The sequence below is a fragment of the Bacillus sp. EB600 genome (assembly GCF_024494385.1).
Lineage (GTDB): Bacteria > Bacillota > Bacilli > Bacillales > Cytobacillaceae > JAEVLT01.
This window is the reverse complement of sequence record NZ_JAEVLT010000009.1, coordinates 1-57,671: the sequence shown is the minus strand read 5'-3', so window position 1 is coordinate 57,671 and position 57,671 is coordinate 1. Positions and strand designations below refer to the sequence as shown.

56 protein-coding genes (1 of these 56 running past the window's edge) are annotated in these 57,671 nt (G+C 41.2%); 4 read left to right on the top strand and 52 right to left on the bottom strand.

The features are described from left to right. Nucleotides 1-477 carry the 5' portion of an SDR family NAD(P)-dependent oxidoreductase gene (locus JN080_RS11870; RefSeq protein WP_256236221.1) on the bottom strand. It extends 300 nt beyond the left edge of the window, so 477 of the gene's 777 nt are visible here — the first part of the coding sequence; it begins with the start codon at nucleotides 475-477; its stop codon lies off the left edge, out of view. A gap of 393 nt (nucleotides 478-870) precedes the next feature. On the opposite strand from JN080_RS11870, the gene JN080_RS11865 reads away from it, so the two are divergent. Then, complete coding sequence (locus tag JN080_RS11865; protein WP_256236220.1) at nucleotides 871-1,674, top strand: alpha/beta fold hydrolase; 804 nt, start codon at nucleotides 871-873, stop codon at nucleotides 1,672-1,674. Between the two features lie 63 nt (nucleotides 1,675-1,737). On the opposite strand, the gene JN080_RS11860 is transcribed toward JN080_RS11865, so the two are convergent. The 7 genes from JN080_RS11860 to JN080_RS11830 form a co-directional block, all read right to left on the bottom strand. Then, complete coding sequence (locus tag JN080_RS11860; RefSeq protein ID WP_256236219.1) at nucleotides 1,738-2,706, bottom strand: bile acid:sodium symporter family protein; 969 nt, start codon at nucleotides 2,704-2,706, stop codon at nucleotides 1,738-1,740. A gap of 91 nt (nucleotides 2,707-2,797) precedes the next feature. Then, the gene (locus JN080_RS11855) at nucleotides 2,798-3,562 is read right to left on the bottom strand and encodes an SDR family NAD(P)-dependent oxidoreductase (RefSeq protein WP_256236218.1); all 765 of its coding nucleotides are present in this window, start codon (nucleotides 3,560-3,562) and stop codon (nucleotides 2,798-2,800) included. A gap of 125 nt (nucleotides 3,563-3,687) precedes the next feature. Further along, the gene (locus JN080_RS11850; RefSeq protein WP_256236217.1) at nucleotides 3,688-4,884 is read right to left on the bottom strand and encodes an ABC transporter substrate-binding protein; all 1,197 of its coding nucleotides are present in this window, start codon (nucleotides 4,882-4,884) and stop codon (nucleotides 3,688-3,690) included. 28 nt (nucleotides 4,885-4,912) lie between these two features. Then, nucleotides 4,913-5,614: an ABC transporter ATP-binding protein gene (locus tag JN080_RS11845; protein ID WP_309144672.1), complete on the bottom strand. Its 702-nt coding sequence runs from the start codon at nucleotides 5,612-5,614 to the stop codon at nucleotides 4,913-4,915. Beyond that, nucleotides 5,601-6,383: an ABC transporter ATP-binding protein gene (locus JN080_RS11840; RefSeq protein ID WP_256236215.1), complete on the bottom strand. Its 783-nt coding sequence runs from the start codon at nucleotides 6,381-6,383 to the stop codon at nucleotides 5,601-5,603. The genes JN080_RS11845 and JN080_RS11840 overlap by 14 nt, the downstream gene beginning before the upstream one ends. Before the next feature lie 5 nt (nucleotides 6,384-6,388). Next, nucleotides 6,389-7,384 (bottom strand): branched-chain amino acid ABC transporter permease, encoded by a 996-nt coding sequence (locus JN080_RS11835; RefSeq protein ID WP_256236214.1) that lies wholly within the window; start codon nucleotides 7,382-7,384, stop codon nucleotides 6,389-6,391. Nucleotides 7,385-7,406: 22 nt separating this feature from the next. Further along, complete coding sequence (locus JN080_RS11830; protein WP_256236335.1) at nucleotides 7,407-8,297, bottom strand: branched-chain amino acid ABC transporter permease; 891 nt, start codon at nucleotides 8,295-8,297, stop codon at nucleotides 7,407-7,409. 616 nt (nucleotides 8,298-8,913) lie between these two features. Here JN080_RS11830 and JN080_RS11825 point away from each other — a divergent pair. After that, nucleotides 8,914-10,578 (top strand): ATP-binding protein, encoded by a 1,665-nt coding sequence (locus JN080_RS11825; protein ID WP_256236213.1) that lies wholly within the window; start codon nucleotides 8,914-8,916, stop codon nucleotides 10,576-10,578. A gap of 61 nt (nucleotides 10,579-10,639) precedes the next feature. On the opposite strand, the gene JN080_RS11820 is transcribed toward JN080_RS11825, so the two are convergent. The 3 genes from JN080_RS11820 to ssb all read right to left on the bottom strand — a co-directional run bounded on the left by JN080_RS11820 (nucleotide 10,640) and on the right by ssb (nucleotide 12,520). Next, nucleotides 10,640-11,572: an HD-GYP domain-containing protein gene (locus JN080_RS11820; protein ID WP_256236212.1), complete on the bottom strand. Its 933-nt coding sequence runs from the start codon at nucleotides 11,570-11,572 to the stop codon at nucleotides 10,640-10,642. Between the two features lie 425 nt (nucleotides 11,573-11,997). Beyond that, the gene (locus tag JN080_RS11815; RefSeq protein WP_256236211.1) at nucleotides 11,998-12,156 is read right to left on the bottom strand and encodes a hypothetical protein; all 159 of its coding nucleotides are present in this window, start codon (nucleotides 12,154-12,156) and stop codon (nucleotides 11,998-12,000) included. Next, the gene (ssb, locus tag JN080_RS11810; RefSeq protein ID WP_256236210.1) at nucleotides 12,146-12,520 is read right to left on the bottom strand and encodes a single-stranded DNA-binding protein; all 375 of its coding nucleotides are present in this window, start codon (nucleotides 12,518-12,520) and stop codon (nucleotides 12,146-12,148) included. The genes JN080_RS11815 and ssb overlap by 11 nt, the downstream gene beginning before the upstream one ends. Nucleotides 12,521-12,881: 361 nt before the next feature. Here ssb and JN080_RS11805 point away from each other — a divergent pair, with 361 nt between their 5' ends. Together JN080_RS11805 and JN080_RS11800 are read left to right on the top strand one after the other, a co-directional pair. Continuing rightward, complete coding sequence (locus JN080_RS11805) at nucleotides 12,882-13,301, top strand: YwpF-like family protein (RefSeq protein ID WP_256236209.1); 420 nt, start codon at nucleotides 12,882-12,884, stop codon at nucleotides 13,299-13,301. 497 nt (nucleotides 13,302-13,798) lie between these two features. Then, complete coding sequence (locus JN080_RS11800; protein ID WP_256236208.1) at nucleotides 13,799-14,119, top strand: HD-GYP domain-containing protein; 321 nt, start codon at nucleotides 13,799-13,801, stop codon at nucleotides 14,117-14,119. 510 nt (nucleotides 14,120-14,629) lie between these two features. Here JN080_RS11800 and fabZ read toward each other — a convergent pair. From fabZ to JN080_RS11595, 41 genes are all read right to left on the bottom strand, one after another. Next, nucleotides 14,630-15,067 carry a 3-hydroxyacyl-ACP dehydratase FabZ gene (fabZ, locus tag JN080_RS11795; protein WP_256236207.1) on the bottom strand — a complete coding sequence of 146 codons (438 nt, stop codon included), beginning with the start codon at nucleotides 15,065-15,067 and terminating at the stop codon, nucleotides 14,630-14,632. 182 nt (nucleotides 15,068-15,249) lie between these two features. Then, entirely contained in the window at nucleotides 15,250-15,516 is a 267-nt protein-coding gene (locus tag JN080_RS11790) for a DNA-directed RNA polymerase subunit beta (RefSeq protein WP_256236206.1), read from the bottom strand. A 14-nt stretch (nucleotides 15,517-15,530) separates the two neighbouring features. Then, nucleotides 15,531-16,352, bottom strand: a complete 822-nt coding sequence (locus tag JN080_RS11785) for a flagellar hook-basal body protein (RefSeq protein ID WP_256236205.1) — start codon at nucleotides 16,350-16,352, stop codon at nucleotides 15,531-15,533. Between the two features lie 171 nt (nucleotides 16,353-16,523). Next, entirely contained in the window at nucleotides 16,524-17,312 is a 789-nt protein-coding gene (locus JN080_RS11780) for a flagellar hook-basal body protein (protein ID WP_256236204.1), read from the bottom strand. A gap of 363 nt (nucleotides 17,313-17,675) precedes the next feature. Beyond that, complete coding sequence (gene mreB / locus JN080_RS11775) at nucleotides 17,676-18,677, bottom strand: rod shape-determining protein (protein WP_256236203.1); 1,002 nt, start codon at nucleotides 18,675-18,677, stop codon at nucleotides 17,676-17,678. Nucleotides 18,678-18,826: 149 nt separating this feature from the next. Continuing rightward, entirely contained in the window at nucleotides 18,827-19,102 is a 276-nt protein-coding gene (gene spoIIID, locus JN080_RS11770) for a sporulation transcriptional regulator SpoIIID (RefSeq protein WP_256236202.1), read from the bottom strand. A 627-nt stretch (nucleotides 19,103-19,729) separates the two neighbouring features. Beyond that, nucleotides 19,730-21,352, bottom strand: coding sequence for a mannitol dehydrogenase family protein (locus JN080_RS11765; RefSeq protein WP_256236201.1), 1,623 nt, complete (start codon nucleotides 21,350-21,352; stop codon nucleotides 19,730-19,732). Nucleotides 21,353-21,519: 167 nt separating this feature from the next. After that, the gene (gene uxuA, locus JN080_RS11760; RefSeq protein WP_256236200.1) at nucleotides 21,520-22,587 is read right to left on the bottom strand and encodes a mannonate dehydratase; all 1,068 of its coding nucleotides are present in this window, start codon (nucleotides 22,585-22,587) and stop codon (nucleotides 21,520-21,522) included. Nucleotides 22,588-22,825: 238 nt separating this feature from the next. After that, nucleotides 22,826-24,361 (bottom strand): MFS transporter, encoded by a 1,536-nt coding sequence (locus JN080_RS11755; protein ID WP_256236199.1) that lies wholly within the window; start codon nucleotides 24,359-24,361, stop codon nucleotides 22,826-22,828. Nucleotides 24,362-24,883: 522 nt separating this feature from the next. After that, nucleotides 24,884-25,780: an MBL fold metallo-hydrolase gene (locus JN080_RS11750; RefSeq protein ID WP_256236198.1), complete on the bottom strand. Its 897-nt coding sequence runs from the start codon at nucleotides 25,778-25,780 to the stop codon at nucleotides 24,884-24,886. Between the two features lie 96 nt (nucleotides 25,781-25,876). Then, complete coding sequence (locus JN080_RS11745) at nucleotides 25,877-27,850, bottom strand: penicillin-binding transpeptidase domain-containing protein (RefSeq protein ID WP_256236197.1); 1,974 nt, start codon at nucleotides 27,848-27,850, stop codon at nucleotides 25,877-25,879. 162 nt (nucleotides 27,851-28,012) lie between these two features. Beyond that, on the bottom strand, nucleotides 28,013-28,912 hold the full coding sequence (spoIIQ, locus tag JN080_RS11740) for a stage II sporulation protein SpoIIQ (protein WP_256236196.1): 900 nt from the start codon (nucleotides 28,910-28,912) through the stop codon (nucleotides 28,013-28,015). A 97-nt stretch (nucleotides 28,913-29,009) separates the two neighbouring features. Further along, on the bottom strand, nucleotides 29,010-30,005 hold the full coding sequence (locus tag JN080_RS11735; RefSeq protein WP_256236195.1) for a nuclease-related domain-containing protein: 996 nt from the start codon (nucleotides 30,003-30,005) through the stop codon (nucleotides 29,010-29,012). A 205-nt stretch (nucleotides 30,006-30,210) separates the two neighbouring features. After that, on the bottom strand, nucleotides 30,211-31,227 hold the full coding sequence (gene spoIID / locus JN080_RS11730; RefSeq protein WP_256236194.1) for a stage II sporulation protein D: 1,017 nt from the start codon (nucleotides 31,225-31,227) through the stop codon (nucleotides 30,211-30,213). 279 nt (nucleotides 31,228-31,506) lie between these two features. Then, a complete protein-coding gene (murA, locus tag JN080_RS11725; RefSeq protein WP_256236193.1) occupies nucleotides 31,507-32,817 on the bottom strand; it encodes a UDP-N-acetylglucosamine 1-carboxyvinyltransferase in 1,311 nt (436 codons plus the stop codon). A 32-nt stretch (nucleotides 32,818-32,849) separates the two neighbouring features. Next, entirely contained in the window at nucleotides 32,850-33,593 is a 744-nt protein-coding gene (locus tag JN080_RS11720; RefSeq protein ID WP_256236192.1) for a YwmB family TATA-box binding protein, read from the bottom strand. A 261-nt stretch (nucleotides 33,594-33,854) separates the two neighbouring features. Then, nucleotides 33,855-34,103, bottom strand: coding sequence for a DUF1146 family protein (locus JN080_RS11715; RefSeq protein ID WP_256236191.1), 249 nt, complete (start codon nucleotides 34,101-34,103; stop codon nucleotides 33,855-33,857). A 252-nt stretch (nucleotides 34,104-34,355) separates the two neighbouring features. After that, nucleotides 34,356-35,873 carry an NADH-quinone oxidoreductase subunit NuoN gene (gene nuoN, locus JN080_RS11710; RefSeq protein WP_256236189.1) on the bottom strand — a complete coding sequence of 506 codons (1,518 nt, stop codon included), beginning with the start codon at nucleotides 35,871-35,873 and terminating at the stop codon, nucleotides 34,356-34,358. Between the two features lie 6 nt (nucleotides 35,874-35,879). Next, entirely contained in the window at nucleotides 35,880-37,391 is a 1,512-nt protein-coding gene (locus tag JN080_RS11705) for a complex I subunit 4 family protein (protein WP_256236188.1), read from the bottom strand. Continuing rightward, complete coding sequence (gene nuoL / locus JN080_RS11700) at nucleotides 37,388-39,262, bottom strand: NADH-quinone oxidoreductase subunit L (protein WP_256236185.1); 1,875 nt, start codon at nucleotides 39,260-39,262, stop codon at nucleotides 37,388-37,390. Before nuoL ends, JN080_RS11705 begins: the two co-directional genes overlap by 4 nt. A gap of 440 nt (nucleotides 39,263-39,702) precedes the next feature. After that, nucleotides 39,703-40,017 carry an NADH-quinone oxidoreductase subunit NuoK gene (nuoK, locus tag JN080_RS11695; protein ID WP_256236184.1) on the bottom strand — a complete coding sequence of 105 codons (315 nt, stop codon included), beginning with the start codon at nucleotides 40,015-40,017 and terminating at the stop codon, nucleotides 39,703-39,705. Next, nucleotides 40,014-40,532, bottom strand: coding sequence for an NADH-quinone oxidoreductase subunit J (locus tag JN080_RS11690; protein ID WP_256236183.1), 519 nt, complete (start codon nucleotides 40,530-40,532; stop codon nucleotides 40,014-40,016). Before JN080_RS11690 ends, nuoK begins: the two co-directional genes overlap by 4 nt. Beyond that, the gene (gene nuoI / locus JN080_RS11685) at nucleotides 40,529-40,948 is read right to left on the bottom strand and encodes an NADH-quinone oxidoreductase subunit NuoI (RefSeq protein WP_256236182.1); all 420 of its coding nucleotides are present in this window, start codon (nucleotides 40,946-40,948) and stop codon (nucleotides 40,529-40,531) included. The genes JN080_RS11690 and nuoI overlap by 4 nt, the downstream gene beginning before the upstream one ends. Before the next feature lie 265 nt (nucleotides 40,949-41,213). After that, nucleotides 41,214-42,221: an NADH-quinone oxidoreductase subunit NuoH gene (gene nuoH, locus JN080_RS11680; RefSeq protein WP_256236181.1), complete on the bottom strand. Its 1,008-nt coding sequence runs from the start codon at nucleotides 42,219-42,221 to the stop codon at nucleotides 41,214-41,216. Continuing rightward, on the bottom strand, nucleotides 42,221-43,321 hold the full coding sequence (locus JN080_RS11675) for an NADH-quinone oxidoreductase subunit D (RefSeq protein ID WP_256236180.1): 1,101 nt from the start codon (nucleotides 43,319-43,321) through the stop codon (nucleotides 42,221-42,223). Before JN080_RS11675 ends, nuoH begins: the two co-directional genes overlap by 1 nt. Nucleotides 43,322-43,324: 3 nt before the next feature. After that, nucleotides 43,325-44,395 (bottom strand): NADH-quinone oxidoreductase subunit C, encoded by a 1,071-nt coding sequence (locus JN080_RS11670; RefSeq protein WP_256236179.1) that lies wholly within the window; start codon nucleotides 44,393-44,395, stop codon nucleotides 43,325-43,327. A gap of 3 nt (nucleotides 44,396-44,398) precedes the next feature. Then, nucleotides 44,399-44,911, bottom strand: a complete 513-nt coding sequence (locus tag JN080_RS11665) for a NuoB/complex I 20 kDa subunit family protein (RefSeq protein ID WP_256236178.1) — start codon at nucleotides 44,909-44,911, stop codon at nucleotides 44,399-44,401. Next, nucleotides 44,902-45,276, bottom strand: a complete 375-nt coding sequence (locus JN080_RS11660) for an NADH-quinone oxidoreductase subunit A (RefSeq protein ID WP_256236177.1) — start codon at nucleotides 45,274-45,276, stop codon at nucleotides 44,902-44,904. Before JN080_RS11660 ends, JN080_RS11665 begins: the two co-directional genes overlap by 10 nt. Nucleotides 45,277-45,654: 378 nt before the next feature. Next, the gene (locus tag JN080_RS11655) at nucleotides 45,655-46,005 is read right to left on the bottom strand and encodes a DUF952 domain-containing protein (protein ID WP_256236176.1); all 351 of its coding nucleotides are present in this window, start codon (nucleotides 46,003-46,005) and stop codon (nucleotides 45,655-45,657) included. Between the two features lie 333 nt (nucleotides 46,006-46,338). Next, nucleotides 46,339-46,740, bottom strand: coding sequence for a F0F1 ATP synthase subunit epsilon (locus tag JN080_RS11650; RefSeq protein WP_256236175.1), 402 nt, complete (start codon nucleotides 46,738-46,740; stop codon nucleotides 46,339-46,341). 21 nt (nucleotides 46,741-46,761) lie between these two features. Next, on the bottom strand, nucleotides 46,762-48,183 hold the full coding sequence (gene atpD / locus JN080_RS11645; RefSeq protein ID WP_256236174.1) for a F0F1 ATP synthase subunit beta: 1,422 nt from the start codon (nucleotides 48,181-48,183) through the stop codon (nucleotides 46,762-46,764). Nucleotides 48,184-48,406: 223 nt separating this feature from the next. Then, nucleotides 48,407-49,264 (bottom strand): ATP synthase F1 subunit gamma, encoded by an 858-nt coding sequence (gene atpG / locus JN080_RS11640; RefSeq protein WP_256236173.1) that lies wholly within the window; start codon nucleotides 49,262-49,264, stop codon nucleotides 48,407-48,409. Between the two features lie 140 nt (nucleotides 49,265-49,404). After that, nucleotides 49,405-50,913: a F0F1 ATP synthase subunit alpha gene (gene atpA / locus JN080_RS11635; protein WP_256236172.1), complete on the bottom strand. Its 1,509-nt coding sequence runs from the start codon at nucleotides 50,911-50,913 to the stop codon at nucleotides 49,405-49,407. A 24-nt stretch (nucleotides 50,914-50,937) separates the two neighbouring features. Then, nucleotides 50,938-51,474: a F0F1 ATP synthase subunit delta gene (locus JN080_RS11630; protein WP_256236171.1), complete on the bottom strand. Its 537-nt coding sequence runs from the start codon at nucleotides 51,472-51,474 to the stop codon at nucleotides 50,938-50,940. Further along, a complete protein-coding gene (locus JN080_RS11625) occupies nucleotides 51,471-51,995 on the bottom strand; it encodes a F0F1 ATP synthase subunit B (protein ID WP_256236170.1) in 525 nt (174 codons plus the stop codon). Before JN080_RS11625 ends, JN080_RS11630 begins: the two co-directional genes overlap by 4 nt. A 114-nt stretch (nucleotides 51,996-52,109) precedes the next feature. Further along, complete coding sequence (atpE, locus tag JN080_RS11620) at nucleotides 52,110-52,322, bottom strand: F0F1 ATP synthase subunit C (protein ID WP_026572680.1); 213 nt, start codon at nucleotides 52,320-52,322, stop codon at nucleotides 52,110-52,112. A gap of 73 nt (nucleotides 52,323-52,395) precedes the next feature. Next, nucleotides 52,396-53,106, bottom strand: coding sequence for a F0F1 ATP synthase subunit A (gene atpB, locus JN080_RS11615; RefSeq protein WP_256236169.1), 711 nt, complete (start codon nucleotides 53,104-53,106; stop codon nucleotides 52,396-52,398). A gap of 20 nt (nucleotides 53,107-53,126) precedes the next feature. Further along, entirely contained in the window at nucleotides 53,127-53,507 is a 381-nt protein-coding gene (locus JN080_RS11610) for an ATP synthase subunit I (RefSeq protein ID WP_256236168.1), read from the bottom strand. A gap of 5 nt (nucleotides 53,508-53,512) precedes the next feature. After that, entirely contained in the window at nucleotides 53,513-53,740 is a 228-nt protein-coding gene (locus JN080_RS11605; protein WP_256236167.1) for an AtpZ/AtpI family protein, read from the bottom strand. A gap of 334 nt (nucleotides 53,741-54,074) precedes the next feature. Next, a complete protein-coding gene (locus tag JN080_RS11600) occupies nucleotides 54,075-56,366 on the bottom strand; it encodes a S8 family serine peptidase (RefSeq protein WP_305473928.1) in 2,292 nt (763 codons plus the stop codon). Nucleotides 56,367-56,467: 101 nt separating this feature from the next. Then, nucleotides 56,468-57,481 carry a nuclease-related domain-containing protein gene (locus JN080_RS11595; protein WP_256236165.1) on the bottom strand — a complete coding sequence of 338 codons (1,014 nt, stop codon included), beginning with the start codon at nucleotides 57,479-57,481 and terminating at the stop codon, nucleotides 56,468-56,470. Between the last annotated feature and the right edge of the window lie 190 nt (nucleotides 57,482-57,671).

Here is a 57,671-nt window from a genome sequence, read left to right as displayed (position 1 = left end):
ATGGTCCCATAGACCATTACGTACAGAATCAGCACCTATATTGATAATCCTTCCATAATTTTGTTGCACCATATAGGGGAGAACCTTATGACATGCCCATAAGCTAGTCCATAAATTTCGATCAATCGTCGTTTTTAGCGTTTCACTTGTTTGGGAGAGGAATGGCAAAATCACACCCCCACCGGCATTATTAACGAGAATATCAATCCTGCCCCAACGGCTGATTGTTTTTTCCATTAATGACTCGACAACTTCTTCCTTGGATAGGTCACCAACAAAGTACTCGATTTCTGAATCAACCTGTTGTTGTATTTCCTCTGCAGCTAACCTTGTCCGATCTTCATCTGTTCCTGTCACAACTACGTGTGCACCTTCTGCAGCAAGGGTTTTCGCAATACCATTTCCGATTCCTCTTGATGAACCTGTAACAATTGCAACTTTCCCTTTTAAAGTTAGATTTGGTCTACTATTTAGCATGAAAAGACTCCTCTTTAATTATTTTTTGTAATGAAAACGGCTACAAAACTATTTAGTAAAATAGTTAGAAAATTAGGATATTTTGTTCTGTAATTAAATTATAGGACCCGTTTTTTAAAAAAACCAATTGAAAATCCTTTCTGTTTATCGTCCAATTTAATAAAATATCTATCCAAGTCAGCGGATTTTTTTTCATACCAACTTTCCTTTATAAATAAAGTAGATTTATTTCATTCCCATCGTTCGATAGAAATTTATTTAAATAACTCCTAAAATACAATGCTTTTTCAATTGGAAATTACGAAAATAGGTGATTATACTTAATAGTAGATTGAAAATTCACATAATAAACAAGGATTTTTATGTGATAGTAAATTTGAAAGGAGTTTTAAGATGGCACAAGAAAAGTTTATTAAAACCAATCAATATCAAACACATTATTGGGAAATGGGAACCGGAGACCCGCTGATTCTCCTTCATGGCGGAGGGGCTGGCGCAGACGGCTTGGGAAATTGGAAGAAGGTATTAGAGTTATATGCAGATAAAGGTTTCAGAGCGATTGCTATTGATGCGGTAGGCTTTGGTAAATCGGATAAGCCTAATCCAGTTGAATTTCAATATAATCATGATGCCCGTGTAGATCAATTGTTGGACCTTATATCAGCATTAGAGTTAGAAAAGGTAACATTAGTTGGAAATTCGATGGGCGGATTAACAAGTTTAGGAGCCGCACTGAAAAATTCCAGTAGAATTGATAAACTCATTCTAATGGGAACAGGAAAACCAAAAAAACAATCAGATGGAATGCAGGCATTAATCAATTATAAAATCGACTTCGATGCCATGCACAATATTGTAGCTCATTTAACGAATCCTAACTTCGAAGTAAATGACGAATTAGTAAATTACAGATTATCATTAACAGAAGAACCAGGTGCACTAGAAGCATATGGTGCAACAATGCAAGGCATACTCGCACATGATTTCTCAGATGAAGAATTGAAAACGATTACCAATAAAACACTGATTGTCCATGGTACATTAGATAAGATGGTTCCAATTGATGAATCCTTTCATCTCTTAAATACATTACCGAATGCCTGGTTATATGTCATTCCACATTGCGGCCACTGGGCGATGATGGAGTATCCAGAAGAGTTTACTAGAGTGACAGCTGATTATATTCGAAATCATTAAAGAATTTCATGTTATAAGAAAAGGATACTTCTATTATAAATAGAGTATCCTTTTTTATTTTTTCTAGCTTAAAAAGGTTTCTGCTTTGCTAGTAATTTGGAATTTATATTTAAATAAATTGGCGACAAGTGCACCCATGGTTAAATTAACAATCATATTCGCTACAGCTGGAACCGCTGCGATCGAATTAATATGCTGCATCGCCAATGTTGCTGCTAATGCGGTATTACAAATTCCTGTATGAAATAAAATGGCTCTGCAGTTGGTTTCAGAAATTTTAAGCAGCCTCGCAATAAAATAACCTGTAAACATCGGAATGGTAACCTGTAAAAAAACAGTAAGAAAAATTATCGGAAGCAAGTTAAGATTATCCTGTAATGATTGTTGTGCATTTGAAACGACAGACAACACGACAATAAATAATGCTAACATGGAAAGTACAGATGTATAGGGTGTAATAACCTCTACTTTATTCCCCCATTTCCATTTTATAAACAATCCCAAAAATAGCGGTATAAAAACCACATAAATAATATTTAAAAATAGAGACCAGAACTCAATGGAAATAAATTTCCCCGCGAAAAATTGCATAAGGATTGGTGTTAATAACGGGGATATAATTGTATCAATGGTGGCCATCGATAAACTTAAAGCCACTTCACCACCGGCTATCAAGCTATATAAGTTTGCTGATGTTCCGCTTGAGACAGAACCCGCCAAGATAACACCAGCTGCTAAATCTGGTTCATTTGTAAAAAAGATATAGGCGAGGATGACCGATAATCCAACAGAAATAATCCATTTAATAGAAACGCCAATAAAAGCAAATTTGGGCTTCTTTATGACAGAAATAAAACTTTCGATTGATAAGGTCATCCCCATTAACAAGAATATAATTCCTAATGCCAGGCTCGTTAAATTACGAATGGAAGTAAAAAACTCAGGGATTATATAGGCAATCAATGCACAAACGATAATCCACAAGGGTAAAAATTTAGAAATGACAGCGATAACTTTCTGAAAAAAATTCATTCTGATCCCCCAGTCTCTTCAAGCTGAAACATTGAAAGATTCATCACCACCTATGTACAATCGTACAACGGTGATGATGAATCCTTTGTTTTTATCGGGCCACCCAACCGCCTTCTACATAAAGGACATGTCCAGTAACATAGGATGACATATCCGATGCAAGGAATAACGTTGGTCCTGCTAGATCCTCTAATTCTCCTAATCTGCCAAGCATAGTGGAATCAATTAATGTTTGTTTGGTTTTGGGTTCAGAAAGCCAGCCGCCTGACATCGATTTATTCAAAAATCCAGGAGCTAGTGCATTTACACGAATATTAAATGGACCAAGTTCATGTGCCCAAACTCTCGTTAACTGATCTACCCCTCCTTTTGACGCTGCATAGCTTGACATGTAAGGAATACCAACTGAGCCTAATATAGACGAAACATTTATAATGACACCTGTTTTTCTTTCCATCATATGTTTGGAAACCAACTGGCCTGTTAAGAAATATCCTTTAAGATTCGTGTTGATAATTTGGTCCCAGGTTTCTTCCTCAACATCATGAATCATTTGTCTTTTATTCATCCCAGCATTATTGACTAAGATATCAATGGTGCCAAATTCCTGAATAGCTTCATTGATCATCTGTCCAATTTGATCTTTTTTCGTCACATCACAAGGAATATATTTTACATTAGGGCCAAGCGACCTTAATTCTTTGGATGCATTCTCACCATCTTGTGTATTACGGCCAGTTATGATTACATTCGCTCCATAGTGTGCTAATGTATATGCCATTGCATAGCCAATCCCTTTTGTGCCGCCGGTGACGATCGCGTTTTTTCCTTTTAAATCATATTGGGGAATGTTCACCTTATTTACCACCCTCCTTCAAATAACTAAGCTATTTTCCATCCGTCAAGTATAATACACTCTTGTTACGATCACTTTCTTATTTTTACATCTTTGTAGCCACAATTTTTTCGAAAAAAGAGGCCTTATTTTTTCCAGAATTTTGGTTCCCACTCGATATGCCAGGATAAATCTTTATCTAATCTAAGCAGAACAGCGCCATCCATATTTGTACCCTGGTGGTCTTTTGTTGTGTAATTGACAACACTGGTGGTAAAATTCATATTTTTAAACTTTGTTTCAAACACATTTTTAATTTTAGCCGGATCATCACTGCCTGCCATTTGAATCCCTTTAATCACCGATAAAACGGAATCATAGCCGACGGCAGCAACGTGGTCAATTTCAGCGTTATACTCTTTTTTGTAATCTTCTGCAAATTTTACCATCAGTGGTTTTAATGGATTATCAGCTTGTACTTCCTTATAGGCCATAGGCGCAGTTCCCGCGAAGTACAGCTGGTTCGGAATAAACCCCTTAATGGATTCAGCAAATTGCCGCGAAACCTGACTGTGTGTTAAGAGAATTGGCATATTAAAATTAGCCTGGACGGCATTTTTAATCGCAATAATCGGCGGGGCCCCTGGTCCAATAATAACGAGTGCTTGAATCCCTTCACTTTTTAATTTTGTTAATTGTGGAGAAACATCCGTTTCATCTAATCCCATTCTTTCAATGACATATTCAATTCCATTTTTATGGTTAAATTTACTATTTACAATATTAACGGAAACATCGCCGCTGGAATCAGTTGTAGCAAGCAGCCCAACTTTCTTGATCCCCTTTTGAATAAACCACTCATGATGAATTTGGTGCATGGCTTCTTGTTTTAATGTTGTATTAAATCCAAAGCTGTTTGCAGGTGCCGTATAAGCACTTGATCCAGAAAACATAATGACTTTTTCCCGATCAACAATTGGTTGAACAGCTGAAGAAGTTGTAGCCGTACTAGGTCCTAGTATAATATGGACTCCATCTTTCTTGATTAATCTTTGGACATTTTGAACGGCTTTCTCTGGTTTATTTTCATCATCATAATAAATGATTTTTACTTTACGGCCATTAATCCCGCCATCTTCATTTATCTTCTTAATCGCCAGATCATATGACTTTTTAAACCCTTGACCTAAATATCCTGTACCACCAGTCATGGCCATGGTTGAACCTAATACAATCGGATCTTTTTCGCTAGATGAACTTGTTTTTTGAGATGAACATGCTGAAAGTAATAACAAAATTGCTATAACTAGACTGATTGCTGAAAAACGAATTTTTCTATTCACTAAAAGTCCCCCTCATATTTTTATATATTTAGTGTAAGTAAGCCTCTTTCATCTCTTCATTTTCTCTAAGCGCTCTTGCTGAACCTTCCATAAATATTTCGCCATTTTTAATGACATAGCCCCGGTGAGAGATTTGTAACGCTTGAAATATATTTTGTTCTACTAAAATAATCGTCCTGCCCTCCTCGCCTAAATTTTTAATGGTTTTAAAAATTTCCTCGACAATCTTTGGTGCCAGCCCTTGTGAGGGTTCATCCAAGATGATCAGCTTAGGTTCCATCATTAATCCCCTGCCAATGGCAAGCATTTGCTGCTCTCCACCACTCATTGTTCCTGCCAGCTGTTTTTTTCGTTCATTCAACCTGGGAAATAATTCATAGATCTCATCTATTCGTTTTTGATATTCCTTCTTTTTAGCGTGCTTGACCCCTCCTAAAATTAAATTATCTTCTACACTAAGATCCTTAAAAACTCTTCGGTTCTCAGGAATATGCGCAATTCCTTTACGGGCAACGGAATAACCAGGCAGTGTATGAATCACCTCCTTCTCAAATACTACCTTTCCCGATGTAATTGTGATTCCACCTGTTATCGTTTTTAAAATCGATGTTTTCCCGGCCCCATTTGCTCCTAGTAAACTAATAACCTCACCTTTTTCGACATGAAGATTTATTCCTTTTAATACATTCACTTGTTCGTAGCGAGCATAAATATCATTAAGCTCCAGCATATTCATTCTCCTTCCCGAGATATGCTTCTATCACGACTTCATTGGTTTGAATTTCTGCAGGAGTTCCTTCTACTAATTTTTCACCATAATTTAAAACGACAATTTTATCAGAGATATCCATTACCAGCCCCATATGATGTTCAACCAATAAAAGGGTTACACCCATTCGATTTATTTTTTTAATCAACTCTGAAAATTTATCTGTTTCGATATCATTTAATCCGGCAGCAGGTTCATCTAAAATAAGTAGTTTGGGTTGTGCTGCTAAAGCTCTGCCCAATTCTACTAATCTTTGATTACCAAAGGCCAATTCAGTTATCGGAGTTTGAGCTAAGTGGACAATACCCACAAAATCCATAATTTCATAAGCTCTTTCCAGCATTTCTTTTTCGTTTTTTCTTGCCTTTCCAATACGAAAGCTAGACACGATCAGGCCATGGTGATACTGGTGATAAAATCCTAATAAAATATTCTCAAGAACAGTCATTTCATTTATTTTAAATAGCCTAATGTTTTGAAAGGTTCTTGAAACACCAAGTTTAACTAATTCCCTTGTTTTTATTTGTGTCACTTCTTTATCTTCTATAAAGACTCTTCCTTTTGTAGAGGGTAAAACCCGTGTAATTAAATTTAATAGGGTTGATTTTCCTGCTCCATTTGGACCGATGATGGAAACAATTTGACCTTTTTCAACGTTAAACGAAACGTTTTGAACAGCTTTTAAATCACCAAAAGATTTGGACAAATTTTCAACAGTGAGTAACGTCAATTTGTTCACATCCCTTCTTTATTCAAGATTTGAACTTCCTTTACAGCAGTGGCAGATCTTTTATGTTTAAAAACAGAGATTACTTTGTTAATGACTGACTGGATACCGCCGGTAAAAAAGATGATGATCAGGAGAAGAATCACTCCTTCAATTAAAGTCTGATACTCCTGAGCGTTAGCGGAAAGCTGTGGAATGACTTGAAAGACAGAGGCACCGAACACCGGTCCCAAATAGGAGCCAAGTCCACCCAAAAATCCCATTGTAATCATGTCAATGGAACTATTTAAACTTGCAATCTCCGGAGAAATAAAAAACATATAATGAGCATAATATGCTCCAGCAAGTGCACTCAGAGTACTGCCTAAAATAAAAATCTTCATTTTTGATTTGAAAATATTTACTCCGAAGGAAGTTGCGGCTTCTTCATCTGAATGGATGGCTTTCAAAGCCCGTCCTTCCCTGGAATTAATGATATTTTTCGCTAGGATATAGACAACCAGTACGGTCAGCCATATTAAGTAAAAATGGTCTGTTGTCGAAGAAAAGGTAAAAGTCCCAATTGAAAAGCCCGGTATTCCCGTTATTCCATTTGGACCTCCTGTCAGTGAACCCCCTCCATTCAACAAGGTATGAACAATAACACCTATACCCAGGGTTCCTAATGCTAAAAAATATCCAGATAAACGCAGCAGTGGAAATGAAAGGACAAATACAATCAAGGCAACCAAAAGACAACTAATGAAAATCGAAAGAAATGTATTCATTTCAAAGTGAATGGAGATATAGGCAGAAAAGTAGGCACCAAGACCAAAGAATGCTGCATGTCCCATTGATATTAAACCAGTAACACCGAGAATTAAATTAAGACCAATCACTGACAGGACATAGATGCCAATAATATTAATAGTGTCGAAAAAATACAGTTTTCCCATTACGAAAGGAGCAAATAGGATAAATAACAAAAGTAAAATTAAGTCCCAAGTAAAAACTTTTTTGATCAATGTACTTTTACACCTCCGCAAATTAATTTGAATGAGAAATTTTAAACAGTTTTTTGATATCAACCAGCCCCTTAGGAAGGAGGACTAAAATAATGAGAAGCAGTAATATCGAAAAGGCATCTTTAAATAAAGAAGAAACAAATCCCGCTGCAAACGCCTCAAAAATGCCTAATACTAAGCCGCCAATGATCGCCCCGCCATAGCTACCTAATCCACCGATCAGCGCGGCAATAAATGCTTTAACTCCCAGCATCGTCCCCTGATAGTAACTCATCGTTGTCATCGGTCCAACCAGGATCCCGCCAATTGCCCCCATTACAGCTCCCATAACAAAGACCAAAACAGTCATCCTCTTAACGTTAATTCCCATTAATTGAGCTGCATAAGGATCTCCCGCAATTGCTGTTAAGGACATTCCAAAGCTTGTCTTTTTATTAATCCAATTAAAAGCTAAGAAAATAATCAATGTGACCCCGATGATTAAAAAGGTTTGCATACTGACGGTCGCTGAAAAAATTTTGATTGAAGCGCTTCCAAAAAAGGACGGAATCGCAAAATGATCGCTGCCCCAAATTAACAATGATATTCCCTTAATAATTTCACTAAACGCCACCGTTGCGATAATAAGTGTTAAGATATCTGGTTTTTTCAATGGTTCAATGGCACCTTTTACCATTACCGCACCAACTGCACCTGAAATGATCAGCACTAAAATTAAAGCAACAACGATTGGGACATTTAAGATCGTTACAAAAGAATACAGCAGCATTGCTCCCAGCATAACAAATTCACCTTGTGCGATATTTAATACTTTGTTAACGTTATAAATTAAGGTAAACCCTAGCGCTACTAATCCATATACAAAGCCAATCGTGATTCCACTCCAAATACTTTGTTGAAATAAAAGATTCATTGAATCCAATTTTGTTCCCCCTAATATATTTTTTAATAGAGTCGTAAAAGCTAATTAAGTAGTTAGTATCACTTCCTTCTAAAAATCAACAATCTTTTCACTTAAATTGTGTATTTTTTCTGAATATTTTTATTATAAATTTAGGTTTTCATTTTAACCAATTGAAATATCTTAAAATTAATGGTCAATAAAAAGAATTTTTCTATACTACATAATTTGGTGCATAATATTTTTATGTTGAGGGACAGGAGTGAACCATTCTACCTGGCAGATAGTGTTCCTGCTCCGCTCAAGAATTTAATCAAACGTTTGATTAAGGTAAAGCATGGGAAAGCATGGGGACGGTTCTTTTGCTTCCTTCCAAAGGAAGCAAAAGAACCGTCCCCATGCTTAGCAAAAATCTGTTACTTTTATTTTTCTATCGTTTGAAATAGAATTAATAATAGGATAATTAGATAATCAAAAGTTTAGATACTTATTAGAGTTGAACAAGGAAATTCGATGTCTTCTATAAAAGTCGCATCCTCCTCCTTACACCATATACGATACCATCATGAAATTTACTTTACTCTATTAAGATGGTATTTTCTTTAGACTATTATTATGAGGTGCTCCAATGAAGGAACAGATCGTACAATTAACCGATATGTTAAAGATCTCAAACCATGGACATATTTTATATATCTACGATGCAGTTGATAGATATGTTGAAAATGCGGTTTCTTATATTATGACGGGTATCGAACTTGGGCAGCATCTTTTTGTTATTGACAACAAGCTAAGATCTGCACGCATTTTTCGCCGTCTTCAAGAATCGCTGTCACATGACGAATTAAAATATATTCATTATGTTGATAATGTTCTATTTTATGGTTTATACGGGGATTTTAATTATGAAAGTATTGCCAAACATTTTTCAAAAATAGTAAAACCGTTTCAAGACCAGCACATTTCAATAAGAACCTGGGCACATGTTGAATGGAAAGAGCAAGCGGATATTTTTTCAAAACTCGTTAACTTTGAAAATGTGGCCGATCAGAGTGTAAGTTCCTCCGGAATGATTTCTGTTTGTGCCTATGATGGTCAGCAAATTTCAGCATCCTTACAAAATCAATTGCTTCGAAATCATGAATACCTCATGACCGATCATGAATTAGTGAAATCTAATCTCTATAAAAGAAGAACCAATATAAGTCCTTTCTTATCTGTACAAAAGGAACATCAACAAATCGAGGGGCAATTGAAGGCAACAAAACATCAACTGGCATCATTTATTATGGAGAATTTAGATTCTATCTTGATATTTGATAAGGGTGAAAAGCTTATCACTGTTAACCCCGCCTTTGAAAGAACATTTGGCTGGTCTGCAAACGAATCATTAGGATTACATGTGATCGATATGCCGTTTATTCCAGATGACAGGAAATTTGAAATCAATCGAAATAGAAGCTTTGTGATATCAGGTGAAAAGATTGTAGGATATGAAACTATAAGAAATACGAAGGATGGCAATCATCTAAATGTGGTGCTGTCGAGTTTCCCCTTATGGTCAGAGGAAGAAAAAATTAACGGATGGGCAGTTATTATTAGGGATATTACTGAAAAAAAGCAAGCACAAGAGGTGCTCATTAGGACTGAAAAACTATCGATTGCTGGTGAATTAGCTGCAAGTATTGCCCATGAAATTCGTAACCCTGTTACCACCATAAAAGGATTTCTGCAACTCTTGCAGTCTGGCAGTGTGAAAAAGAAGTATTTTGATGTTATGGAATCTGAAATAGATCGAATTGAGCTTATTCTTAGCGAACTTCTGATGCTTGCCAGACCTCAGTTGATAGATTTTAAACTAGAGAATATCTCGATGTTGCTTAAGGATGTTGTTACCTTATTGGTCCCTCAAGCTAATATGAATGGTGTTGTCATCAAAACGGATTTTGATTCTGAAGAAGTAGTTGTAAGGTGTGAAAAAAGTCAACTAAAACAGGCGTTCATTAACTTTGTAAAAAATGCCATTGAAGCCATGCCACAAGGTGGAGAGTTCGTTATCCAAATGGAGAGTATCAATAAAGATGAGTTATTCATTCGCTTTATTGATCAAGGATATGGAATACCAAATCACCTCCTTTCAAAGTTGGGTCAGCCCTTCTACACAACAAAGGAAAAAGGAACAGGATTAGGTTTTATGGTAAGTAAAAAGATTATCGAAAATCACAAAGGCTCCATTGTCATATCCAGCAAAGAAAATAAGGGTACTACGATTGAAGTGAAACTTCCCTTGTGAAACAAAGGGACGGTTCTTTTGCTTCCTTTGGAAGGAAGCAAAAGAACCGTCCCCATGTCATTTACATTTTGATTTTTTCGTTTTCTAGCAGGGTGACGAGTGCGTTGGCAACGGCAGGATCAAATTGGGTGCCGCTGTTTTGTTTTATTTCATTGATTACATAGTTCATGGTTAAGGGTTGGTTTTTATACACCCGTTTGGAAGTCATTGCGTCGAAGGAGTCTGCTACTGAGACAATCCTTGCGGCGAGCGGGATATTGTGTTCCTTTAACCCAAAGGGATATCCGCTGCCGTCGTATCGTTCGTGGTGATACAGAATGATGTCCAAGAGGCTGTTTTTCTTGAATTTGGAAATATGGTCAACCATTTCGAAGCCTATTATTGGGTGTTGTTTGATGAGTTGGAATTCATCTTCGGTTAATTGGGACGGCTTGTTTAGGATTTGCCCGGGCACGCCGATTTTTCCGATGTCATGTAACAGTGCCCCGATATAAATATTATTGCATGTTCTGGGAGCCAGCTGCATTTTTTCCGCGATCATCAGCGCATATTTGGCGACATTTTCGGAATGCGATGCTGTGTAAGTGTCTCTGGCATCAAGTATTTTTGATAGTGTTAGCACGAGCGATAAGGTGTCATCCTGCTCTTGTTGATAACGTTCGATTAGTAGTTTGATCATCAAGGTTAGCACAAAGTAGACAGCCCAGTGAAAAAGGTAGGACAAGAGATCCATGATGTGAAAGTCCGGCATACCGATGTAACCGTTCAGGCAGGATAACACTGCGGTGGCGATGAATAGGACGGAAATGCTTTTATGGCGAAAACCTATCCCTAGAAAAATGCAGACTACAATAAAGGTTCCTTCTAAGAATAGATTGAGATTAATTTTGAAAAATAGGTGCAGGACTAAGGTTGCGAGCAGGACAATTAAGAATGCCGTCTGATAGATCACTCTTCTCTCGAAGATGGCGGCTCTTTTTAAAAGTTCATTCAAGAGGAAGAACTCCTTTCTTCCGATTGCTTCTGAAGAAATTATATCCTACAAATGCGGTGAATTTTCAAAGGAGTTATGAACAATCTGGGAAAAAGCATAGGGACGGTTCTTTTGCTTCCTTTAGAAGGAAGCAAAAGAACCGTCCCCACGAAGAGGCCGCTGAATCGGGATTCAGCGGCCTCCATTTTAAAAAACAGGGGGGGTTTTCTAAAAGTATATCCGGATGGATGCTTTTTATACATTGTCCCACCAGATTTTTATGGACTTTATGACTTTATGGGGACGGTTCTTTTGCACCTTTTCACAGGTTGGAGTCAAAAGAACCGTCCCCATAACAAAAAAACTCCGACGCATAGCGTCAGAGCAAGGCTAGGGCTGTTTTGCGGAGAGTGGATTGATTTTTTTTAGAGGGAGTGAGGGATAGGTTAGGAATTTCGGACAGGTATCTTTTCAAATTGTTGTTCGTGGAGTAACCATTCAAGTTGGGAGACGCGTTTTTGCAGGCTGTCGACATTTTGATTTGACTTGCCAACCATTCTTATTAAGCTTTCAAGCAGCTGGGGGATTTCATCACTATAGACCAAATGGCAATTCCTCCTCTATTTTTTGTTCCTTTGCTTCAATCTCCGGCTTCCGGCTGAGAAACCGAACTGTATCGGCAATGACCTCGGTAACATACACTCTTCTGCCCTCCTGATTATCGTAGTGCCTAGTCTGAATTCGGCCTGTGATACCGAGAACCGATCCCTTGCGGCAGTAGTGTGCCGTGTTTTCCGCAGCTTTGCGCCAAAGCGTGCATTGGATAAAATCAGCCTCAATTTCACCGTTGTGGTTTCGAAATTGGCGGTTAACGGCAAGCGTGACATGGGCAACGGGGATTCCCTCGGTTGTCATCTTCATCTCGGGGTCCTTCGTCAATCTTCCGACAATGGTCACTTGATTGATCATTCCTTTTACTCCTTTCAGGTTGATGGCACTATCATATCCCGCTGGAGCATGCTTGTAAAAAGGCGAAAAACCATTTTCAAGTAGTCTTTGACATTCAAAAGGCTATTTTCCCTTTAGTGAAAATGACCTTTTCACGATTGATTTCAACAATAATCACCAGTTTTCCAACACCGTCTCAATATTTTTCGACAAAATCTTCGTTTCCCTATCACAAGGCTGTGTTAAAGCTCATTGTTGATTTTGTAACCTTGTTTATTGGAGCAAGAGTAACACAAAACAAGCCCATAAAGTCCGACAATAGAGGTTTGCCTCGGTCTTATGGTATAATCGTTCTAACTAGTATCGATATGGGGGGCATGTAATGAAAACCTTTAAGTTAATCTCATTAGCTGTAATGGAAGATGACAAAAGCGTCGACGTCCCATTGGATCACGGACTGATTATCAATAAAGAAGATGAGCACTCTACCTGGCTGCTCGAGGCCTACACAGAGCTTTCACTTTACGATTATTTTAAAAAAATTGCCGATGAAAAAAGAGACATTATTGTGAAGGTCGTCATTACGAAGGCAGACAATGACCCTGTCTTTTTACAAACGAAGATTAGCTGTCTGCAGTTATTTGAGGGGCATATAAGTGTTTTACTTGAAGGTCAGCTGCGCAGAACAACAAAAAACCATAGCCAAATTTTGATTGATCGGCTGATGAAACAAGGATTTGCAGGCGAAGATCTTCTCACCGAATTTATCAAGCAAAAAAACAGCGTGCCACGGGTAAAGTGACGAATAATAAATTTAATTGTAATTGATGAAAAGAACTTGGTTTCCAAGTTCTTTTTCATTTGTGTTGGAACGAGTTTTTGTAATAAAAACTTACTATTCAAATAATAAGTAATACCCCCTACACTAATGCTAAATTAGATATTATTCGTTTTTCTCCTACCGTTCCTAAAATAGGACCCCACTATACACCACGAACAAACGGAGGTACTATGTTTAAACTATTTACTAGATGGCTAAATTATCCTAATTTCTTTCGATATAGTTTTTTTATCGTTTTGATTTTAAGTATAATTATAAACATCTTTATGATTGAAAATGATGATAATTTTTATATTCTTTATATCTTTTGTGCAATTTTTTTAGAGATAGGATTCTATAACAGGTCGACTTGGTTTATAGCCTTACTTACTACTCTAGTGGTAATATGTAGATCTTTTCTAATACCAGACCCTTCCTATAATATTATTTCATTTCTTATATATTTGTTGACCTATCTTTTGATAGCATTTATCTCTGTTGGATTAATGAAAAATGTTCAAAAAGTCAGAGAAGATAATTTTGAATTAACAAAAGCCCTTGTCAACGCTTTGGATTCGAGAGATCCCTATACATTGCATCATTCTAAAAATGTAGCAAAGCTTGCACTTACAATGGCAGAAAAGTTGAAGTTGTCTAAAGACTTGTGCAATGTCATTCGAATTGGCGGGCTGCTGCACGATATTGGGAAGATTGGAATTCCTAAGCATATATTGACCAAGCCTGGGAAATTAACAGATGATACAACGCCTTTACGAGTATTACAAAATCGATTGAAGTAGTTTCCAAAAATATCCAATATGTTTCCTCCGCTGTCGAGCAATTAACGGCTCAAAGCGAGATTATTGTCGATACGATTGGCAATGTTCAGGCCATCGCCGAAGGAGAATTGTCTTCTACCCAAGAAAGTGCTGCCGCTACTGAAGAACAGGTAGCCAGCATGGAAGAAGTCACCTCGTCCGCCCAAGGCCTCACTCGCTTGGCCGATGACATGAAAGCCTTTATTGGGAGATTTAAAATTTAGGCTCAATTTTTTATAGAAAATTGAAAGACAAATACTTAAGCCAGTCCGCGGACTGGCTTTTTAGCTAGGTGTATTTTCCAGAAAATGTCTAAATGCTCATAACTACTTGGAAATGGTCCATAATTATCAAAAAACGGCTCATAACTGTTCCCAAATGGTTCTTAAACCAACGAAAATGGTTCATAATTTTTCATAGGCCTCTATTTTTGGATGCTTTTAAACATGAAAACAGCACGCCCGGTCGGCGTGCTGTTTTCGTTATGTAATTCTATTCTTCTTTTTTGGCTCCTAAGGCAAAAGTGATTTCGGCTTCACAAGCGATCTCGCCGTCCACTGTGGCTGTGGCTTTGCCTTTGCCGATTGAGCCGCGGACGCGCGTCATTTCAACTTCAAGACGCAGCTGGTCACCTGGTCTGACTTGCCGTTTGAAGCGGCAGCTGTCGATTCCCGCGAAAAACGCCAAGCGGCCGCGGTTTTCTTCTTTGATCAGTACAGCAACGGCGCCGACCTGCGCGAGCGCTTCAACAATTAAAACTCCAGGCATGACGGGGTATTCAGGAAAATGTCCATTGAAGAACTCCTCATTGGCGGAGACATTCTTCAGGCCAACTGCTCGTTTGCCTTCCTCTACTTCTAGGATTCGATCAACTAGCAAAAATGGATAGCGGTGGGGAATAATTTCTTTTATTTGAGCGATATCAAGCATTCGGTTAGTACCTCCTACTACTATTAGGTTCTTATTTTTTATTATACACTAAGAAAAGCGCAAGCGCCCAAATTAAGGAACGTCGACTAAAACCCGCCACGTCCACATCCTGTGCGTCGAGGCTAGACAATTCTCAAAGTGAAAATTTTTACATTCTTATCTTTAAGGAAAAGCGGGACCTGTTATTTTTTCTCAACAAGATCGTAAATATGGGACCAGGTTGATCCCTTGAACACGTCGACCGCCTTCCCGCCGCCGATCCCGCTATAACCAACCAGCGCCCCTGCTGTCACACAAATAATGATCAGGGCGATGAAGATGACAAAACGAAGCCACATCGGAATCAGGCCGGTACGGGTAGGTGTCTCCACATGTTCCGCTGCCTGCTTCTGTTCCGCTAGCTTGAGTTTTTTATACTCTTCGCGTGTTAAGGCTTGTTTTTCCGTCATTCATCCTACCCCTTTTAACGAATCCCATTAATCAGGCCCATCATTTGGTCCGCCATCGTCACGGCCCGGGATTGAAATTGATACGAACGCTGTACGTTCAGCATATCGGTCATTTCCTTCGACATATCTACATTTGATTGCTCGAGCATACGCTGGCCAATTGAAATCTGTTCCCTTGGAAGCTCAGTCAACATGCCATTTGCCGCCGTTACGTTATTTGGAAGTCCGATCAAGCTTCCACCTTTTTGCTCAAACAATTGCGGCTTATTGATTTGAACGACACCCAGGTTAAAGGACTGCATCGTTCCATTTGTCATCGCTACATTCATTGTCCCATTTTGGGTGATATCAATTTTCCCTACATCGCCGGCAATAATAATTGGGTTATTATTTTCATCCAAAATTGGATAGCCTTCGCTCGTGACAAGCATCGTCTCGTTATTGGCAACAGGCGATAGTTCGAGCGCACCGTTCCGGGTATATTGGACTGAGCTTGTGTTATCCTTTTGGACCAGCACCTTGTAGTACTGGCCCTCTTTTTGAAAAGCTGTGTCAAGGTCCCTGTCGGTTGGCTTGAAGCTCCCCTGGCTACTGTTCATTTCCACCTGATTCAGCTTAGCCCCTGTGCCTTGGCGGATTCCGTTCGGCGTCAGCCGCCCTGCTTCTTTCCCGGCATCCGGCTGATTAGCAAACTGCTGAACAAGCAAGTCCGTGAAGCTGGCTTGTTTGCTTTTGTATCCAGTTGTATCAAGATTGGCGAGATTATTACTTATTATGTCCAACTGCTTCTGTAATTGACTCAAAGTATTGGTTGCCGTAATCATTGAGGTATTCATTTTTAAACCTCCCTTGAAAAAATTATCCGCCTGCTATGGGAAAAATAATTCCGCCTGCTAACCGGAGAATTCCGCCAGTATTGTAGATTATTCCGCGCGTTTTGTTTGTTTTTCCGTGGATTTCACCATTTATTCCGCGTATGTCACATTTTGTTCACTTTTTCTAAAAAATCAACCGATCTTTCCGACCTCATTCGCTACTTTTTCCATACTGCGGTCATAGGCTTGCAAAATCTTTTGGTTTGCTTCAAAAGAGCGGTAGGCCGTCAGCATATCCGTCATTGATTTGCTCAGATCAACATTCGATTGTTCAAGGAAGCCCTGCTGGAGCTTGAACTGTTGGTTGGCGGCGCTGGCGAGTGACGTGCCACTTTCCGTTCGATACAGTCCGTTGCCTTCTTTAATCAGACTCCCTGGCTGGGCAGCAAAAGCAATTCCCAGTTGAGCTTGTTCACCATTTTGGCCAGTAATCAGGCCGGTATCACTCACCGTGAATTGGTCGCTTGAAAGCTGAATCGGCTTGCCATTGGTATCAAGTATGTATTGGCCGTTGCCTGTCGTTAAATAGCCCTGTGCATCTAATGTAAAATTACCGTTTCGCGTGTAGCGGGGCTGTCCGCTCGGGTCCTGGACCGTGAAAAAGACCGAACCCCTCAATCCGTTTGCATTGATATCGACCAAGGCCATATCAGTTTTATTATCTGTTTCCTTCATATCACCTTGAATAAATCTCGGAATCGCTTCCTGCATATAGACGCCCGTACTCAGCGAGCCAACCTTTGGACCCCCTGGCGTCTGTCCGTTCATCAGCTCCAACAGCATATCAGGAAACGCCCTTAAGGTTGATTGATCTTCTTTAAATCCAGGTGTATTGGCATTTGCCATATTATTTGTTAACATATCCGTCCTGCGCTGCTGGGCAAGCATCCCCGAAGCAGCCGTATAAAAACCCTTAAACATCCATTCCACCTCTTTTGGACCCCATCGTCCACACTTACCTTTATTATAGAAAACTTTCACAAAATACACACCAACTATTTGCAGAAAAAAGTCGCATCCTGTGAAAATTAATCGAAAAACATGGGGGCATGGGGGGCATGGGGACGGTTCTTGTGACTCCATTTTTATTCAAAAGAAACCTCCCCGTGAAAGAAGCCGCTACCCCGCTCAGTTATCCGTCTTTTTTGGATTTTGTCTGTATGATTTTCCAGATAACCGTATGATTTCTTCGTTTATTCGTATATTCTGGTTCGTTATCCGTATTTGGAGCTCGAACCTTCTAAAACGCAAAAAAGTCTAATGAATATTAGACTTTTTGATTGTTTATATGATTCTTCTTTTTGGAAGACGATCGATGTTGTCGAGCATAACGCCTGTACCAATTGCTACGCAGCTCATTGGATTTTCTGCTACGAGTACGGGAACCTTTAGTTCTTCGGCTAGCAGCGTGTCAATTCCATGTAACAATGCTCCGCCGCCTGTGAGAATGACACCGCGATCAATGATATCTGCGGATAATTCTGGCGGTGTGCGCTCAAGAACGGTCTTGGCTGCCTGAACAATTACGGCAACGTGTTCCCTTAGTGCTTGCTCCACTTCTTCGGAGCGAACAGAAATCGTTCTTGGAAGGCCACTGACCATATCACGGCCGCGAATTTCCATTTCCTCGGAGCGGGATCCTGGGAAGACGGTTCCGATCCCAATTTTTATATTTTCAGCTGTACGCTCTCCGATGAGAAGCTTGTATTCACGTTTAATGTAATTTAAGATTTCTGCATCGAATTTGTCGCCAGCCATTTTTATGGAGGAAGATGTAACGATGTCGCCCATTGATAGCACAGCTACATCCGTCGTTCCTCCTCCGATGTCAACTACCATGTTTCCGCTTGGCTGGAATATGTCCATTCCGGCGCCAATTGCGGCTACCTTTGGTTCTTCTTCTAAATAAATCTTTTTCCCGCCGCTTTTTTCAGCAGCTTCGCGAATTGCTTTTTGCTCGACACTTGTGATGTTCGTTGGGCAGCAAATCAAGATGCGCGGCTTTGATAAAAAGCCTTTTACATTTAATTTATTAATAAAATGCTTTAACATTGCTTCTGTTACGTCAAAATCTGCGATGACACCGTCTTTAAGTGGACGGATTGCTACAATGTTTCCTGGTGTACGTCCAACCATTTTGCGTGCTTCCTCGCCAACGGCAAGAACACGGTTTGTATTTTTATCGATTGCTACGACAGAGGGCTCATTTAAAACAATCCCCCGGCCTTTAACGTGAATCAACACATTAGCCGTTCCTAAATCAATACCAATATCCCTTGCAAACATTCTCTTTTCTTTCCTCCTTGATAAGGAATCCACATACTGTCCTAATTGTATATTGTAGCACAATAAATATTCATTTCATACAAAAAGTTTGTAAATTTGTGTAGAGTCATGTCATGTTCAAGGAAAAAAGGAATGTTGGATATCTACATTTATTGCTTTACAGCTTCCCCTTCTCTTTCTTCTTTCTGGTATTTCATTTTTGTGGCCTCTCCGCCCCGAAGGTGTCGGATCGATTTATGATAATCTAAAATTTCTTTTACCTCATTTGCTAGGTCCGGGTTAATTTCAGGAAGTCTTTCTGTCAAATCTTTATGGACTGTACTTTTGGATACGCCAAACTCCTTCGCAATCACGCGAACCGTTTTCCTCGTCTCCACGATATACTTTCCAATCTTGATAGTTCTCTCTTTGATGTAATCGTGCACACCACTCGCCCTCCCCAAATTGGATGTGAGAAGTGTGAAATGAGACCCGCTTATCACTTCGATGAAATACTACTACCCGCATGCAGAAACATACGGCAGAAAGCTATGCCTGCTGCTTTCTGTGCGTTCAATGAATAATCATGTCCCCAACTGAAATCCCGTTGTCAAAAACGACTCCTCACCTCAAACACTCTCTTTATAAAGGTTTTTTATAGTTTATTAGCTTGGATACGGGAATATGCACGAAAGATAAAGTTTTTTGAAAATTTAGTAATTAATTCTGTATAATTTCATTATTCGACATCCTCAAATAATGCATAAGGAATGCATAGGGGAATGCATAGGGACGGTTCTCATGATAACCTTTTAACTCCCCATGAGTTGAAGCCAGGTCGCAGCCTGGCTCAGGTATTTTATCCCTTATTTTTTTCGACCACCCGCTTGGTTATGAACCATTTTTAGAGTTTATGAACCATTCTGCCTTACTTATGACCCATTTCCGAGAGTTATGAACCATTTTGATGCAGTTATGAGCATCTTTCCATTTACTGTAAATTTCCAAACTGAAAGCAGGCCCTAACCCTAAAAAAGTGACTCAAGAGAAACGTCCCTTTAGTCACTTTTTCATTACTTATTGACTTGGTTGTGCAATGTGGTTCTGACTGCACCTGGTCCTTTGATGAGTTGTTTGTAGAATTCTTCTACTTTTTCTCCTAAACCAATTTCGTATAAATCAACACCAAAGATTTTGTGGTTTGAGAGAATTGGTTTTAGGGAGTCGCCGACTGAATCTGGATTTCCAAATTCGATCTTTTTGATATATTGCTGCACTTCTTCTAAAAGTGGATCTGGACTAATCGTCATTTCTTTACCAGCATCATTGATGCCCATCAAATAACGGCACCAAGCAGCGATCGTTAATGGGATAAGCGTTAAATCTTTGACATGTAGTTCGTCTCTTTGGACATACGATTTGATTGTTTCCCCAAAGCGAATCGCCAGCTTCTGTGAAGTATCTGTCGCAATCCGTTGTGGTGTATCTGGGTTATTCGGATTTGGAAAACGTACCTCAATGACCTCTTTAATAAACTGCATTGGGTCAATGATGCCAGGGTTGGTAACTGTCTTCATGCCTTCATCATAGCCAATTTTTTCAACCAGTGTTTTTAAATCTTCATCCTTCATTTCATCAGCAATCGATGTGTATTCAAGCAAACAACCAAAGATCGCTAATGCAGTATGAAGTGGATTTAAGCAGGTACATACTTTCATTCTTTCTACCTTGTCAACAGTTTCTCTTTCCGTAAAGTAGACACCGACTTTTTCTAACGGTGGTCTTCCATTTGGAAAAAGGTCCTCAATGACAAGATATTGGCTTTCCTCCGTATTCACAAATGGTGCAATTGCCGGGCCATTTGGTCTCGTTCGAATCAGTTCAGCACTTTCGTAGCCAAGTGCTTGTAACTTTTCTGCAACGATTGGAGAGGACTGCGGTGTAATTTTATCAATCATACTCCACGGAAAGGTAATTTTCGTTTGATCATTGAGATAATCAATAAAGCCTTGATCGACAACACCGTTTTCCAGCCACATATTTGCTACTGTGAAAACAGCAGCTTTCAACTTGTCGCCATTATGAGAGAAATTATCAGTACTTACCAGCGCTAAAGCAGCCTTTCCATTTTGATATCTTTCAAATAAAAGGGATGTCAGCAAAATCATCGCATGGTTTGGATGCTCAAGTCCCTTCTGGATTTCATCTTTAAAGGCGGGACGGATTTCTCCATTCATGTCTCGTAAGTCATAGCCTTTTTCTGTGATTGAAAAAGTAACAAATTGGAGAGATGGGTTTTTAAAGATCTCTTTTAACCGTTGCCATGATTCCGGCCCGCTATATGTAGAAAGACTTTCCGCAACACTGGCCACAGCTTCCATATCCAATGAGCCATCGGCTTTCATCACGACATCCAAACTTAAGTTATTGTATGGATGATAAACTTTTTCAATCAAGGCATCACTGAAGGTAGAAACAACAATAACCCCTTTATCGGTTTCCTTCTTTTCAATTAAATGCTGCTGTAAAACAGAATGGAAGGCTCTAAATAAATTACCTGGACCGAAGTGTAGCCAAATCGGCTCTTTTTTCGTTGCTTCCCACACTTTTTCAAAATCATATTCTGGTGTTTTAATCCCAATCTGAGCAAATTTGTCTTTTTGCGTTTTTAACTCTTCAATTCCTAACTTAACCAATTGTACCCCTCCTTATTTTCAAACCTCATTCATAAATGATCATTGACAGTAAGATATAAATGAACATTTTTATAATAAGAGCATTCCCTTTTGCAAAAATGAATATGTAGACTCATGGGGACGGTTCTTATGCCCCTTTTTAAGCAAAAGAACCGTCCCCATGTTTCCTACTCTTTTAATAAAGCATTTGTATGCCAAGCACCTAGTAAATACATGATTCCTAAGGCACGGTCGTATAAGCCGTAGCCTGGACGGCATACTTCATCCCAAATATGTCTGCCATGATCCGGGCGAATATAGCCGTCGAATCCATTCTCATATAATGCATTGACAATTCCTGTAATCGGTAAAGAACCATCTTCAACATTATGGGATGTTTCAATAAAGCTGCCATCTCCAAAGTGTTTTACATTCCGGATATGGGCGAACGGAATTCGATCTGTAAAAGTCCTCGCAATATCAATTAAATCATTGTTTATATTGCCACCTAACGAACCAGAGCAAAAAGTTAACCCATTGGAGGGACTGTCGACAGCATCTAAAAGACGCCCAATATCCTCTTTATTTTTGACGATCCGTGGTAAACCAAAGATGGAGAATGGCGGGTCATCTGGATGGATCGCCATTTTAATGCCGCACTCTTCCGCAACCGGGCAAATTTCTTTCAAAAAATAAGTTAGATTCGCTAATAAATCAGCTTCTGAAATATTTTTATACTGAGCAAATAAAGATTTCAAATCCTTTAATCTTTCAGGTTCCCAACCTGGGAGTGTGAAATCCTTGGCGTTCTCTTCCATATTCTTTACAACCTCTTCTGGTGTAAGGGAAAGAACCTTTTTGGCATCGAAAAATAAGGCAGTACTGCCATCCTCTGCTTCTTTAAATAAATCGGTACGGAACCAATCAAATACAGGCATAAAGTTATAACATACACACTTAACGCCGAATTTGCTTAAGTTTTTCAATGTTTCTTTATACGCTTCGATATATTTATCTCTCGTAGGTAATCCAAGCTTAATATCTTCATGAATATTAACGCTCTCAACTACCTCTGTATTTAAACCATACTCACTGGCCTGATTTACTACTTCCTCGATCCGGCCGGCAAGCCAAACCTCTCCAACAGGCACATCATGCAGTGCCCATACCACTCCTTTAACTCCCGGTATCTGGCGAATTTGTTTTAAAGTAATGGAGTCATTGCCTTCTCCATACCATCTAAATGTCATTTGCAATCTTAGTTCCTCCTTCATGTTGAGGGTGTTGTGGTGTGTTGGGGCGACGGTTCTTTTGAATCATTGTCCACGTACGTTCTTTCCCGCGGCAAACTTCAGAGATGTTTGTCCCAGGTCCAAGTTTTATTTTTAAAATTTCCCCTCTGATCTGTTCGTATACAAACGATACAAAGGGACGGTTCTTTTGAATACTTTTAGATCAAAAGAACCGTCCCCATGTTTTCACCCTTGTTTTCAGTTAGTTAGCTTTAGCTTGTGGGAATTCAGCTTTTGTTTTGCCGCCCCATAGTTTTTCATATTTATAACCGGTAAGTGTTTCGACAACTTGTTTTGTTTTTGGATCCACATTTTCTTTGCTTCCGTTGTTTTTCAAACGGTTGATTTCATCAACAAGAATACCATGTGTTTGTTTGTTCAATTTAAATGTGAAGGCTGCAATCAATGCTACCAGCAGTAATCCGATAACCCCAATAAGCATGATCCCAACAATCGTGTGAACAGCGCTTACTGACTGTGTTGGTGCTTTTTGAACAAAACCTCCAGCTTGCAGGACTGCCCCAACTAAGAAGGTTGCAAGTGCCACGGAAGATTTTCTAAAGAATGTCATAACGGATGCAAAGATTCCTTCGCGTCTTTTTCCGGTAATCATTTCGTCTACGTCTGGAATGAATGGGAACACATTCCAAGGAACAAATTCCAGCATACTTCTGCCGATTTGATAGACGAATGAGATAATTCCTAAAGTAAGGAGTAAGTTACTTGGATGGTATAAATAAACTGCTCCATATCCTAATAAACAAAGGATCATCGTTGAATAAGAAATTTTGAATAAGTTAGCTGGTCCAATTTTTATCATTAAGAATCCATAAACGATTGCCCCTGGAAGTCCAATGATACTAAATGAAAGTAAGTTGGCCGCAAGTGATGATGTGCTATTCAATGCATATACACAGTAGAATACAAACACTGCGTTAAAAGCATCTTTTGCTGTCATTGAGCAAATATAGATAAGTAAATGCTTACGGAAACTTTTTACTTTGAAAGTGGAACCAAAATCAACTAATGTTTGCGTAATGCCTTTTAAATTGTCAGCAAAGCTTTTGTGCTCTTTCTTGGCATCGATGTATTTCTGCATATCCTCAGGTGAAACTTCTCTTTCCCATGTTGAGCGGAAAGAAATAAAGATACAAATCGCAAACAGTACTGCGAAGAATGCGCCATTGATTAGGAAAGACATAGGACTGTCCTGTCCTAAAATACCGAATAATTGACCTGGAATAAACGTTGCTAAAAATGTACCTGTACCTGAAATGAACATTCTAGCTGTTGATAATTTTGTTCTTTTATTAAAGTCTTTTGTCATTTCTGAAGGAAGCGTTTCCCACGGGATCAATACCATTGCCGCGATAATTTCAAACGCTAAGTATGTAAGCAGATAGTATAGATAATGCATTCCTGTTACCCACAGTAAAACGTAAACAAGCATTAAAGGTGAGCCAATCAGTAAGAAAAATCTGCGTCGGCCAAATTTTCTTCCCAATTTAAATTTAAAGAAGTTATCTGATAAGCTGCCCATAAATAAACTGACGACTGCATCCACAATCCGGGCAATCGCGATGATTGATGCGGCCTCAACAGGAGTTAAACCTGCAAACTTTGTAAAAAAGAATAATAGCCATGCACCAATAATTGTGAAGGCTCCTCCGCCCATCATATCTGTTAATCCGAAACCGATACTTGTTGGAAGGGTAATTGTTTTATTTTTCCTGGCCATTCATAATGCCCCCTCTATAAATAAATAATATAACTATAAGTAAAACGCTTACTTTATTTTACAAAAAATAAATGTTCACTTTTTCACATGACATTAGAATTTGATAGATAAACATACCGTTTTGCATGTAACTTTTATTAGCGATATTTTCTCATTAGAGTTTGACTTACCTCTGACACTATTTTTCCAAACTTTGCACAAGGTATGAGTTTTCGTTTTGATTAACACAATTTACATTTACTGGGCCAATTCAATCATTAACCAGTACTGATATGTTACCTCCTCTGCAGGAAATATTGGTATATTAGTATTCTAGTATGCTAGTCGCTTGCTACATTGTCATTATAATACCGCTTACTTAACTTTGCAACCGCTTTTTTGATAGTTTCAAAATGTCCACAAAATCGCCCATTTATTGTTAATGAATGGGTTTCAAGAGAATGAAGTTCACGAAAGTTCACGGGGACGGTTCTTTTGAGTTCATTTTGACTCAAAAGAACCGTCCCCATGAGCCACTCGTATTTACTTTTCGCATTTATACCATAATTCAAGGTCGTTTTCTTTATAGACCCATCCTCGACGAATCGATGTTTCTTCATAAGTTCCATTGACAGCACGGTTTAAAAGTTTCTCGGTGATTCGAATAAAATCTTGAATCATTGTTTTATCTCGTAATGGTTGTCCATGTCCAACGGCTAGATGGTCAAATTCTTCGCTCCTGCTCCACATTTTTTTTAAACCGTCCAGAAACCTTTCTAAGCATTCTTCATTATAATCATCCGGCAAACGATCATTTGCGTGACTATCATGGAATAGATTTTTATGAACATTTACCTCTTCCTCGACGTTGGAGCGCCCAAATAGTAAAACAGAATCTCCCACGATATCGCCACTAAATAAAATTCGCTGTTTTATATCTAAAAATGCAACACTACCACTTGAGTGCCCCGGAGTACTGATCACTTCCAACGAACGATTCCCCAGTTCAAAAATATCGCCTTCTTTTAATGGCTTGAATGCAAATTTGGCAGTCGCTTCAGGTACATCATCCAGTAATTCTTGGATTTTATCTCTATCCTTTTCTGGTAAACGTAATGGACCTCTTGAACCCACATAATTTCTTCGATACTGCGGAAATTCATCATAAAAAATTCTTGCGATATCTTCATCGAGCGGATTCATATAAGGCACCGCGTCAAAAGCGTACACCCCGCCACAATGATCCGGATGCCCGTGAGTCAACAATACCTTAATCGGTTTATCTGTTAATTTTCGAACATCCCCCAGCATATCGCCCATTCCGATTCCTGTATCGATTAAAGCAGCAAATTGCTCTCCTTCAAGGACATAGTAATTATCTAAATAATAGTCGGTAATCATCCACGTTTGGTCTGCCACCTTTATTATTGGCTTTTCCATCGTATTCGCCCCTCTTGATGCGTATTTCATGTTTTCACGGTTCACGGGGACGGTTCTTTTGAGTCAAAATGAACTCAAAAGAACCGTCCCCATGTTTCATTTCATTCCTTCAACGATGCCCTTTACTAGCTTAACTGGTATTTGCGAGCCGCCTCTGTTCTGGACGTTTTCTACCATCATTGCAATCAGCAAATTTGGTGAGTTGACATTATACGCGACAAACCAGCCGTTTTCCGTTCCGGTTTCGCCCTGCTTTTGCTTGATTTCCGCTGTTCCGGTTTTCCCAGCCAGCGGATAATCTGCCATGTCAGCAGCGTGTGCTGTTCCGCTTGGATCGCCGACAACCTTCCGCAGGATGCCCGAGATGAGCGCCGCGTCCCCGCTTGATACCACCTGCTGCTTCCAAATCTGATTTTTTTGATCCGTCATCAACAAAACAGGTTTGATCATATTGCCGCCATTGACAAACGGCGTGTAGGCCGCCATCAAATGCACGATACTCATTTGTACCTGCCCCTGTCCGTAGCCAGAATCAGCTAGTGAAATATCACTATCCAGCTTTCCGAACGTCGAGGTCGACAGCGGGAACGGATAGTCAATCTTCTCTTCAAAGCCAAACTTTTTCAAGCCATCGCTGAATTGTGCCTGACCGATCTTTAACGCCGCCTGCGCGAAGTAAATATTATCCGAGAGGACTAGCCCGCTTTCAAGATTAACCGGACTGGATTCATGGACCCGTGTGACAAAATAATTCCCCCACGATTGATCCTTTTGCCATTTCAAGCCGCTAATCGCGATCCCCTGCGCCGGGTCTAGCGATTTCGCCGCCAACCCGATTGAGGCCGTGATCGGCTTCATCGTCGAGCCAGGAGCGTAGGCTTGCTTAAAGCGGGTCGACAGCGGCTGCTGCGGATTATCCTGGAGTGCCTTCCAAGCGTCTGCGGAAAAGCCCAACGCCGCCTGGTTGGGATCGAAGGACGGAGAACTGACTAGTGCAAGCGTTTCTCCTGTCACCGGGTTCATTTCTGCTGCGGTGCCTGCTTCCCCGTTCATGCCGGCAAATACTTTTTGCTGGGCATTCGCATCAATCGTGAGCGTAATGTCCTTGCCGTTCATAACTGCTTTTTCAGCCAGAACCGTCTCAGTCCCGTCGGCCTTTTTAATCGTAACCTTGACGCCTGGCTCACCCCGTAATTGCTCATCGTACACCTGCTCTAGGCCTCTTTTTCCAATCACATCATTGCTCGTGTAGCCCTTGGCCTTCCATTTCGCCAATTCGTCTGCCGTAATCCCGCCTACATAGCCGATCAGCTGTGCCGCAGCGTCCTTATACGGATAAACCCTGGCTGAGACCTTTTTCGTCTGTACCGGCGCTAGCGCAATTAACTGCGCAATCCGAGCCTGGTCGTCCAGTGCAACCTTCTTCAATGGAACAAAATAGTCAGGCTTCACCCAGCTCGCGCCGATCGCCTGGTTTATCTCGTCAGGTGTCATTTGCAGCAGGCTCGAAAGCTGCGTAACCACGTAATCCTTCTGCTCGCCCATTTTCCCCGGAATGACACCTACCTCATAAACCTGGCCATTCACAGCCATCCCGTTGCCATTGCGGTCGACAATCTGCCCCCGCTCCGGCGGCGATGTCGCAAAGCTAATCTTATCGCCTTTCTTCAGCTCAGGAAAAATATACGTCGTATTCCAATCCACATACCAATTTTTGTCCTCATTCACCATCTTGGCCTTCTTCGTAAATTGAATCGGCCCCGCTATGCTGTTCATTTTTGCCGAAAACGGCAGCGTCGCCGTTTCTTCCTTCGGCTTTTTAAAACTGAGCTTGAGGTCCGAAACCTCCAGATCACCATGAATTTTCTTATAGCGGCTGACAAACTCCTGCTTCGTGATCGACTTCTTCGCATCCTTCGACAAGTACTCATACATGCTGGAAAACTTTTGCTGCTTCCATAGCCCTATGTATTCCGAAAATCGATCCTGCGGCGTTGGTCCCCTGCTGCACCCAGCAATCACCACCGTTAAAACCACTGCTGTAAAAAGGAACCCAATCCATTTCTTCAACTAGCATCCCCCCTCTACCTTATTTATCTATAATTTTACAGTTTTTACGTGCAAAGGCAAACGATTGCACACATGAACGGGGACGGTTCTTTTGATTGAATCAAAAGAACCGTCCCCATGTTCGCACAAAAAAAAGAGGAGGTGTCCCTCCCCCCTAGTTTATTATGAATTTGTATCAGTTGAAGAGCTGTCTGACGGAGTCGTGCTCTTTGTTTTTGTATCATTTGTGTTTGTGTCATTTGTTTTTTTGTCGTTCGTGTTTGTGTCATTTGTTGATTTATCTTTTGTTGAATTTTGATCCTTGCTCTTGCTATCATCAATTTTTTGCTTGTTATCAATTACGTTTGAAGACTTTTTTGTCGCAGATTGATCGTCCAGTAATGCGCTCAACGGTTTGTTAAAATAGTTTTGCGGATTTACTGCTACGCCATCTTTGCGGATTTCAAAATGCACATGTGTTCCAGCTTTTTCATTGAACAAGCTTTGTCCAGCCTTGGCAATCACTTGTCCCTGTTCGATTTGGTCGCCAACCTTAACCTTCATATCTTTAACAGACTCATATTGTGTGACTACGCCATTGTCATGTTCAACTTCAATGACATTTCCTAACAGAGAATCTTCTTCCACTTTTGTAACTTTACCGCTCATAGCTGCCACAACATCGAATTCTTTGCCATCGTTCATGCCAATGTCAATCCCAGTGTTTGGAACATACGTATTTTTATAAACTACTAATGCAGCTTCCTGATCGGCTTTTTTGCCTGAGAAATCATAGAATTTCTTTTGGACAACAGCTTGTGCTGCATCCTTCACAGGCATTGCAAAGTTTTCCATCGTGCGGTTAACTTCAATCGCCGGATCATTGAATTTTTTGCCAGCAATATCAGTAGATTTATAATCGTATTTGTCTGTCGCGTTGTTGTTACTTGTTTGATACCATAGGACCGCAGTCAATATGATTGCTGCACTTGCAATATAAATGGCTGGAAATACCCAACGCTTTTTCATGAAGCGTTTAAAGCTGGAGCTTTGAGAAGATCGTTTATTTTCTTCCTCTCTCATTATCATCACCTCAGCAATCAGTCTGAACAGATCAGTAGAATTATATACACGCCCAAAAAAATTTTTTTCTGCTTATTTTTCGACAATGCGAAATATTTTATGCATCAGGGGTAAAAATTTTTTCTGGCTTGTAATAAATACGCCCTTTGTTCGTGCCTGTATAGGGTAAATTTAGTGATTTGAGGATCCTATTCGTGCTGCGAGCTGATGAAATGTGAAGGAATTGCCGGAATTCTGCGTTCGTGATCGAGGGTTTAATCAGCAGGAAATAATCGTTGAGGGTTTCAATATGGGCTGTTTTTGACTGATGGCTGCATTGAGAACAATACCATGTACCTTTATTATATACCATTGGAAGCGAAAGGCACTTTGGGCAATATACACCGGTGAGGATTTCATAGGGTGAAATATTATAGAGTTTTTGAATCGTAAACACTGGGGGTGTATGTGCGGCTAACAAGGCTTCTCCTAGTTTTTTTAAATTGGATTTTTTAGGATTCGCGGGTTTTTGAGTTTGGGTTAACAGGTGGATTTTGTCAATCAAGGTTTCATTCGTGCACACTCTTTGAAAAATTTTCTCATTTCCAGGATCAGTGGTAATGATTGTTTTATCATTACTGTTTACGAACAAATATTCAACCGGTACGTTACCTAAATTGTGGTGCGCCAGCCAGTTTTTAAGTTGGTGTGCCTGTTCGTGGACTTGCAGGATCGGATTTTGAACCCGTTTTTTTTTCGTTTGATTAGGAAAAGTACGAAGCACTTGGTTGAGATGTTTATCAAAGTGAAGGTCCCCCGCCCAGTTTTTTACTTCGAGGGGTAAGATCAACGAGGTTGATAAAACAAGCGTATCAATTTGAAAAAATTTATCTTCTTCCGTGCATGGCAAGCGAAGATCATGAATAATATCATATTTATCTTTAGGCAGCTTTTCTAAATAATAATCAATTGACTTCTCGCCTCGATATCCGGTCATTCGATGGTGATAGTCTTCTTCAATCACACTCCGTTTCGGATGAAAATTCTCAATTCTCCTTTTTAGCGCCAAATCTAGGAGAGCTCTTTCGGGAGGTAAACAGGGTTTCAAAAACAAGCACTTCACTCCCTTCTCTTTTTCGATTATAGTATTCTCTTTCTTCTTTCAAAATCCTTCTGTTTTTTGGATATTTATGATTTTATCTACGTCTTTTCTCCACATATCGACCGCTTTCCCTCATTTATCGACCTCTTTTGGTCCGATATCGACCCCCTCCTCCACAAAAATCCAAACCAAAACAAATAACCAGTCCGTGGACTGGTTATTTGTTTGCTGTTATCAGGGCGAGCGTGCTCTCTGTGGAGGTGATGTCCACACCGGTGTAATAGTGTTTGACGATGTCTTGATACGTTTTGCCGTCAGCAGCCATTCCGTTCGCGCCGTATTGGCTCATGCCAACGCCGTGGCCGTAGCCTCTTGTATTGATGATGATATTATCGCCTTTTCGTTCCCAGGTGAAGTCGGTGGATTTAAGATCGAGTTTTTCACGAATTTCCTTTCCAGATAGAACTTTTCCGCTGAAGTTCACTTTGCCGACACGTTTTCCGGCTGTGCGTTCGGTGATTTGACCGATGGTGGCTCCACTTCTTATGTGAACGCCAAGCTTATTTTCGAAGTTTTTAACAGTGAAGATTTGCTGGTTGCTGAACTTGGGTGATTTTTTATCCCATGGACTCGTGACACTGCGTAAATATGGCAGTTTGCTTGGCCAATAGTCCTCGGAATTTTCGGTGTAGCCATTGCTTGTCGAGAAAAAGGTTGCTTGAATGGGGTCACCGTTGTAGGTTAGGATTTGACCGCTTGTCGCTCTTACAGCATCAAGGATTTTTTTCCTTTTCCAGCTATAATCCGCTCCCCATTCCTTGCGCAGCTGGTCGTCGCTAGAGTAAACCTGGTCCATCGTTGTGTCGCCAACCTGAGCACCTTTTGGCAGCCCGAGATGATTCTCCTTACTCATTAATTGTCTGACAATATACGTTCTCGCGGTTAGGGCCTGTGCTTTGAGGGCTTCTTCCTGAAAATCAGCCGGCATTTCCGATGCGACCACGCCAACGAGATAATCTTCTAGGGGGATTTTTTCTAGTTTGGATTGGGAGAAACGGTACACACCCACTTCTACACCTTTGTCTGCAGTGACTTCCGTTGCTTTCGGAGTCTTCTCTTCTAACTTTCCGCTGGCCTTTTCCTCTGAAAATGGCAATACGAGCACGGCTGGTATGAGTAAGGTTACGACAAATAGGAGTGATGCGAGGACGATGAGTGGTTTGAATTTTTTCATGAAAAAGCCTCCAGTATGAAGTTATGTACTACTCATTCATACATATGGACGCGGACAAGCATTTATGACTTTATTTTTTTGAAAAATTCAGCTGAATTCGCTAGGTGATCCACTAATTCCGCGGCGTACTTTACGAAAAATCCAATCGCAATCCACTCGCAGACAAGCATAATTTTACTCACTTCAGCATATGTATTTTTGAAAAAATAAACCGAAGAACGCATCTGTTGGCTCTTCGGCTGGCTCTTTAATAAAGATATTTTCAAAAAAATGACTAAATCAAGCGTTTAAATCAGATACAAGTGGTTCGACGACTGTAAATGTTTCATCGTCCTCATTCACGCGTTCAATATCAGCGCCGAGCATTGCTAATTTTTTATGAAAATCAACATAGCCGCGGTCTAAATGCTTCAATTCTGTAACGCGTGTCACACCGTCAGCCACTAATCCAGCAAGAATAAGGGCTGCTGCGGCGCGAAGGTCCGTTGCAGCTACTTCTGCACCTTGAAGGTTGGAAGAGCCATTGAGGATCACTGAGCGACCTTCAATTTTGATGTCGGCATTCATGCGACGAAACTCCTCGACATGCATGAACCGATTTTCAAAAACCGTTTCGGTAATCATACTTGTTCCTTCTGCACGAAGCAAAAGAGCCATCATTTGTGATTGCATATCGGTTGGGAAACCTGGATGCGGCATCGTCTTAATGTCAACGGCTTTTAACTTTTCAGGGCCGATTACGCGAACACCATCATCTTCTTCAAAAATAATTACACCCATTTCCTCCATCTTAGCAATGAGCGAGGATATGTGCTCAGGCACTGCACCTTTTATAAGTACATTTCCGCCAGTAATAGCAGCTGCAACCATAAACGTACCAGCTTCAATCCGGTCAGGAATAATCGTATGATTGGCACCGAATAATTGGTTTACACCTTCGATGCGGATTGTTCCAGTTCCGGCACCTCTTACATTTGCACCCATTTCGTTTAAGAAATTGGCAAGATCGACGATTTCTGGTTCTTTTGCGACGTTCTCGATAACAGTCGTTCCTTCCGCAAGCGAGGCAGCCATCATGATATTTTCAGTAGCTCCAACGCTTGGGAAATCTAAATATATCTTGGCCCCTTTTAAGCGGCCGTTTACTTCCGCTTCAATAAAGCCATTTCCTACCTTCACTTTTGCACCCATTGCTTCAAAGCCCTTAAGGTGCTGATCGATAGGCCGGGATCCAATAGCACAACCGCCCGGGAGCGCAACCCGAGCACGCCCATTACGAGCGAGTAAAGATCCCATTACAAGGACGGAAGCACGCATTTTTCGAACATATTCGAATGGCGCTTCTTCTTTTAACTCTCTGGATGCATTAACGACTACTGTATTATTTTCAAAAACCACTTCTGCGTTTAAGTTCCGTAATACTTCATTAATTGTGTATACATCGGAGAGAGTTGGCACATCTCTTATTATACTTTTTCCATCACTTGCTAATAATGTTGCAGCGATAACCGGCAGCACGGCATTTTTTGCGCCTTCAACTCTAACCGTACCATAAAGCCTTTGTCCGCCGCGGACGATAATCTTTTCCAAGAGTATTCCCCTCCGCGTCCATATTCTCTATATTAATATTCAATCGTGATGATTGGTGTGCCAACTACAACGGTAGTCTTAGCGCCCAATCCTGATGCGCGAACACCAATTTGCAAATTTCGATTTTTAATCGAATCAGCGAAGCTTGGCGACTGTGCCGTTACCGACATGAATTTATCCTCTTTTAAGGCTTCTATCTCTCTTGCTTTAAAAATAGTTAATAAATGATTCACAGTTTCTGGCAAAGCCGTATTCATCTTATCATCGAATTCGCCTTTTATACAAGAAAAAATTGTGGGCATTCCATGAAATATGTCGTTTAGCCTATTTTTGTATTGATCCGAGGTAAAAAAGGTTGCAGACTGCTTATTCCACTCTTTCCCGCTGACCCTATATACTATATACGCATCTACAGGATTTTTTGTGTGGGTTGCCATAATTTGAAGCATTTCTTGGTGGTGTTGTGATGTTGGAGATAAGGCTGTTACTTCCCATTTTTCACTGGTCATTGACTCGGACCACTCCCAGTCGGGAAATCTTTCTTTAAGCTTCCGTGTATATTCCTTAGCTTCTCCCGCACTCTTTAGGTTTACCAAATGTTCTCTTGCATACAAAGACCATTCTTTGAGTAAAATATTCTCGTTTTTAAAAGCCGTGACTAATTTAAGCAGATCGCTGTCTCGCTCTCCCGCCGAGATCGCCGTCCGATTCCCAAGTTGAAAAAAAATAAAGCCAACCATTATAAAAAGAACAATATAAATTGCTTTTATTTTCATCTCTACACTCCCTTATCTTCATTGTTACCAAGAAGTTAGAGAGCATACTTGAGAAATGTCGTCACATTTTGACAATTCCTATTTTACTAATTTACTTTAGTGCTAAGTTTGTATTACCACACAAAGAAATTTTTCTGAATTCTATGTTCAATATCACACAAACGATCATGTACTTACTCTTGTTGTTTATGTTCAGTACCACATAAATTGAATTGTACTTAAAAATCTAATAGATGGGAACATGTACAAGTACCTAAATTTTCACATTTGTATGTATTGCATGATCAAAGGTAATTGTTTTGACCGTTGGTAATAATCTAGGAAAAAGTTGCTAACGGATGAACCAATGACAATGGCTAATAATATATACAGCAGCCTGGCCTGAAAAACATGGTTCGATCGTATCAACTTGTCCAAACGAACTGCCTGCAATGCCCACCACGCAAGTCCGATAAAAACCAAATGTGACAATATGCTAAGGAGCGCCTGCTGCCCAAAATCATTTACCATTCTGTCACCTCACTTTTTTAAACCATGAATATTCTAACACATCGTTCACTAAAAAGCTGAAAAGATTGCCCATTTTTCAAAAATTATTTGACAAAATTTCGGGACAATTATATTGATATATCAACATTTATCGAAGGTTACTAATGGCAGCGTTTACAATTTTTGAAGCCGCCATTCTCCGTTCTATCATTAGCAACGTAAAAAAGGAGGCAAACACCCAATTTGGGCGCTTGCCTCCTTTGAAACTTCTGGTTACTTCAAGAAGTCATGGAACTGATTAAAATGGTTATGCAGGAAGTCTAATGCTGTGTTTGGCATGATCCCCATCCAAACCGATCCAACGATAGCGACGATGATAACAACCAGAATTCCAAATGGAATGCTGCTGATTTTTTTATCGTCTGCAGCTGGGCGGAAGAACATTTGTGTCAGGACTCCAAAGTAGTAAAAATACGAGACAACGGTTGTTGCAATCATGACGGATGCTAAAACATAATGGGCGCTTGGGTCAACGAATGCCCCCATGAAAATGTTCAGCTTGCCGATAAATCCAGCCGTACCAGGGAAACCGGCAAGGGACAAAATTAAGATTCCCATTGCAACTGCTAAGACTGGTGAGCGGCGGTATAAACCGGCGTATCCGGCAATTTCTTCTGAACCCGTTTTTTCAGCCACTAATTGAATCACGGCAAAGGCACCCATGTTCATGAATAAGTAAGCAGCCAGGTAAAACCAAATTGCATCAAACATGAAGTAGTTCATTGATGTCAGGGCTACGAGAATATAACCTGCATGTGAAATACTGGAATAAGCAAACATCCGCTTGATATTCGTTTGTCTTAATGCGACGACGTTTCCGATGATCATCGTTGCACCGGCAATGACAGCAAGGTAATTCTGCATATGGAGCAGAATTGGCATGGAGCCAGGGCCTTCTGTTGCAGCAACACCAAATACGGAAATGATAATCCGGATGATGATCACAAAACCAGCAATTTTCGAAACAACGCTTAAGAAAGCCGTTACTGGTGTCGGTGCACCCTGATAAACGTCTGGTGCCCACATATGGAACGGTGCAGCGGCAAGCTTAAAGGATAGACCGACAAAGATCATTAAGAAAGCTAAGCCGAGCATGTAGACATGCTGTGGATCTGCTAATGACTGCAGCTTTGCAGCAATATCTAATAGGTTAGTTGTCCCAGTTAAGCCGTAAACAAAGCTCATTCCATATAAAGTGACAGCTGTTGAAATCGCGCCGTTGATGACATATTTCATTGCTGATTCATTCGAAAGCTGATTTTTTTTGCGCAAACCAGCCAAAATATAAGAAGAAACAGATAATGTCTCAAGGCCGACAAATAGCGTAATTAAGTCGCCGCTTGAAGCCATCATCATCGCACCAAGAAGTGCAGTTAAAAACAGGTAATAAAATTCACCTTTATATTTTTCAAGACCTTCTTTGGCCTCGTAGCTGACGGCCATAAAAAGCACAAGCGCCGAGCCGCCAAGTAACAGGAACTTAAATGCCTTACCAAAGGAATCAAGGCGGAATGTATCATATAGGATTGATGTTGTCCCGCGATCAACTAAGCCGGCAAGTGAAACCATTGCAGCCAAAACACCAACAATGGCGATCCAGCCTAATACTTTCCGGTCTTGTTTATTTGGCATGAACAAATCGAGCACGGTCAAAAGTGCAGCAACCCCAAGGATGATAAACTCCGGTGCCATCGCACTCCAGCTAAATGAAAGTAATGTTTGAAGACTCATCCTTGATCACCCTCCTAACCCAAGCAATGTGGCGTGAAGCGGTGAGCTTAGAACACTTGGGTAAACACCGATTAAAACAATCAGAAGCATGAGTACGAACACAGGAACGAACTCCACTCCTTTTAAATCTACAACTCCAGCAAATTCACGATGTGCTTTTCCGTAAGTAATAGCGAGCACGGCACGCAGCATGTAAGCAGCTGTCATGATAATACCGATTGTACCAATTGCGCCAATGACAGGCATTTTTTCGAATATGCCCACAAAGACCTGGAATTCACCGACGAACCCTGACATACCCGGAAGGCTGAGGTTAGCCATCGCTGCTGCCAGCAAGAAGCCGCCGATTACTGGAATTCCTTTTGCCATACCACCCAAACTGGTGATGTCCGTCGTTCCAGTTCTTTCATAAACAGCACCAACTAAGAAGAATAACAATGCTGAAATGAGACCGTGTGAAACCATTTGGAAAATGGCACCTTGAATTCCGGCTGTATTAAGAGCTGCAAGTCCCAAAAGGATGATTCCCATATGGGAAACCGAAGAATACGCAAGCATCAATTTGAACTCCGTTTGGATAAATGCAAGGAACGCACCGTATAATAGGTTGATTAAACCAAGTACGGCTAAAAGAACAGCAACCGATTTAAATTGCTCTGGGAAAATTCCCAAGCCAAAGCGGATTAAACCATATGCTCCGATTTTCAAAAGAATCCCGGAGTGAATCATAACAACAGGGATTGGAGCCTGTGCGTGCATGCGCAGCTGCCAGCTGTGCAATGGAACGATCGGCAGCTTAATGCCGAAGGCAATTAGTAAAGCAATAAATAAACCAAACTTCGCCCCTTTCGAAAGCGGTGCAATCAATTGTGCATTTGGATCATTAATTAGATGATACAATGCATCAATATTGGTTGTACCTGTGCGGGCAAATAAGACCATGATTACAATTAACAAAATAGCTGAGCCTAATCCGTTATAGATTAAAAAGCTAAATGCTGCTTTTTCTTTTTCAAAAAAGCCCCATTTTCCTGTTAAGAAGAAGGTCGGAACAAGGGTCATTTCGAAAAAGATAAAGAAGAAAATTAAGTTTTCAGCAGTAAAAACGCCGAGCATTCCTGTTTCGAGAATGAGGAAGAGCATAAAATAGCCTTTCCACTCTTTCTTAATGTACATAGAAGCAGTAATGGCGGCAAGCGTTGCAACCACTGCTGTTAAAACAACCAACAGCACGGAAAAGCCATTCACACCTAATTCATAAAAAACTGAGAATAAATGCTTATCTACCTTTTCAAAGCCGCCAAATTGAATCCACGATTTTGCGATTGAAAAATCGCTTAGACTTTTTCCGGCAAGCTGATGGAAGTAAACTCCCAGCGCCAGCACCAATGACGGCAGTGTAAATAAAATTCCGACTGCCTTGATCGATTTTTCCTGTGTTTTCGGCATAAATGCCAACACAAGCACACCTAGTAACGGGGTGAATACCAGGAATGTTAGAACAGAAGATAAACTCATTTTAAGTACCCCCCTGTTAGAGCATAGATGACGACTAGAACGGCAAGGCCGACAAAGGCCATAGCACCGTATGTTTGAATTTGTCCACTTTGTAATTTAGAGCCTGCTTTGCCTAGTCCTTGGACGATTCCAGTAACTAAGGCAACTAAGCCTTCGACAATGAAGCGGTCAATAAATTGACAGATATAGCTAATTCCTTTTGTCCAGCTCAAAATTGTATATTGATAAAATTCATCTACGTAATATTTATTGTATAAAATTGTGTGCAGCGTACCGCCTTTGCCGCTGAGCCAATCACGGGAAATCGAACGTTTGCCGTAAATTAGCCAGGCTAGATAAATTCCCAATAAGGAAACTACAGTTGCTACAATCATAATCCAGGCTGGTTCACCTTCATGATGTCCGGCGAGCACTGCGTTTCCTTGTGTTAGCCAATCGCCAAGGAAGGAACCAAACCACGGTGTATTTACATAACCGGCAACCACTGCGAGTACCCCAAGGATGATCATTGGGAACGTCATCGACGATGGTGACTCATGGGCATGATCAACGTCTTTGCTGCGTGCTTCACCGGTAAATACCATGAAGAACAAACGGAACATGTAGAATGCCGTAAAAAATGCGGCAATGACGGCAATCGTGAAGAGAATAGGATGTCCGCCTTCCCAGGCTGCTGCTAAAATTTCATCCTTACTGAAAGATCCTGAAAGCAGCGGAAAACCGCTGATTGATAATGCGCCAATTAAAAACAATGGACCGGTCAGGCGCAGCTTTTTCCAAAGTCCGCCCATTTTTTCAATATCCTGATTACCGCCAACGGCATGAATCACACTACCGGCTGCAAGGAACAGCAAGGCTTTAAAGAAAGCATGCGTCATTAGGTGGAAAACTCCGGCCACGTAGCCTGCAGAACCTAAGGCGAGCATCATATAGCCAAGCTGGCTGACAGTTGAGTAAGCAAGCACTCGTTTAATATCAGTTTGTACTAAGCCAATGCTGGCTGCAAAAATAGCTGTAAATCCGCCGATAACGGCAATCGTCATCAAGGCTGTTGGGCTGGCAAGAAACAGCGGGAATAGCGCTGCAACTAAGTAAACACCAGCGGCAACCATTGTTGCGGCATGGATTAAAGCCGAAACAGGTGTCGGACCTTCCATTGCATCTGGAAGCCATGTGTGCAATGGGAATTGACCTGATTTACCAACTGCACCGATGAAGATTAAGATTGCTGTTAACGTAATCATTGATTGTGAAACTGAGCCGTCCTGAACGGCCTTAAAAATTGTGCTGTATTCGAAGCTTTTTGTCTGCCAGAATAATAGAATCATTCCGATAAACAAGCCTACATCCCCGATTCGGGTCATAATGAAGGCTTTTTTTGCAGCTGCCTTTGCTTCATCTTTGTAAAAATAAAAGCCGATTAACAGGAAGGAACCAAGACCAACAAGTTCCCAAAAAACATATGTTTGCAATAGATTTGGTGAAATAACGAGACCAAGCATTGCGAATGTAAATAATCCAAGGTAGGCATAGAATACTGGGATTCGCTCATCACCATGCATATAACCTTTTGAATAGGTATGTACCAGGAAACTGACAAGCGAGACGATAAACAGCATTAATGCATTTAATTGATTCACTTCAAAGCCCGCTGTTAAATGAAGATCTCCTATGGTGAGCCAGTTAGCTTTGACCAGGTAGGTCGGCCCATTAAACCGGGCAACCAAGACCAAAATCGCAAAAACAAGCGAAAGGAATGTGAACAGCATCCCTACATATGCACTTGCTTCCTTAAGTCGCTTACCGAATAGAAGAAGGATCAAAAACGATAATAGCGGGAAAAGCGGTATGAGCCAAGCATTCTCCATCATTATCACTATCCCCTTTTTTTTACGCGCTAACCGCTAGATGGCGCGCAGATTGGGCCCGCATTGTGCGGGGCAGACAAGGCTTCCGGCCATTTGGCCGTGCGCCTTTTTTGTTAGGAATTTACTAATCGATCGTTTGATTAAAAGCTGATGCGACCGCATAAAGACTGTTGATCAAACATTTGGCTAAATGTTTATATGAACAAAATTTATATATTTTTGAACTTTGATAACGGTCCAGCTCCAGCGCCCAGCAACTAGTGTACTTCGCCCACCTCCCTACGATAAGTCAAGCACGAATGCGCTAACGCTCTTCGTGTTTCCTTTATCTCAGTCGATGTGCTCCAGTCCATACGTACTTGCACAGGATGTGCTGATGTCGACGTTCGCCACAGGACGTGGCGGGTTTTAGTCGACGTACCTTAATTCGGTCGCTTCCGCTTTTAGTTTTTCATCTTATTGATTTCATCGATATTAACAGTTTTGCGGTTTTGGTAAAGCGAAATCAAGATCGCAAGTCCTACCGCTACTTCTACCGCTGCTACAGCCATTGAGAATAGTGCAAACACTTGGCCGGTAATCGATGGAGTTATCCCATATTTACTGAAGGTAACCAAGTTAATATTGACTGCATTTAACATTAATTCAGTTGAAATTAGCACGATGATTGTATTTCGTTTTGTCAGGGCACCAAATAACCCGATGCAGAAAAGGATAAGTGCAAGTGCCAAGAAGGCTGATGCGGGAACTGAGCTCATTGGTTTTCCCCCTCCTTGTCGTCTTTTTTAGATAAAACAATCGCGCCGACAAGACCGACTAATAACAGAACAGATGCTAATTCAAATGGGATCGTATATTTAGAATAAAGGGCCTTGCCGATTTCCAACGTGTTGTTGACATGCAGGCTGCTCGGAACTTGGACAACATCATAATTGTAAATTCCAAGGTATACGGCAAAGGCAAAGCCAAGTACGCCTATAAACACAAGAAATTTCCGCAGCTTATGACCAGTTTCTTCATTCTCAGCGTCATGTTTGGTCAGCATGATTCCAAATAGCATGATAATTGAAATGGCGCCAGAATAGATCATGACTTGAACCCCGGCGATAAATTCGGCTGACAGCAAAATATAAATGCCGGCGATGCTGATAAACGTAAAGGCAAGCGAGACGATAATTTGAAATACTTTTGTCAGGTTTAACAATAGGACGCCGCCAATGATGGCGACTAAAGCGAGACAAATGAAAGCTAAAAATTCTCCGGAAAAGGTCATGGTTTATTCACCTTCCGTACATTTTCGTCATTCTCGTCCAGCCATTGCAGGTTTTTAAATAATTGATCACGGCTGTACTCTGCCAATTCAAATTTATTTGTCATCACAATGGCTTCAGTTGGACAAACCTCCGTACACAAGTCACAAAGGATGCAAATCTCGAAATTAATATCATACGTATCGATCACTTTACCTTTTTTCGTTGGGTCAGGATGCTTTTTGCCGGTTAAGTTAATACAATTTGTTGGGCAAATCGTCGCACACTGATTACAAACAATACATTTCTCCGGATGAAACTTTTGGATGCCGCGGAACCGGTCCGGCAATGGCAGCGGTTCATTCGGATAATTGTACGTTACAGGTTCCCGAGATAAATTTTTAAGGGTATATTTTAAACCTTTTGCAAACTTAAACACGTTTTTTCACCCCTTTTTAAAGTTTAAGTATTTATGTCTATGAACTTTGATAACTGTCTAGCATAGCGCCTAGCATCTAATGTACGTTACTGCTAAACTTGCGCTTCCGCTTTTCTTACTGTCTAGCTCCAGCGCACAGCGTCTAGTGTACTTCGCTCACCTCCCTACGATAAGTCAACATCGGATCGCTTTCGCTCTCCGTGTTTCCTTTATCTCAGTCGGTGTGCTCCAGTCCATACGCCGCTAAACTTGCGCTTCCGCTTTTCTAGGAGAAAAAGATTGTTTTCACTAGTGCTGTTACGAAAATGTTTAGCAATGCTACTGGGAGCAGAACCTTCCAGGCAAATTCCATTAAATGGTCGGCCTTCATACGTGGCATTGTTGATTTTAACCACAGATAAATGAAAACTACAAAGCATAATTTAAGGGAAAACCAGACTGCAGCAGGGATAAATCCTAAGAATGCAAACGGTGGCAGCCATCCGCCTAAAAATAGTACCGTAATCAGAGATGACATTGCAAATAAGTACACATACTCAGCAAGCATAAAGAACGCCCAGCGGAAACCGGAATATTCGATGTGGTATCCTGCAACGAGCTCATTTTCTGCCTCCGTTAAGTCAAACGGTGTCCGGTTTAATTCGGCAATTGAGGCAATGAAGAAAATGATAAATGCAATTGGCTGCAGTAAAATAAACCAGCCATGCTGTTGTTGTAAGACGATATCATTTAAATTTAAGCTTCCTGTGATCAGGATGATTCCAAGCACAGACATAACAAGCGGAATTTCATAAGAAATCATCTGGGCAGCGCCCCGTATGCCTCCTAAAAGAGCATATTTGTTATTGGAAGCCCAGCCTCCTGTAACGATCCCAAGAATTGTGATACCGGAAATCGCCATGTAGTAAAGGATCCCTATTCCAATATTGGCAAATTGAAATTTATCTGTAAATGGAATGGTCGCCAGTACCATAAACGATGGAGCAAAGGCTAAAACCGGTGCGATGATAAACAGCGGCTTATCAGCAGCCTTCGGAATAATATCTTCTTTTAATAACAATTTTAAAACATCAGCGAGTGTTTGTAAAAGTCCCCAGCGGCCGCCGAGTTGGTTTGGACCAATGCGCAGCTGCATGAAACCCATTACTTTCCGTTCTGCTAAAATCGCGTAACAAACGAAGGCTAATAAAATGAACAGAAAGATGAGCGCCAAAAGAAAGAATATGGCGAAGGTCATCAAGCCGGGACTTGAATGCAGTAAATCCTGGATCATTAGCCGTCAACCTCCCCAAGGACAATATCAAATGCCCCTAATATTACAACTAGGTTGGCGATATTTTCGCCTACTAACATTTTCGAGAGAATTTGCAGATTATAGAAGGATGGCCTTCTAAGCTTTAAGCGATATGGTTCTTTTTTTCCATCGCTGTAGATATAAACGCCTTGTTCTCCACGTGTTGATTCAATTCTTGTGAAGGCTTCGCCTTTAGGAGCCTTGATAATTTTTGGCACCTTGGCAAGGATTTCACCGCCGGATGGAAACTGCGCGCACGCCTGCTCAACGATTTTTAGAGACTCTTCAATCTCCTCTAAGCGCAGGTAGTAGCGGGCCAGACAGTCGCCCTCATCCCTTACCGGCACATCAAATTTAAATCGATCATAGATTGAATATGGCTCATCCTTACGAAGATCCCATTTTATCCCGGTTGATCGTAAGGTTACACCGCTTAAAGAGTAGGCAAGGGCATCTTCTTTTGTAATGACTCCAACGCCTTTTACCCTTTCTAAGAAAATTTCATTTCCAGTTACAAGGTTGTTATACCCAACCAGCTGTTCACGCATATATGGAACAAATTCTTTTACTTTTTCAATCCAGCCTTCTGGTGCATCCCACTTGACACCGCCAACCCGCATATAGTTGAAGGTCAATCTGGCACCGCATAATTCATTAAATAGATTAAGAATCATTTCACGTTCGCGGAATGCATACAAGAACGGGCTGACTGCTCCGATATCAAGCAGGTAGGTTCCCCACCACACAAGGTGGCTGGCAATTCGGTTCAGCTCCATTGCGATGATCCGCAGGTATTCAGCCCGCTCAGGAATTTTAATATCCATCATCGTTTCAACTGTATGGACTAATGCATAGTTGTTGAGCATTGCTGATACATAATCCAAACGGTCTGTGTAAGGAATAATTTGAGTATATTGCAGGTCTTCAGCTAATTTTTCAGTACCGCGGTGCAAATAACCAATTACCGGCCTTGCTTCTCTAATGACTTCCCCGTCAAGCTTGACAATAAGACGGAATACACCGTGAGTACTCGGGTGCTGCGGGCCTACATTCAATAGCATTTCTTCCGTTCGTATCATTGGTTACACCTCCACATCGTAAGGCTCATAATCTTTTCTGAGTGGATGGCCAACCCAATCTTCTCCGAGCATGATCCGATGCAAGTCCGGATGTCCTGTAAACTTAATGCCTAGCAAGTCGTATGCTTCACATTCAGGCCAGTTAGCTCCAGGCCATATTGGCTGCAAGGATTCGATTGTTGGTTCATCACGGTCAATCTTTACCTTTATGGCCACGGATTGACGATTTTTGTATGAGTAAAAGTGAGCATATACTTCCATATGTGTTCCAAAGTCAGTTCCATGAAGCTCAGACAGATATTCAAAGCTTAAAAGCTCATTGTATTTCAAAAACTGAGCCAGCTTAAAGTATGTATCACGCTTAGCCACAAGTGTCGGAACATCATTTGACAGTTTATTAATATAGGAGTCTTCTAATACATCTGTTCCTAAGTTTTCTTCAATGACTTTTCTGTATTTATCAAGGTATTGCTGGTTAGCTGATACTTCCTCGACTTCGGCAGCTGGTGCTTCGGCTTGATTTCCGCTAGCTGCTTTTGCTCTCGCGGCGGCGGCGGCTTTTGCTTTTGCCTTGGCGGCGGCGACTGCCTTCGCTTTCTCATCATCACCACTTGACTCAGCGGATCCAGTTTTCGCTTGTGCAGCTGCTTTTGCTTTCGCGGCGGCGGCAGCCTTCGCTTTTGCGGCTGCGGCGGCTTTTGCCTTGGCGTCATCACCTGCAGGCTCCGTTTGAGCTTCTGCACCTTTTGCTTTTGCTTTGGCTAAGGCAGCAGCTTTTGCTTTTGCAGCTGCAGCGGCTTTTTGCTTGGCCAAATCGGTCTCATTTGCTGCAGGTGCAGGTGCTTCACCAGCAGGGTTATCCTGTGATGCTTTCTTTGCTAGCGCTGCTGCTTTCGCGGCGGCGGCAGATGCTTTCTTCGCAGCATCAAGATCTTCTTTGGCTTGAGTTGGCTTTGCCTCTTGCTTCGGTGCTGCTTCACCAGACTGTTTCGCCTGTTTTTTTGCTAATGCGGCGGCCTTCGCCTTTTCAGCGGCCTCACGTTTTACTTGTTCGAGATCTTTCTCCCCGCTCATCGGTTAGATCACCTTCTTCCCATTTTTCGCCTCAAAGCGAATCTTTTCCTTTAATTTATTAATTCCATATATTAAAGCAGCTGGGTTTGGAGGGCATCCAGGAATATAAACATCAACAGGTACTATTTGGTCGACCCCTTTGACGACAGAGTAGGATCTCACATATGGTCCTCCTGCAGTGGCACACGAACCCATTGCAATTACCCATTTTGGCTCAGGCATTTGATCGTAGATACGACGTAATAGTGGAGCCATTTTTTTCGTAACCGTTCCTGAAACAATCATCGCATCAGATTGACGAGGTGATGCCCGGAAAAATGACCCAAACCTGTCCAAATCGTAGTGAGAAGAACCAACGGCCATCATTTCAATCGCACAACAAGCAAGACCAAATGTAACAGGATAGATTGAAGCGCTTCTTGCCCATCCTTTCAATTGCTCAAGTGTTGTAAAAAATACGTTTTTTTGCAATTCTTCCATTTCCTGTGAAGAAATGCCATCTAATTTTAGATCCATTTTAACACCTTCTTCTTCCAAGCATATGCTAGGCCAATGATCAGCATGATTACGAAAATCAACATTTCGATTAATGCAAATACGCCTAAATGATTATAAGCGACAGCCCATGGATATAAAAACACTGTTTCTACATCAAAAACAACAAACATTAAGGCAAAAATATAATAGCGGACATTGAACTGTACACGGGCGTCGTGAAATGGTTCAAGACCGCTTTCATATGTGGTAGCTTTCATCTTTGTCGGTTCTTTTGGACGTAAGAGCTTACCTAAAAATAATGCAATTGTTGGCAGCAACACTCCGAGACATAAAAACGCGAAAACAATCAGATAGTTATTCTGATATTCATGCAGTAGCCCCATACCTATTCCCTCCAATGCTGTAGAATATATAGATAGATGAAACTTGTAACCGAATACATTATAGCATCATTGCAAAACAGTGTCGATAAATGTTCAACAAAATTGGAAATACTGACAATGTGATTATTTTACAAATATGGAAGTAAAAACAGAAACAAATCCATTGTCTTTAACATGCAGCGAGGACAGTCGACACCAACCAAGTCCCCGCTGTGAATTATTTACTTTTTTTATATACGACATGTTTCATTTAACCAAACATTATTATTAAATAATAAAAACAAACAATTGTCAGTGAGAATTATCATTCGTTTTAAGTAGGAGGACCTTTTTTTTCTGTGCAATCGTTTTCTACAAACTATGCAGGTCTATCGCTAATTATGAGATATTCGGCAACGCAAAAATTCCACTTGAGTCCGGCTTAAAATCAATTACCTTTATGACAGCATCTAAATTTAGTGCTCCATATATATGTGGAAATGTGTGCCCCATTTCATGTATGTCTTCATATACAATTTGCGCTGTTACTTTTTCTGGATTTATATAAAGAAGTTTCTGATTTAACTTATCCTTATATAGAAATTCAGCTGAGCGTAAGACTTGCTCCTGTGTTGCACAAGAAATAAATCCTTCCTTCTTTAAACTATCAGGGAAGTAATAGTAGCCAGTTTTTGCCTTGTCCCATTTGTCACCAGGTGTAACGTGTACAATAACATTTTTCCTTTCCATCCAATTTCATCCCCTTTTTATTAATAAAAAGATTCTACCTCAATTCAGCCGACCTCCCCCTTAAAGGCCGATGTATACGAGATCCTTCTACTAAAAAGCACCCTTCAGGCTGCTTTCATTGGATGTACTATTTACTTTAAACGATGATGGGATCCTTTGGTTTTTTCTACTCTAGAATAATTCAAATTTTCATACGATACCATAGTACTTTTTTACTAGAAACAATAAATTGTAAGCGTTTTCAAATGTTGTGCTCTTTTTGGACAAATTTTGCTCAAAAAGGAAAAGAGCCTTCCCAAAATCGGAAAGACTCTCTACTATTATAAATCAAATTTATTTGCCAGCAACGGATAAGCGATTAATTGCCCGTTGAAGTGCCAGCTGTGCACGACGGAAATCCATATCTTCCTTGTGCGTATCATGCATACGTTGTTCTGCACGTTCTTTTGCTTTAAGGGCACGTTCAACATCAATATCAGTAGCAAATTCTGCCGCTTGAGCTAAAATCGTTACCTGATCGGGACGAACCTCTAATAAACCGCCGCTAACAGCAACCAGTTCCGTTTTACCATCTTTCTTTAGGCGAACGGCGCCGATTTCTAACGGTGCAACCAAAGGAATGTGGCCGGGTAAAATCCCCAGCTCACCACTTTTAGCTTTTGTACTAACCATTTCCACCTCAGAATCATACACCGGGCCATCAGGAGAAACAACACTGACTTTAATCGTCTTCATTTTTAACCCTCCTGGCAGGAATTAGACCTCTACACCCATGCGTTTTGCATTCTCAACTACATCTTCAATTTTACCAACGAGGCGGAATGCATCTTCTGGAAGGTGGTCATATTTACCTTCAAGAATTTCTTTGAATCCTCTAACCGTTTCTTTAACAGGCACATATGATCCCGGCTGACCAGTGAACTGTTCAGCAACGTGGAAGTTTTGTGATAAGAAGTTTTGGATCCGGCGTGCACGGGCAACAACTAGCTTATCTTCATCATTAAGCTCATCCATACCGAGGATCGCAATGATATCCTGTAATTCACGATAACGTTGTAATGTTTGCTGCACTTGACGTGCAATATTGTAATGCTCTTCACCAACAATATCAGGTGATAATGCACGAGAAGTCGAAGCAAGCGGATCCACAGCTGGGTAGATGCCCATTTCGGAAAGTTTACGCTCAAGGTTTGTTGTTGCATCTAAGTGAGCAAATGTCGTAGCCGGAGCCGGGTCAGTATAGTCATCGGCTGGTACATAAATTGCTTGGATTGAAGTAACAGAACCTTTATTAGTAGAAGTAATCCGTTCTTCTAATCTACCCATTTCCGTTGCAAGTGTTGGCTGATAACCAACTGCAGATGGCATACGGCCAAGCAGCGCTGAAACCTCAGAGCCTGCCTGCGTGAAACGGAAGATGTTGTCGATGAAAAGAAGCACGTTTTGTCCTTGTTCATCGCGGAAATATTCAGCCATCGTCAAGCCTGTCAAGGCAACGCGCATACGCGCACCTGGAGGCTCATTCATCTGTCCAAACACCATTGCCGTTTTCTTAATAACGCCTGAATCTGTCATTTCATGATAAAGGTCGTTACCTTCACGAGTACGTTCACCAACACCGGCGAATACGGAAATACCACCGTGTTCCTGAGCGATATTATTGATCAATTCCTGAATTAATACAGTTTTACCAACACCGGCACCACCGAAAAGGCCAATTTTACCACCTTTAATGTATGGTGCAAGCAGGTCAACTACTTTAATCCCTGTTTCAAGAATTTCTACCTCCGTAGAAAGTTCCTCAAATGATGGTGCTTCGCGGTGAATTGCATCACGGCGGGCATCAGCCGGAACTGGTTCATCCAAGTCGATACTTTCACCTAACACGTTAAATACACGACCTAATGTTACATCACCAACTGGTACAGAAATTGGTGCACCTGTGTCCGTTACTTCTATGTTACGTGTTAAACCGTCTGTTGAAGACATTGCAATAGTCCGAACGGTATCATCACCTAAATGAAGGGCTACTTCAAGGGTTAAGTCGATATCAACTTCTGATTCATTACGCGCTTTGTAATTAATTTTCAATGCGTTATAGATCTCTGGAAGCTGACCGCTTTCGAACTTTACGTCAACAACCGGACCCATAATCTGCAGAACGCGTCCTACGTTCATCTTTTTCCCTCCTAACTTACTCTGGTAAATCCTATATTATCGTTAAGAAAGTCTCGTTTTTAACTTTGATAACTGTCCAACTCCAGCACCCAGCGGCTAGTGTACTTCACCCGCCTCCCTACGATAAGTCAAGCACGAATGCGCTATCGCTCTTCGTGGTTCCTTTATCTCAGTCGGTGAGCTCCAGTCCTGTCGTGCGCTAACCGGGCGCTTCCGCTTTTCTTTATTCCAACGCGGCTGCTCCGCCAACGATTTCAGTAATTTCCTGTGTAATGGCTGCTTGACGGGCACGGTTGTAGGCGAGTGTATACGAACTGATTAATTCATGTGCGTTATCGGTCGCATTTTTCATGGCCGTCATCCGGGCAGCATGCTCACTTGCTTTACTGTCTAAGATTGCACCAAAAATTAAGCTCTCAGCATATTGCGGCAAGAGGACTTCCAAAATTTCTTCAGCCGATGGTTCAAACTCATAGGAGGTTAATTTTCCAGAAACGCTGATATCCGTTAACGGAAGCAGCTTCTTATTTGTTACAGTCTGACTGATCGCACTGACATAATGCGTGTAATACAAATGGATTTCATCAAATGTACCATCAGCAAACATGCCGACGGTACTTCTGGTAACATCCTGAATGTCCGCAAATTTTGGTTGGTCTGGTACCCCAGTGATCTCGAGGGCAACATTAACCCCACGTTTGACTAAAAAGTCTCGGCCTACCCTGCCAATTGCGATCATTGCATACTCATCCGCTGATTTATGGTTTTTTAAGACCGTTTGGTGAACGCTGCGCAGCACGTTGCTGTTGTATGCACCTGCTAACCCGCGGTCTGCTGTTATTACGATATAACCAGTTTTCTTTACTGGGCGTGCTTGAAGCATCGGATGGGCGATCCCTTTGCTGCCGACTGCAATCGCCGCAGTAACTTCCTGGATCTTCTCCATATATGGAACAAAGGATTTTGCATTTGAAACCCCGCGGTTCCAGTTGGAAGCGGAAACCATTTGCATTGCCTTTGTAATCTGGCTTGTCTTTTTAGTTGAACTTATTCGGTTTTTAATTTCGCGTAATGATGCCAAAGATTCTCACCACCCTTTTTCAAAGAATGTTCAGGCAAGAGCGCCCAGCTAATTTTATTAGAAAGCGCCTATGCCATCATTTTTATTAGACCTTATTGTCCGGCATCAGCGCCGCTAAACGTGCGCTTCTGCTTTTCTAATCACTCAGAAATTGCGAACGTCTTTTTGAAGCCGTTGATTGCAGACGCCATATCGTCGTCAGCAGGAAGCTCCTTCGTTGTGCGAATATGGTCTAACACATCTTTGCGGTTGTGGTCTAGCCATGTATATAATTCTGATTCAAAACGATTGATATCATGAACTGGAATATCATCAAGGAATCCGCGTGTTAAGGCATAAAGAATCGCAACTTGCTTTTCAACAGGGATCGGCTTATGAAGATCCTGCTTTAGAACTTCTACAGTCCGAGCACCGCGGTTAAGCTTTGCTTGAGTTGCTTTATCAAGATCTGATCCAAACTGGGAAAATGCTTCTAATTCACGATATGATGCAAGGTCTAGACGCAATGTACCTGCAACTTTTTTCATTGCCTTAATTTGCGCAGAGCCTCCTACACGTGATACAGAAAGACCTGCGTTAATCGCCGGACGAACACCGGAGAAGAAAAGGTCGGATTGTAAGAAGATTTGTCCATCTGTGATCGAAATAACGTTTGTTGGAATGTAAGCAGAAACGTCACCTGCTTGTGTTTCAATAAATGGTAATGCTGTAATTGAACCGGCGCCTTTAGCGTCGCTTAATTTTGCAGCACGTTCAAGTAAGCGGGAGTGCAAATAGAATACATCCCCTGGATACGCTTCACGACCTGGAGGACGACGAAGCAGCAAGGAAAGTTCACGGTATGCTGACGCTTGTTTTGAAAGATCATCATAGACAATCAATACATGTTTGCCGTTGTACATAAACTCTTCACCCATTGCTACACCGGCATATGGTGCCAAGTATAATAATGGAGCAGGCTGTGATGCTGCTGCTGTTACAACGATTGTGTATTCTAATGCACCGTATTTCCGAAGCGTTTCAACCGCATTACGAACCGTCGATTCTTTTTGGCCGATTGCGACATAAATACAAATCATGTTTTCCGTTTTTTGATTCAAAATGGTATCAATAGCGACGGAAGTTTTACCTGTTTGGCGGTCACCAATGATTAACTCACGTTGTCCGCGTCCGATTGGCACAAGTGCGTCGATCGCCTTGATCCCTGTTTGCAGTGGCTCATGGACTGATTTACGATCCATTACACCTGGTGCATTGAATTCAACTGGTCTTGTTTTTGTTGTCTTAATAGGACCCATGCCATCAACTGGCTGTCCTAATGAGTTAACAACCCGTCCAATTAACTCTTCACCGACAGGAACCTCCATGATACGGCCTGTACGGCGAACCTCGTCACCCTCACGAATTTGTGTATATGGTCCCAGAATAATAATACCGACGTTACTTTCCTCAAGGTTTTGAGCCATTCCCATAACGCCATTTGAAAATTCAACAAGCTCTCCAGCCATGGCATTGTCGAGGCCATGAACACGAGCGATACCGTCACCGACTGAGATAACTGTACCTACATCGGTCACTTGAATTTCTGCCTGATAGTTTTCAATTTGCTTTTTTATCAGAGCACTAATTTCTTCAGCTTTGATGCTCACGAGTTTCACCCCTATCTCTCAAACTTAGCCTAATAATGTACGTTCAAGACGATCCAGCTTGCCACGCAAACTGCCGTCAAATATACGATTTCCGATTCTAACCTTAATGCCGCCGAGTAAATTGGAATCAACAATGTTTTCAATCTGAAGCGACTTTTTGCCGACTTTTTCTGCAAAAGAAACAGATAATCCCGTTCTTTCATCATCAGTCAGCGGACGAACACTGTATATATCAGCAGCCTCAATCCCTCGTTCTTCATTTGCCAATTCACTGAATTCATTTGCGACATCCGTAATGTCATTCTCACGATGCCGGTCAACTAGCAGCAACAAAGTGTTTAACACATATTTGTTCACAGACGAGAAAGCATTGGTCAAAATTGCTTTTTTCTTTTCTCTTGAAACCTTTGGAGACTGTAGAACAGCTCTTAAGTCCTCATTCACAAAAAAAACTTCTTTTACCACGCGGAGTTCTTCTTCCACTGTATCAAGAAGCTGCTGCTCCTGCACGAGCTGAAAAAGAGCCAACGCATAGCGTTTTGCTACAATAGAGCCCATCATCGCTCTTCTCCTGCCTCTTGAATATATTCGTTAATCAGCTTGTCCTGATCGTCTGCTGTTAATTCTTTTTCAATTACCTTCGAAGCAATTAATACAGACAAAGAAGCCACTTGCTCCCGAATGGCAGCCACTGCTTTTTCCTTCTGTTGGTCAATTTCAAGCTTCGCTACTTCTTTAATTCGTTCTGCTTCGCTGCGTGCGAAGTTGATAATTTCCTCACGCTGAATATCGCCTTGTTTTTTCGCAGCTTCAATTAAGCTATGCGCATCATTGCGAGCTTCTTTTAAAAGGTTTCTTTGTTCTTCTAATAACTTCTTCGCTTCTAAACGGCTAGCTTCGGCCGTGTTAATTTCATTTGCAATATGCTCTTCACGTTGTTTCATAATGCCCATTAACGGACCCCACGCGAATTTCTTGAGCAATGCTAATAAGATGAGAAATACGATAAGCTGGAAGATAATATCTCCGCCATTAAAACGGACGCCTTCCGCTGCACCTAATACTAAACTGCTTGCTAACACCTCGGGTTCACTCCCTTCAAGAGTCTTTCACTTTAAAACAGACTTTCCCCTGCCATACAATGAATGGCGAAGTTTTTAAAAATCCCTCTTCGCCACTTGCATTTTCGACTACTATTATCGACCTAATACCATGAACGCGATAACAACGCCGATGATAGGTAGGGCTTCAACTAACGCAACCCCGATAAACATTGTTGTTTGAAGTAAACCGCGTGCTTCAGGTTGACGGGCAATACCTTCTACTGTACGGCCAACGATAAGACCGTTACCAATACCGGCACCTACTGCCGCTAAACCAATTGCGATTGCTGCTGCTATAAGATTCATTTTCATGTTCCTCCTTAAAATGGATGATTAAAATAGTTTTTTTATTTTTGCTCAATAAATGAACAGAACTAACCTAGTGATCGGAACTTACTTTGTGTGACAAGTAAACCATTGTCAGCATTGTGAAGATATAAGACTGGATTGTCCCAACAAAGATGGAAAATCCCTGCCATGCAAGAGTTAGCGGTACTGCTGCAATAGTACCTACAACTCCTGTTGCTAAACCTCCGGCTAAAAGTGAAAGCAATAATTCACCAGCATAAATGTTACCGTATAGCCGCAAACCAAGTGTTAACGTATTAGCAAACTCTTCAATAATTTTTAATGGAAATAAGAATCCCATCGGACTAAAGAATGTCTTTCCATACGCTTTTACTCCCCTAAGCTTAATACCATAGAAGTGCGACAGAACGACAACCATTACCGATAATGTCATTGTTATCACTGGATCAGCAGTTGGTGATTTCCACCAAAGCTTATCATCAATGACAATGTTAAAAGGAAGTCCGAGCATATTTGATACAAAGATATACATAATTAATGTAATCCCAAGTATTTGAAAGCGGCCGCCTTCCTTCCAGTCCATCGTGCTGTTGATGATCCCTTTAACAAAATCCATAACCCATTCGAAAAAGTTTTGCATCCCCGTTGGCTTCATTGCCATTTTTCTTGTTGAAAGCACAGCAATAATAAACACAATAACACTAGCAACAGTAATCATAAGAATGTTAGCCAAATTAAAATATAGGCCCATGAATTCAACCACAGGAGCTCCATGATGCATAAATTAACTCACCTCGCTTCCTATTTTGTTTTATGAACATAAAATGAATGAAATAGATAATCTATCATAATGACAATATAAGTTGTCATTAGTCCCATTACAACACAAATAACATCAAAATATTGTGGCCATTTTGTGGCGATAATCACTGCAATCGCCGCCATTGCCATTCTAGACAGAGATCCAAGACTGCGGACTTTTTTTCCGTTTGTGATGGATTTATCAAACTTTTTCATTTTTCTAAGCAGCATCCACAAGTTAATAAAACTAAATGCTGTTCCAAGAATTAACCCTAAAAAGATCGTTTGGTAGGATGTAAATCCCCATCCAAGAACATAAATCGACAACAGATACGATATCCCTTTTCGTGCCCGATTATACATTTCTACAAATTCCGGCATACTGCTCAATCTCCCGAGTAAAAGTGACGGATTGACAGTAGCATAGAATACGTTCCTGCTGCTAATCCGATTAACAGTCCGACTATTAAGAAAATTGGCTCAGTACCCCAGTGATGATCCAGCCATCTTCCGACAAAAATACCTATGAGAATGGACCCTACTAATTGGGAGACGATGGCGGACATTAGAGCCATTGCTTTAAATGGGTTGCGGTTGTTATTTCGTTGGCTCATATTATCACATCCTCACAAGCAGAGAATGAGAGACGAGTTGAGGAAAAAATATGTGTAAAAACAGGCCCTCAGTGACAAATATCATTGCGAATTCCTATGTGAAAACCCTACCAATTGACATCCTATGTTAGCATACAATAGGCACTTGACAATGTCAATTAATTTGAGGTGAAAATATTCACAAATATGACAAAATTCTCATTCGAAATTATTATAGATATTATTCGAAATTAGTATAGATAAATGCTGATAATTAAGAACATGATCATAAGTGAAATACGTCAAATCACCAATTTTATTATATAACAAAAAGCGGCAAATTGCCGCCAAATTTCTACTTATTTTTCAAAATTGTGATCATCGTGTCGATAAAGTCCTCTTGATCGGCCTTTTTGGCAAACACTTTTGCACGATAGATTCCTTCAGGCGGTAGCTGCTCTGCCAAAATCTCCTTCCTGATTAATCCTTTTTGAATATTTTGTCCTGAATCTAAATACCCAACAAACCGATAATCAGCAGCAGTAAATAACGCAATCCCAAACTCTTCTGCACCACCCGGTAAATACACCTCGTACCGGTATGATCCCGGCTTGTCGCCAACACCAAAATCAAATCCCATTACGCGCGGATAATTCGGTTCCTCCAGGACATAAATGTATGGAAGCCGTATTTCAGTTGATCCTGCATGTAAGGTTAGGTAGCCATCGTAAATTTTCCGTTTAAAATACTCAGGCTCAACCGAAAGCTCAATTTTCACTTCACGCTTTTCCTTTGGTGCAAGCGTAAACGCCAGCGGGAACTGCCAGTGCAGCCCTTCCGCTGATTGCGGAAGCCTGAAGGCGTATGTTTGCGGATGATCACTAGTATTTTCAACTGACACATACGCTTTATGGCGATTCTCTTGTCCGGCAAGCTGAAATTTTCCAAACTGAATCGAGCTTGGCGTTACAAGTGTCGTCGCTTTAACAGCTTCATCAACCTGAATCCGGCCTGCCCCCTGCTCGTATGTGTGATAGGGTGTCTGGTCCTTTTTTACTAGTGGCTTCGCTGTATTCATCAGTGCCGCCTTGATTTGGTCCGGCGCCCAGTCCGGATGTGCCTGCTTAACTAGTGCACATGCCCCGGCCACATGCGGGGCCGCCATGCTTGTCCCCTGCAAGGGCAAATACCCCCCCGGAATGGTTGAGTTGATTGCCACCCCCGGCGCAACAAGATCCGGTTTGATTTCCCACGAACCTGTCACAGGCCCACGGGAACTAAAATCAGCGAGCCGATCCTTCTCCTCCCTTATTTTTAGCCTAGCCGCCAGACTGCCCTTTTTTTGTAAAAATTCTCCATCCACCTTTGAAAGTGATCCAACGGCGATCGCCAATGGCTGTTCGAGATTTCCAATAAAGCTTCCGGCCGTATTATTGTAGATCAACACCGCAATTGCACCCGCCGCTTGCGCGTTCTTCGCTTTTTCAGTAAAGGTTAAGCCGCCCCTTTTGATCAAAGCAATTTTTCCATTTACGCCTTTCAGTTCGTTTTTTGTTCCCATCCCGGCGAGGACAATTTCAATCGGATGATCGAATGTCCATGTTTGCGAGCCCGCCATCGGCTCGATTCGGATTTCCTTGTTATCTTCTGTTTGAAGGTAGGGAACTTGGATGGTTGGTGTCGAGGCGCCGACGGAAATAGCCTTTGAAGCGGTTCCCGGTGCCCCAACCGTCCACACATTCGGTCCTGAGTTTCCCGAAGCAGCTACCGCGACAATCCCTTTATCAACAGCGCGATTTAGGGCTAAGCTAATCGGCAGATCCGGCCCGTTCACATCATTTCCGAGCGACAGATTCATGATGTCGACTTTATCCTTGATTGCTTGCTCAATCGCAGCCAGGACCTGCTCTGTTGTACCAGCCCCGCCCGGACCAAGCGCCCGGTAAGCAACAATGGTCGCTTCCGGAGCAACCCCCTGAATCCTGCCGTTGCCGGCAATAATACCTGCGACATGGGTGCCGTGCAGGGTTGCTTGGGAGGGATCCGTCGTGCTTTTTGTCTCCATCGGATCGAGATCATCATCGACGATGTCACGGCCGCCCCCATAGCTGCGGCGGAGATCCGGATGCGTGTAATCAACGCCAGTATCAATTACTCCAACCGTAACCCCTTTCCCTGTTAAGCGGTTATCATTCAGATCATAAAAGCCGCGGATCTCCTCACCGCCAATAATCTTTACATTTTCAGCCATCTGTGAATGGTAGTCGTTTACGGGTGAGACGGTAATGATTTGACTGTCTTTTGCTAAAGCGGCGATCGATGCTGGGGGTCCTTTAACCGAAAACCCAGTGAGCGCTTCACGAAAGATTTGACGCATCTTCAAATCTGGATGTGGTGCCAACAGCTTGGTAATCTCCCGCTCCGTACGCGGCTGTTGCAGCTGAACAATCGCGACAGTTTCCCTTGTATTTGGTGGGAGTGGCGGAATGGTTAGTGATTTGGAATGCAGAGATATTGGTTTTTGCTGGGATGGCGATATTTGGATTTTAGGGACAGTGGTTGGTTTTGAATGCATAGCTACTGACAAATGCGGTGCAGTGGAAAACAGCGGAATTAGCAACATGAGTATCAATAGAAGCTTTTGCATCCCAAATTCCCCTTTTTAAAGGTAGGATTTTCTTTTTAGAGGTGAAATATTCTGGCTAGTGGAATAACCGTGATTTGTTTTTTAGAGGTGATCCATTCTGGCTAGCTGAGTTCCCATGATTTGTTTTTTGGGAGGAGAAAATTATTGCCTGAATCATGCAATAGATTCGTAAGTTGGTAAGTGCTTCCTCTTTTTGTACCAATGAGAGGTAGATCGGAAAGAACCTCGCGGGAAATTCTCCTTGATGGAATGTGGAGGAAGTCCCGGCATTGATGGTTGGTAATTGTCTGGTGATTTAACAGCAAATAATCATAAATGGAGGGAATGTGAGCTTTCTTGGAGTCCGTTTTACACTTTGGACAATGCCACTTGGCCGATACGCGCAGCATGGGTACAAAATTGCAATTTGGACATCTCACACCGGTGCTAATGTCAGCTTGGGTTAGCTCATATTTTTGGAGAATATCTGATAAATAAGGAATGTTTTCTTCTAAAAGAAGCTTATTTAACTTTTTAGAGGTGTGTTTATTTATCTCTGTTGAGGTATATTTCTCTTCTAGTTCATTGATTTTTTCCTGCAGCAAATTGGCATGAATTACACTTTGAAAGATTTGTTCATTTCCGGGGGTCGTTTCGAGGATTGTTGCCGGGTTACTGAAAACGACTAGCCATTCAATCGGGATTTGCGTGAATTTTCGTTTGGTTAGCCAATTTTTCAAATGCATCTTGTGCATTTGTGCCTGCAGAATGGGATTCGAAAATCCATCCTTTTCACCCTTCCAGATTCTGATCATTTGGTTTGAATATTTATCAAAATATACTGTACCTAAGATGTTTTTTATTTCAAGAATAAGGCCAAAGCATTGGTTATAAAGAAAAGTATCGATCTGAAATCCTTCTTGCTCTACCAGATTTAGATCTGGTACTATTGTAAATCTATCTGCAGCGAACCTGCGGAGATATTTATCAACTGTCCGCTCCCCATGATAGCCGGCCCACCTTTTCATTTCTGATTTTTCTAGCTTGAGTTGCTTAGGATGATAGCTTTGCAGCCGTGATCGGACGGTGATAATCTGCTGTAGTGTAACTGGAATCGCTCTTTCGTTTAAAAACATGCATGTTTTACCTCCTTTTTATTCATTCACACTAAAGGTTCGCTTTTCAAACGGAAATCCCTGCAAAATTTGTTGAATTTTAGTAAAATACTTTCTGTTTTGGCTGTAGGCTTGCTCGAAGATTTTTGTTATGAACGATTCCAATGGTGTTATGAACCATTTCGCCGCTGGTTTGAACCATTTTCCCGGA

Excerpts from the sequence above, each read along its gene's own strand:
- JN080_RS11865 (WP_256236220.1), top strand. The coding sequence starts at position 871 with ATGGCACAAGAAAAGTTTATTAAAACCAATCAATATCAAACACATTAT.
- JN080_RS11860 (WP_256236219.1), bottom strand. The coding sequence starts at position 2,706 with ATGAATTTTTTTCAGAAAGTTATCGCTGTCATTTCTAAATTTTTACCC.
- JN080_RS11845 (WP_309144672.1), bottom strand. The coding sequence starts at position 5,614 with ATGCTGGAGCTTAATGATATTTATGCTCGCTACGAACAAGTGAATGTA.
- JN080_RS11830 (WP_256236335.1), bottom strand. The coding sequence starts at position 8,297 with ATGAATCTTTTATTTCAACAAAGTATTTGGAGTGGAATCACGATTGGC.
- JN080_RS11825 (WP_256236213.1), top strand. The coding sequence starts at position 8,914 with ATGAAGGAACAGATCGTACAATTAACCGATATGTTAAAGATCTCAAAC.
- ssb (WP_256236210.1), bottom strand. The coding sequence starts at position 12,520 with ATGATCAATCAAGTGACCATTGTCGGAAGATTGACGAAGGACCCCGAG.
- JN080_RS11805 (WP_256236209.1), top strand. The coding sequence starts at position 12,882 with ATGAAAACCTTTAAGTTAATCTCATTAGCTGTAATGGAAGATGACAAA.
- fabZ (WP_256236207.1), bottom strand. The coding sequence starts at position 15,067 with ATGCTTGATATCGCTCAAATAAAAGAAATTATTCCCCACCGCTATCCA.
- JN080_RS11790 (WP_256236206.1), bottom strand. The coding sequence starts at position 15,516 with ATGACGGAAAAACAAGCCTTAACACGCGAAGAGTATAAAAAACTCAAG.
- JN080_RS11785 (WP_256236205.1), bottom strand. The coding sequence starts at position 16,352 with ATGAATACCTCAATGATTACGGCAACCAATACTTTGAGTCAATTACAG.
- JN080_RS11780 (WP_256236204.1), bottom strand. The coding sequence starts at position 17,312 with ATGTTTAAGGGTTTTTATACGGCTGCTTCGGGGATGCTTGCCCAGCAG.
- mreB (WP_256236203.1), bottom strand. The coding sequence starts at position 18,677 with ATGTTTGCAAGGGATATTGGTATTGATTTAGGAACGGCTAATGTGTTG.
- JN080_RS11755 (WP_256236199.1), bottom strand. The coding sequence starts at position 24,361 with ATGGCCAGGAAAAATAAAACAATTACCCTTCCAACAAGTATCGGTTTC.
- JN080_RS11750 (WP_256236198.1), bottom strand. The coding sequence starts at position 25,780 with ATGGAAAAGCCAATAATAAAGGTGGCAGACCAAACGTGGATGATTACC.
- spoIIQ (WP_256236196.1), bottom strand. The coding sequence starts at position 28,912 with ATGAGAGAGGAAGAAAATAAACGATCTTCTCAAAGCTCCAGCTTTAAA.
- spoIID (WP_256236194.1), bottom strand. The coding sequence starts at position 31,227 with ATGAAAAAATTCAAACCACTCATCGTCCTCGCATCACTCCTATTTGTC.
- JN080_RS11720 (WP_256236192.1), bottom strand. The coding sequence starts at position 33,593 with ATGAAAATAAAAGCAATTTATATTGTTCTTTTTATAATGGTTGGCTTT.
- JN080_RS11715 (WP_256236191.1), bottom strand. The coding sequence starts at position 34,103 with ATGGTAAATGATTTTGGGCAGCAGGCGCTCCTTAGCATATTGTCACAT.
- nuoN (WP_256236189.1), bottom strand. The coding sequence starts at position 35,873 with ATGAGTCTTCAAACATTACTTTCATTTAGCTGGAGTGCGATGGCACCG.
- JN080_RS11705 (WP_256236188.1), bottom strand. The coding sequence starts at position 37,391 with ATGAGTTTATCTTCTGTTCTAACATTCCTGGTATTCACCCCGTTACTA.
- nuoL (WP_256236185.1), bottom strand. The coding sequence starts at position 39,262 with ATGATGGAGAATGCTTGGCTCATACCGCTTTTCCCGCTATTATCGTTT.
- nuoK (WP_256236184.1), bottom strand. The coding sequence starts at position 40,017 with ATGAGCTCAGTTCCCGCATCAGCCTTCTTGGCACTTGCACTTATCCTT.
- JN080_RS11690 (WP_256236183.1), bottom strand. The coding sequence starts at position 40,532 with ATGACCTTTTCCGGAGAATTTTTAGCTTTCATTTGTCTCGCTTTAGTC.
- nuoH (WP_256236181.1), bottom strand. The coding sequence starts at position 42,221 with ATGATCCAGGATTTACTGCATTCAAGTCCCGGCTTGATGACCTTCGCC.
- JN080_RS11675 (WP_256236180.1), bottom strand. The coding sequence starts at position 43,321 with ATGATACGAACGGAAGAAATGCTATTGAATGTAGGCCCGCAGCACCCG.
- JN080_RS11670 (WP_256236179.1), bottom strand. The coding sequence starts at position 44,395 with ATGAGCGGGGAGAAAGATCTCGAACAAGTAAAACGTGAGGCCGCTGAA.
- JN080_RS11665 (WP_256236178.1), bottom strand. The coding sequence starts at position 44,911 with ATGGATCTAAAATTAGATGGCATTTCTTCACAGGAAATGGAAGAATTG.
- JN080_RS11660 (WP_256236177.1), bottom strand. The coding sequence starts at position 45,276 with ATGGGGCTACTGCATGAATATCAGAATAACTATCTGATTGTTTTCGCG.
- JN080_RS11655 (WP_256236176.1), bottom strand. The coding sequence starts at position 46,005 with ATGGAAAGGAAAAATGTTATTGTACACGTTACACCTGGTGACAAATGG.
- JN080_RS11650 (WP_256236175.1), bottom strand. The coding sequence starts at position 46,740 with ATGAAGACGATTAAAGTCAGTGTTGTTTCTCCTGATGGCCCGGTGTAT.
- atpD (WP_256236174.1), bottom strand. The coding sequence starts at position 48,183 with ATGAACGTAGGACGCGTTCTGCAGATTATGGGTCCGGTTGTTGACGTA.
- JN080_RS11630 (WP_256236171.1), bottom strand. The coding sequence starts at position 51,474 with ATGATGGGCTCTATTGTAGCAAAACGCTATGCGTTGGCTCTTTTTCAG.
- atpE (WP_026572680.1), bottom strand. The coding sequence starts at position 52,322 with ATGAATCTTATAGCAGCAGCAATCGCAATTGGTTTAGCGGCAGTAGGT.
- atpB (WP_256236169.1), bottom strand. The coding sequence starts at position 53,106 with ATGCATCATGGAGCTCCTGTGGTTGAATTCATGGGCCTATATTTTAAT.
- JN080_RS11610 (WP_256236168.1), bottom strand. The coding sequence starts at position 53,507 with ATGCCGGAATTTGTAGAAATGTATAATCGGGCACGAAAAGGGATATCG.
- JN080_RS11605 (WP_256236167.1), bottom strand. The coding sequence starts at position 53,740 with ATGAGCCAACGAAATAACAACCGCAACCCATTTAAAGCAATGGCTCTA.
- JN080_RS11600 (WP_305473928.1), bottom strand. The coding sequence starts at position 56,366 with ATGCAAAAGCTTCTATTGATACTCATGTTGCTAATTCCGCTGTTTTCC.
- JN080_RS11595 (WP_256236165.1), bottom strand. The coding sequence starts at position 57,481 with ATGTTTTTAAACGAAAGAGCGATTCCAGTTACACTACAGCAGATTATC.